Source organism: Mariniflexile sp., from assembly GCF_052728615.1.
The window spans coordinates 1-57,671 of sequence record NZ_JBFVFE010000014.1; the positions used below are offsets into that span (position 1 = coordinate 1).

Here is a 57,671-nt window from a genome sequence, read left to right on the forward strand (position 1 = left end):
TTTTAAATTCATTATTGAAGATAAAAAAGAGAACGGAATTTTAAATTTTAGATACTTCAAATTTGACACCCCACCTGTGAGGTCTTGATTATCCTGAAAATTACCAGTAGTTTATTTCTAAAAATTAATTTTTGCCATGTACTTAGCAGACACTTACAAATAAGCTTCTAAATTAGAATCGATTAAATGAAAACTCGCATTGCCCAAAAACCGCTTTTGTAGCTTTAAATAGCAGCTATTTTTTTGTTACCTTTGACAAGATGCCACTAAAAGAAAAAAATATCCAAACATTAAAATCCTTGTGTAAAAAACATAAGGTAGAAAAACTGTATCTATTTGGATCTGCTACCAACGAAAGTTTTAATGATAAAAGTGATATCGATTTTTTAGTAAGTTTTAATACTTCCGATTTAAGTTTATACTTTGAAAATTATATGGCATTCAAAGAAAAATTAAGAAAACTATTTAAAAGAGATATCGATTTAGTAGAAGAGCAAACATTAAAGAACCCCATCTTAATTAATTCCATAAATAAGAGTAAAGAGCTAATTTATGGATGAAAGAATTTTAAAGTGGATTTATGATATTGATTTTGCAATAAAAGAAATCGATTCTTATTTTGAAGGTGGAAAAATGGATTTTTCTGATTATAAGAAAAATATGATGCTTAAAAGAGCCATTGAAAGAGATTTAGAAATAAGAGGAGAGGCTGTTAACAGGATTCTAAATCGTGATGTTTCTTTTAAAGATAAAATCTCGGATGCTAAATCAATTATAGGTTTAAGAAACCAAGTCATTCATGCTTATGATAATGTTTCAGATGAAAACATTTGGTCGATACTTATAAATCACCTTCCAAAACTTAAAAACGAAGTAAGTAAATTAATTTCTGAAAATAAATAGCCCTTCCGTTAATAACTCCTAACAATTCCTTTTTAAAACCAACTTCTAAATTCCTATTTTGCAGCATTCAAAAAAGTGATTTAAAATGAAAGTCTGTATTGCCGAAAAACCAAGTGTAGCCCGCGAAATCGCCTCCGTTTTAGGAGCTACTACCAAACGTGATGGGTATTTTGAAGGGAATGGTTATGCAGTAACTTACACCTTTGGGCATTTATGCACGTTGAAAGAACCCAACGATTATAAGCCCTATTGGAAAAGCTGGGATTTAAATAATTTACCCATGCTCCCAGAAAAATTTGAGACGAAAGTGGTTTCAAATTCGGGAATTTTAAAGCAGTTTAAAATAGTCAAAAGTTTATTTGACAAAGCCGAAATGGTCATCAATTGCGGGGATGCGGGGCAAGAAGGAGAACTTATTCAGCGTTGGGTAATGAACGAAGCCAACTACAAAGGTGAGGTTAAACGCTTGTGGATTTCTTCATTAACCACTGAAGCCATCAAAGAAGGTTTTGAAAACTTAAAACCATCGGCAAACTACGATAATTTATACTATGCAGGGTTTTCCAGAGCCATTGGCGACTGGCTTTTGGGCATGAATGCCACCCGTTTGTACACCGTAAAACATGGCGGTTACAAACAAGTGTTGTCGGTTGGACGTGTGCAAACCCCAACGTTGGCCATGGTAGTCAACCGTTTTAAAGAGATTGAAAATTTTAAGCCGCAACCCTACTGGGAATTGCAAACCATGTACCGCCATACGCTTTTTAGCTACGAAGAAGGACGTTTTTTAAATAAGGAAGATGGCGAATTATTAGCTAATAAAGTTAAAGAAAGTGATTTTGAAATTGTGTCCATCGAAAAAAAGAAAGGCAATGAGTTTGCCCCAAAACTATTCGATTTAACAGGGTTGCAGGTGTATTGTAATAATAAGTTTGGATTTTCGGCAGATGAAACACTTAAAATTGCTCAAACTTTGTATGAGCAAAAACTAATTACCTATCCAAGAGTAGATACGACTTTTTTACCAAACGATGTATATCCAAAAGTATCGGGCATTCTTCAAAAGTTAACAAATTATGCGACCTTAACACAGCCACTTTTAGGAAAAAAGATTAAAAAATCGACCAAGGTTTTCAACGATAAAAAAGTGACCGATCACCATGCCATTATTCCAACCGGCATGCAAAGTAACTTGCAATACAACCAGCAACAAGTTTACGATATTATTGTAAAGCGTTTTATCGCCGTGTTTTATGAGGATTGTGATGTGGCAAACACCACCGTTATTGGAAAAGCAGCAGACGTAGTGTTTAAAACAACAGGAAAAGAGATATTAAAAAAGGGTTGGCGTGTAGTTTTTGAAGACCCAAATACCAAAGAAAAAGAAGCCGATGTATTACCCACTTTTATAAAAGGTGAAAAAGGACCGCACGAACCCTCGTTTTTAGAAAAGGAAACCAAACCACCCAATCAGTTTACGGAAGCCTCGTTGTTACGTGCGATGGAAACCGCAGGAAAAGAAGTGGACGATGAAGAGTTGCGCGATTTGATGAAAGAAAACGGTATTGGGCGTCCGTCAACCCGCGCCAATATTATTGAAACACTCTTTAAGCGTAAATACATCATCCGAAATAAAAAACAGGTATTGCCAACCCAAACGGGCATTCAATTGATAGATACCATTCAGAATGATTTATTGAAATCGGCAGAACTAACGGGTTCATGGGAAAAGCAATTAAAGGATATTGAAAAGGGGACGTTTACTGCGGGTGCCTTTATAAACAATATGAAACGCTTGGTGGATGCTTTGGTGTACGAAGTACGTAGCGAAACGGTGCGTGCCAATATATCGCATGCGGCAACCATTAAAAAACGGGAAGCCAACGCAGGGAAAAAGAAAGCGGCAGGTATTTTGGCCGAGGTTTGTCCGAAATGTAAAAAAGCAACCCTTATAAAAGGGAAATCGGCTTATGGCTGTGGCAATTATAAATCGGGATGCGATTTTGTGTTGCCCTTTATGTTCGCAGAGAAAAAAATATCGGAGAACCAATATATGAGATTGCTCCAAAAAGGGTCGACCGTCAATTTAAAAGACTTCAAAATAAGCACAGGCACTGTGGAAGGCTTGTTGCGTTTTGATGAAAATTTCAAACTTAAATTTGAATCTAAAAATAATAAACCTGTCAGGGCTGAAGAACCTTTAACCTGTCCGAAATGCAAAAAAGGAACGGTTATTAAAGGGCATACTGCTTACGGTTGCAGCAACTACAAATCGGGTTGCGATTTTAAAGTGAATTTTGAGGTGGTTAGAGAAAAAATAAACGGACAGAAACCTACCAAAGAACTGGTTTATAGTATTTTGAAAGGGAGCGTATAGTATCTAGACCTCACAGGTGGGGTGTCAAATTTGTGCGTATTCATAAAAAATCGTTCGTTCTGTTTCTTAAACTTTTTCGGTGTTTAAAACCTAAAAAGTTAGTAAAATAAAGGCTTTAGGTCATTTTTAAATTCATTATTGAAGATAAAAAAGAGAACGGAATTTTAAATTTTGGATACTTCAAATTTGACATCCCACCTGTGAGGTCTTTTTTAGACTTAAAAAGGAGTTTCTTAGCATTGCCTAAAAACGTACACCATGCACAGACACTTTATAATCTACAAACCCTACGGTTATTTAAGCCAGTTTGCCAGTAACGATACCAAGCAGCAATCAAAAAAGTTTTTAGGTTTGTTAGGTGATTTTCCTGAAGGAACCATGCCTATTGGACGTTTGGATGAAAAATCAGAAGGCTTGTTATTGCTTACTACCGATGGTAAAATGAGCGATTTTGTAAACAGCAAAAAAGTGGATAAAGAATATTATGCCCAAGTGAACGGAGAAATTTCCATGAATGCTATTGCGCAATTATCCAAAGGTGTGGAAATTGGTTTTGAAGGGAAGAAATATAAAACGAAACCTTGCAAGGTTTTTAAATTAGATGCTATTCCGGAATTGCCCACACGTTCCCAAAAAATTAGGGATGATAGGCACGGACCAACTTCGTGGATATCCATAACCTTGAACGAGGGTAAGTTTAGGCAGGTGCGAAAAATGACTTCGGCAGTCGGTTATCCTACCTTAAGGCTGGTTCGGGTTCGGGTAGGCAATATTGACTTAAACAACATGCAGGTTGGTGCTGTGGTTGAGGTTACGGGCTTTTTGTAATTCGCCACAAGGCGGAAGAAGTACAGCAAACCAATCTGCTTATTCAGAGTTAGTTTAACTTTTAAAGAAACAGCCTGAAATTATTTTAAGGGTTTATGGTTAGATACGTACCCTTGAAACTCTGATTGATAACCATCATCACCATTTTTTGGGTGCCGTTTGGGATCACTTCAATGCTCGCTTGTCCATTTGCCATTTTTATGGATTCTGAACCCGTTGGTGTGCCTTGGTTTTTTAAGGTTTCCCCACCAGACAAACATTGGAAATAAACACGGTCTTCATAATCCAAACAACGCATATTATTTTTATCGACCGCGGTTGCTGTAACCAAATAATGCCCGTTATCCAGTTTTTTGTATGATAAGGTTAAATCGTTTGCTGCCGCATTCTTTTTATAGCGATAGTTTACAACCAAAGTGTCTGAAACTTTTTCACCTGCTTTGGAAACTCCTACAGCTACCAAATTATTTTTACCTTCTAAAAAGTTCACATCCCATGTTAAACCCGAAGCAGGAAATTTTGACATATCCTTTTGTTTTTCTCCTAGCGATTTTCCATTATGGTAAAATGTTACCTTATTGCAATTACTGTACACACTGATGGTTCTTGGAGTGTCTTGCGGTCCTTCGCGCTCTGTCCAGGTGTGTGATTCTATGTATGCAAAGGGTTTTTCAGCCCAATAACTTTTAAACACATAATAGGCATCCTTTGGTTTTCCGTTTCTATCCATTAACCCTTTTTGGTTCATGTACGGAATATCATTTTCTGGGCGTAAAGGCGTTCCAAAATCCTTAAATGCCCATTGAATGTTTCCAACGAATGTGGAATCTGATTCTGAGATACGCAAATACCAATCGAATAAATCGACTATATAATTTTCGCTCCAATCGCCTATTTGGGCAATGTTAGCCACATCGGTTTGTACAATGGCTTCTTCCCATCCATCAGATTGTATTTGACCTTCACCTGTAATAGGGTTTTCACTATGGCGCCCTACCTGACTGGAACCACCGTATTCGGCGTGAATAAAATGCTTATATTCTTTTTTGTAAGTATCTATTGCTTTTTGATAACTTTTATAACTGCCCGAATACCAACCCGACCAAATGGATGGCGAAAATACATCAACAATAGTGGCGCCTTCGTAATATTTTCTGATGGCTGTTTTACGCGATGGGTCCAATTGGTGTGCCATATCATTCAGCTCGGTTAAAAAAGCATTCATTTTTTCTGTATTATCGCCGTCTTCAAAATCCGGTAACCAATACATTTCATTCCCCAACGACCAAATTATGATGCTGGGATGGTTGTAATTTTGATGGATCATTTCCGAAAGCATGTTTTTTGTATTGGTTTTCCAAACATCGTTTCCAACACCCCCGCGAGACCATGGCAATTCATCCCAAACCAGCAACCCTAACTCATCGCAGGCTTTATAAATTTCGGGATCTTGCGGATAATGCGCCAAACGCACAAAATTGGCGCCCATTTCTTTAATGGATTCCATATCTGCCCTGTGCTGCTTGTTGCTCATGGCTGCACCAACGCCTGCATGTTCTTCGTGCCTATGTGTCCCTCTTAAAAGCAATCGTTTCCCGTTCAAATAAAAAGGCCCGTAGTGTTTAAATTCGAACCAACGAAACCCTACTTTATCTTCCATTTCATCCTTAACACTTTTATTCTCCATTAAAGAAACTGTAATGGCATATAAATGGGGCGTTTTTGTATCCCATAACTGGGGATTTTTTATTTCCAGAAACAATATTTCAGTATGGGCACTCACTTTTGAAGTTTTTGTCGCCACCACCTTTCCTTCTGGATTTTTCAATGTCGCCTTTAATTGAAAACCATTTGAAGTATTCAAATTTTCAATGGTCGCAGTAATTTTTAAAGAGGCCTTATTGGCACTCACATTTGGGGTTGTTATTTTCAAGTTGCCAATATGTGTTCTTTCCATGGTTAGCAACCACACATCGCGTGTTATACCGCCAAAAATAAAGAAATCGCTTTTTTGGGAAGGGATTATTTCAGGGGCATAGCTATTATCAACCCGTACCAAAACTTCATTGTTACCACTTTTAATATATTTTGTAATATCAATGGTAAAGCCAATATAGCCCCCAATATGTCCGCCAGCATCTTTGCCGTTTACATAAACTTTAGTGGTAATGTTCGATCCCTCAAAATACAATTGGTACAACAGGTTTTTATCTATCACGGCCATTTCTATGTTTTTTTTGTACCAACTGCCACTTCTACGGTAACCAGGTTCTAAATCGGTAGCATCTTCATTGTTCCATGTATGTGGCAAATGAACAGCGGTCCAATTTTTAATGTTTTGAACGTCGCTTAAACTATTGGAATCGTTTTCCACATACAACCAATCGTTATTGATGTTTAGTTTGCTACGGTGGGAATCCGTTAAAGTTTGGGCATTAACAAAACTTATACATAGCAATAAGGCAATATGTATTAATGGATATTTAAAACTGGAATAATAATTTTTCATGGAATTTAAAGTGCTTTCATTCGTAAAATAGCTTCTAAATAATAATAATCGGCATATACAATGGGTGCGTCAATTTCATCATTTTTTGGCCAATTTCCTGTACTGTGATCTAAAATAAACGGCCCATTTACTTCGGAACTTAATATATATGTTGATGAATTTAATGAATTTAAAACTTTTTTGGAATAATTTAAGTATTTATCATCTTTAGTAAAACCATATAACTCTATGAATGCTGATGCCACAACGGTTGCAGCTGATACATCGCGAGGTGCATTTGGAATACTAGGATCGTTAAAATCCCAATAAGGAATGCCATCTTCGGGCAGGTTTTTGTGATTGATAAAGAAATTTGCCGTGGCTTCTGCCTGATTTAGATATGCTTTGTCTTTGGTATAACGATACCCCATGGTGTATCCATAGATTGCCCATGCCTGACCTCTTGCCCAGGACGATTCATTATTAAACCCTTGGTGCGTCACTTTATCTTTCGGTTTACCGGTAATCGTGTCGTAAACCACCACGTGGTAGGTACTGTTATCTTTTCTGAAATGGTTTTTTAAGGTGGTGTTGGCATGTTGCACCGCTATGTTATGGTAGGTGCTATCACCAGAAATTTTTGTTGCCTCAAACAACAATTCCAGATTCAACATATTGTCTATAATCACCGGAAATTCCCATACATCTTTATTAAAATCCCAAGACCGTATGGCACCTACTGTTGTGTTAAAACGCGTACTTAAGGTTTTTGCACTTTGAACAATGATGTTTTTATAGTCCTGATTATCATCTTCTACTGTCAAACCTTGTCCGAAACTAGAAAACACTTTAAAACCGATATCATGGGTTTTGTCATTGAATTTTTCTTTTTCAATAAAAGCATTCCATTTTTCGGCACGTTCTTTATAGGCAGCATTTCCTGTGAGTTTGTGTAACTGCCAAAGGTTTCCAACAAAAAAACCACTGGTCCAATCACTTGAAGGGACTTTTTCAATATTACCGGTTTTAACGGTCATACTGCGTGGAAACGACAAAGAATCTATAGGGTATTCTAAAAGTTTGGTATAACGATGCTGCAAAAGTACATCGATAGTCTTTTCGTCTTCAATTTTGACATTAGATTTACAGCTAGATAACAGTGCAGTAACACCAAAAACAAAGCAACCAATTTTAATTAAATTCATAAATTAAATGTTTTAATTTTTTTGTTTGTAAACGTCCATTTCATTTTTAGTTTAATTTATCTGGAAATCAAATAAATTATCATAAAAAATCTGAAAGAAACTTAATTTATAATTATTTAGTTTCATGTTTCAAATGTAGCAAACTTTTAGGAAGTGAAAGTTCTAAAATAGGTGTGCAAAAATCCGAAACAGACTATTTTTAGGCACAAAATACTAAAATATTTTAATTTTTGAAGTAAACCTATTTTATAGTTTGTAGGTATAACACCATACTTTTCTTGGTGACACTTAATGAAATATTTAGAGTTTCTAAAATCAACTTTATAACATTCTTGAGACGTTAATATTATATTACTCTAAAAATTGAGCCGCACTTTTTAATCTAATTTTAAGTAGCAACTAATTATCATCATCTACATTATGTGTTTTTAGCCATTCTTCACCTTTTTTATCTAAAAAGAAATCCATCCAAACATAATACATGACTTCGTCTTTTTCAACAGAAACCGAGTGACTTGAACCTAATGGTATATGAAGCACCGAATATTCTGGAAATCCTACTTTAGCATCATCGGCATAAACAACACTATTGTTTTTTGATAAACCTAAAAATAGTTGTTCTAGCATGGGGTGCTCATGAAAACCAACTTTATCGGGACCTTTTGTTTGAACCGTTCCCATAGCTATTCTAGGAATGTATTTATTAGGCAGTATGGTTCTACTTATTGTATTAGGGCTCTTAATCGGTTCTGTATATGATTTGCAATCTGTGAATTTAGCATAATACACATTTTGCGTGTTTTTTGCTGGAAATTCTTTTAAATCTAGAAGGTCTTGATCTGTTAATTTACTTGATATTTTCAAATAGTGAAGCGTATCGTTTTTAGCTGTTTTAATTGCAATTTCTTTAACTACATTTGGTAATAAGATAGTTTCTGGAACAATCTCATAACTTTTATTAGCCGCCATTACATTTCCCTTACCTTCTACAAACAAGTAAATTGTTTTATAGCCTTCTTTAGAAGAATCCAAAATGGCATTTTCACCTGTAATTGCAATATGCGCAACATGAATTCCTTTAATTTCATTATCTAAAATTGATTTGGAATATTGGAGTGTATTTTCATGTAATTGTGTATTTAAATTTTCAATTGGAATTTCTTGAGCATGCATTGTTATTATCAACGATAACAGAAATAGCATAGTTGTTATATTTTTTTTCATTTTAAATAATTTTAGCAATAATAATTAATAGTCAAATAAATTGCGGAAAATTCTTTAATTTTTGAAATAAAAATATACTGGCCTGAAAATCAGGCCAGTAAATTCAAAAACTAAATAAACTAACTCAAACTAAACTCATAAATTAATACCCAGGGTTTTGAGGTAATAAATTTGGGTTTCTCACTAATTCATTTGCCGGCAATGGAAACAAATAATTTCTTGTTGTATTAAAATTTGGTTTTGCTCCTTCTAAACCTGAAGCTCCAAATACGTCACCTCCCGTTGAAGATCCCATGTCTCTTCTAGCTATGTCATACCATCTTTTAAACTCAAAGGCAAGCTCCAATCTACGTTCTTCTAGAACCATGGTTCTAAAAGCATCTTTAGACATGCCCGCAGTAACATTAGCAGGAAACGTTCCTGTAACATTTCTGGCTCTGGTTCTTACTCTATTTACATAGCCATCTGCCTCTGTAGTACCTGGAGTTACTTCGTTTAATGCTTCTGCAGCAATCAATAAAACTTCTGCATAACGCATCATTGTATAATTTAAACTTGTCGTTCTACCATTTCCTTCAGCAGATGGTCCTGCACCACGATTATATTTTGCAATATGTGGACGATTTACACCTGCAGCGTAAAAATTTGTGAAATCGGTATAAGGGTGTACCACACCGCCAAAAACTCCTGTAGCATCAAAACTAACTGCTTTTCTATAATCTAAGTCATTCCAAGTGTCATATACAGCCATTGAAGGAACCTCTACGGACCAACCTCCACCATAACCATACTGCTCATCGGCTCTAATACCTGTAAATGGTGCTTGATAATTTCTACCCTGATCTCCATCGGAAGCTCCGAAAAAATCTAATACAAATATTGGTTCTTTAGAGGCATCTTGTTTAGAAAAATCGAATAAATTTTGAAAATCTGGTTCTAAACCTAAGTTATAAATCCCTTCTTTATCGATAATATCTTTAGCTTCTGCATAGGCCTTTGGAAAATCTGCCATAGTCAAATACACGTCCGCCAAAAAAGCACTAGCTGCAGATTTAGCAGGAATAGATCTCCCTGCCTGTGTATTTGGCAACCATTCTTTTGCAAACTCTAAATCTGCAATAATATTTGTATATACATCAGCAACTGAAGTTTTACTTATAGAACTTGCCGCTTGTATATTGGTTACTGGAGCGTCTAAATAAGGAATATCTCCAAATTGTCTTACTAAATGAAAGTACACAAATGCTCTTGCAAAATAAGCTTGTGCTACAATCGGATTTTTTATTTCATCCGCTACATTTACATCTTTTGCACCAGCAATAGCTTGATTGGCAGCACCAATAATTTGATAACATTTTGGCCAATAAACTTCAATATTTGCATTATCAGCTAGAACACCCACATTATTAAACTGAACTCTTTCAGCATTTGTAACGTTAACATTAAGATCTACCATATCACTAGCCAACATTAGTGACATTGACATCTCTCTGGACATGAAAAATCTATGAAGCATGTGTCCATAAGCACCATTTACTGCTGTTTGTATATCTGATGTAGATTTAAAGAAACCTTCTGGAGCTAATAAACCTACAGGATTTTCTTCTAAATCTGAACATCCTACTATTGATACTCCTATCAATAAGAATAAATATTTAAATTTTTTCATTATATTTTTTTTTAAATTAATTATTAAAATTTTACATTAAGGCTAAAATTCACAGATTTAATAGTTGGGTAATTCCCAAAATCAAAACCTTGAGTTGTATTACCTGATCCGGTATTTCCTCCACCAGAACCAAAATAACTTACCTCAGGATCTAAACCTGAGTAACTTGTAAAAGTTAACAAATTCTGGGCACTAATAGATAACCTAACATTATCCATACCTAATTTTTCAGTAACCTCTGATGGTAAATTATAACCTAAAGCTATATTTTTTAATCTAATATAACTTCCATCTTCAACAAAGCGAGAAGAAATTTCTCTTCCTCTACTACCTACAACGCGAGGTATGTTGGTGTCTGTATTTGTTGGCGTCCATGCATTTAAAACATCTTTAAGTGCATTTGAATCGCCATTATACAACTGCACATTTGTAAGATTAAAAACATCTCCACCATAAGCACCTTGAAAAAAGATATTTAAATCGAAGTTTTTGTAAGAAAAGTTGTTTGTAATACCCATTGTCCAATCTGGATTAGGGTCTCCTATTATTTTTTGATCAGCAGTACTAATAGTTCCACTGTCATCTATATCTGTAAATAATGGGTCTCCTGCTTGGTTAAGTGGAGCATTAGCTAGAGCTGTACCTGCTGGTAAAGCACCTCCTTGGTAAACACCTCGATATTCATAGCCATAAAAAACACCAACGGCTTCACCTTCTCTTAAAACATGCGTACGTGCAACGCTAAAATATCCTGGCGAAGCATCTTGAAATACATCTATACCATTAAGCAATGATACAACCTTATTTTTATTTGTTGCCCAGTTAAAATCTGTAGTCCAACTAAAATTGTCAGTATACATATTTTTTGTGTTTAAAGAAATTTCAAATCCTTTATTATTAATCTCCCCTACATTTTTAATACTTGCTAATGTTGCAAAACCAAGATATTCTGGTTGACTTGCATCTGCTAAAAGAAGATCTTTAGTATCTATATTATAATAGTCTAATGAAAGAGAAACTTTATTATTGAATAAACCTAAATCTAAACCAACATTTGTTTGATAAGAAGATTCCCATTTTAAATCTGGATTAGCAGCTTGATCTGGAATAACGGCATTTACAACTTGTCCGTTAATTGTAGTATAAAGAGTAGTAAAACGTGCTAAAGACTTATAAGCATCAATTGCTTGGTTACCAGTTACACCATAACTCGCTCTTAACTTTAAATTTGAAATTTTATCATGATCTTTTAAAAAGTTTTCATTTGATATTTTCCAACCTATAGCACCAGAAGGAAAAATAGCATATTTTTCATTAGCAGCAAAATTGGATGCCCCATCTCTTCTTACAGTGGCTGTTAGTAAATACTTGTCATCGAAATCGTAATTTAATCTACCGAATTGAGATTGAATTTCTGCTTCTGTTAAAGATGAAGTAGGCAATACAGTAACTGAACCACCGCTTAAATTATAATAAGAAAAACTATTAGAAATAAAATTTTGAGCACCTGCAGAAAATCTTTCTGAAGTAGTTTTTTGATAAGAATAACCTGCTAACAAGGTTAAATTACCTTTTCCTATTTCCGCATCATAAGTCAAGTAATTTTCACTCAAAATGTCTGTACGTTTAAGGTTTGATATAGATGCTTTTCCTCCTGTACCACCCCCTGCAGTATTAATTAATGTTGATGGTCTAAAAAATCCTACAGTTTCATTGGTTGTACTATAACCTAAAGTAGTTTTAAAAGTAAGATTTTCTATGATATCATAGTTTGCATATAAGTTTGCCCTAAATTGATCTGTTTTAGTTGAATTTACAGCTTCAGTAGCAATGGCATAAGGATTATCAATATTATCACCAACACCATCACTAGTTGTATTTAAACCGTTTGCATCTTTCACACCATAATCAGGCCTAAATCTAAACATTAATGAAATAACATCGTCTCCACCACCATTAATACCATCATTACCTGTTGATTGTGTAGGAACTCCTTCTTTAGCACCTCTACTACCAAAAAGATTCATACCTAATTTCAATTTATCAGTTACTTGCGCGTCAACATTAGACAAGAACGTTAATCTTTCATAACCAGAATTTATAATAATCCCTTCTTGTTTAAAATAATTTGCAGAAGCATAAAAATTTATGTTATCTGTTCCGCCTGAAAAAGAAAATTGATGATTCTGTATACTTCCAGATCTATATAATAAGTCTTGCCAATCTGTATTTGCTGGTCCTTGAACAAAACTAGGATTCGCTATTTGTTGATAAGCTGCAAATTCATCTGCGTTTAATAAATCTAGCCTATTTGAGGCATTTTGAACAGAATAATTAGAATTAAGTTCTACAGATAATTTACCACTTTTACCTTTTTTGGTAGTTACCATAACAACACCATTTGAACCTCTAGAACCATAAATAGCGGTTGCTGATGCATCTTTTAAAACCTCCATAGATTGAATGTCATTGGCCTGTGGCATACTTGCACCTACAAAACCATCTACAACAATAAGCGGAGAACTACTTGCATTAATAGAAGTATTTCCTCTTATTTTTATGTTTATAGGAGCCCCAGGCTCACCACCATTATTAGATTGAACAACTACACCGGCTGCACGACCTTGAAGTGCTTGAGTTGCGTCTAAAACAGGAAATGCGTTAAGTTCTTCTTCTTTTATTGAAGATACTGCGCCTGTAATATCACTCTTTTTTCGAGCACCGTACCCAATTACTACAACTTCATCTAACGAACTAGCGTCTTCAGCTAGTGTTATATCCAATTGTTTTTGCCCTGTAATGGCAACCGTTTGGGAAACGTATCCTAAAAAGGAAAATTTAAGTTTTTCGCCGGATTTAACTTCCAACTGATACTTTCCATCAAAATCTGTAGCGGCTCCTCTTGAAGTACCAGCTACAATTACATTTACACCAGGAATTGGCACATTGTATGCATCCGATACCGTACCAGACACTACATATGTGTTCTGTGCAAATAATGAAATATTGAAGAACAATATTCCAACTAAAATTAGTTTAGTCTTTAAATTCATTTGTGTTTGTGTTATGTTATTAATAATTAATTAAATAGACAAAATATAAATCTATGCATCATGTGTCTATATCTATTAGAAAATAGAAAACGCAAATTCCAATATAAAATCAATTGTATTATATTGTTATGTAATCTTTCTTTCATTATGTGATTGTGTGAATTTTACTTCTCTCTCTCCTAATAGTTGTAATTTGTTCAAAGGAATAGAGCGTACATCCATCTTTTTTTTTTGCTTTTAGTCTGGTTTCATCACTTTCTTTTTTATTTTTTTTAGTTATTGTTTAATTTTTAACCAAAACAGATAATTAATATGCTCATGGATATTATTACTACCATGAAGAAATATTGTATTATTTTAATTTTAGTTCGATTTAGTTTCATTGTCTAAAATTTAAAAACTTATTGTGTCCTAATAATCCGAACAAGAGTCCTCAAAAATCCTGAACCAGCATTTTTATAAGTAAAATGTTAATTTCTGATGATTAAAATAGAGTGTTTATTAAAGAGCTATAGAGATATAAGTTTTTATTTCTTTTGCAAGTGCTTTATTTCATTGGCTATTCTATTTTTTTGATTAAAATTGAAGCTTAAACTCTATCGATTATTTGGTTTACCAAATTGGTTTACCAAATTGGTTTTCCAAATATATGTTAATTTATCGTTAAAATGAAATAAAAAATAAAAAAACTTCAATTTGAATAAAAAAGTCGGTAAAAAAAATGAATAAGACTACCCATATAGGTCGTATAACAATATTAAGAAATCCAATTATTAAAGGTAATTACAGTGGGTTTGGAAGTTTTTAAGATTCATAAAGTAACGCTGATAATCAATGCCTTGAGGCTTAAATGGGTAGTCCTAAAAATAAATAAAGAATTTCTTGAAACCAACTATCCTCGGCAGAGCCATAGAAGCATGCTTCGACTGAGCTCATCACAGGTTTCGCCGGTTTCATTTTGGCCCCGGGACCAAAAACCGTCCCGAAAGCTTTCGGGATTGTATTTTGCCCCACCCGGCCCCGAACCGTCGGGAGCGAAAAGGCAATTCCGACCTTCCCCAAGGGGAGGTACAATTGGAAACCCCGACGCAAAGCGTCGAGGAATTCTTTAGATTAAACTGAAAACCTATTAGCGTATTGTGAAGGTGTTATGCCATACTTTTTTTGAAAACATTTACTGAAATATTTAGGGTTTCGGAAACCGACCTTATAGCATATTTGGGAAATGTTGATTTTATTTTGCTCTAGAAGCTGAGCAGCCGTTTTTAATCTGATTTCATGGATAAACTCATTGGGCGTAAAATTTGTCCAAGCCTTTATTTTTGTAAACAACATGGTACGACTAATGCCCAATTCTGAACAGAAAAATGGAATATCAAACTGTTCATTTGAAATATGGCTCTCTACGATCCCAATGGCTTTTTTCAGCAATTCCTCATCTAAGGAAGATACCGTTATTTCACTTGGAGTAAAATTATTTTCGTTTGAAAATTTGTCCTTTAATCGTTGTGTGGATTCCAAAAGGTTTTTAATCCGTAGTTTAAACTCTTTTAAATCGAAAGGTTTGCTAATGTAATCATCGGCACCACTTTCCAAGCCCTCAAACTTATAAACCAATGAGGTTCTTGAGGTTAACAATATAACCGGAATATGACTGGTTTTTAGGTTTTCCTTTATTTTCGCACAGAGTTCTGTACCTACCATTTCTGGCATGATCACATCGCTTACAATTAAATCCGGCACATATTTAATGGCTTTTTTCATGGCTACCTTTCCGTTTTCGGCTTCCATAATGTTATAATCCTTTTTAAGAAGGTTCTTCATAAAAGACCGTAATGGTTTATTGTCCTCAACAATCAATACGGTGTATTTTTCTTCATTGACTACCAAATCGTTTATATCTTCTTCAATGATAACATCATTGGTAATGAGTTGGGATTCATATTGGGTAACATCATCACTGATCTTGAAGTTTTGCAGGATTTCATTTTCCAAAAGATGCTCTTTTCCTAAAGGAAGCGACACCGTAAAAATAACGCCTTGTTCTTTTTTGTTTTCAACTTTAATAGTGCCTTTATGGAGCTTCACGATATTTTTAGCTATTGAAAGCCCTATACCGGTGCCCTTATTATAATTTTCCTGTGGTTTATTGTGGATAGGGATCTCGAAAAACCGATCAAAAATCTTGTCTATATGTTCTTCGGCAATACCAACACCAGAATCGCTCACTTCTATTAAAATGTCATTTTCCAATTTTAAAACATGTACTGAAATAGCACCTCCTTTTGGTGTGTATCTAAACGCATTTGAAATTAAATTATAAAACACGCGCTCTAATTTATAACGATCATAATACACTAAAATCTCTTCATCTGAGGTATTGAACGTATAGGTGTAATCGCCATCCTTTGCAAATTCGCTAAATGACAAAAATATTTCGTGTAAAAACTTAACAATGTTCCCTTCGGCAGATTCTAAACTAAACTGGTTGTTTTCCAATTTCCTAAAATCCATCAACCTGTTAATAAGGCGCAATAAATGGTTGGCGCTACTCTCTATAACCAATAACTTTTTATACATGGCATTGCTGCCATTGTAGTCTAAAAGGATTTGTTGCAAGGGTCCTAAAATGAGGGTTAACGGGGTTCTGAACTCATGCGAGATATTGGTAAAAAACTGTAATTTGGCTTGGTTTACATCTTTGTTGCGTTCACTTTCAATATGTTCCATTTCCAGTTCGTACTTTAATTGAGCCTTCGATTTCATGATCCAGATCAGCCCATAAATGGACAACCCCAATAAAAGCGCGTACAAGGATAGCGCCCAAGCACTTCTCCAGGGTGCGGGGTTTACTACTATTTTTAAAATGGTGGGGGTATTGTTCCAAATACCATCGTTGTTGGCCCCCTTTACTTCAAACTGATATGTTCCCGGACTTTGAATGGTATAATTTGCTTCGTTATTTGTGGTTGTTATCCATTGGTTGTCCAACCCAACCAACCTGTAAGCATAGCGGTTGTTTGCCGAATTGATAAAATTTGGTATGGAGAAACTTATGGAAAAATTGGCCTTATCATAACTAAGTGTAATTTCCTTTGTATATGTGATACTTTTTTTAAGAATATTTAAATCGCTATTTATAGGTACCGACTCATTTTTTACCTTAAAATCGGTAAGCACTACTTGTGGTGCGTATTTGTTTACTGTAATTTTGTTGGCATTAAAATATGTAACCCCCACCGGCCCTCCAAAATAGAGGTTGTTAGAGCCTAAATTTAAACTGGCATTATCGTTAAACTCATTACTGATGACGCCATCTCTTTGGTCGTAAATAATGACCGTTTTTTTAATGGGGTTGTATTTGATAATGCCTTGGTTGGAGCCTAGCCAAAGGTTTCTATTCGTGTCCTCTAAAATGGAATGTACAGAGGTAATTTGTATGTTTCCTTCACCTAAATCAATGTTGTCAAAAGAGTTACCGTTGAACAGAAATAGCCCTTTTCCTTTGATTCCCACCCATATTCGTTGATTGCTATCTTTATGTAAAGATAAAATATCGTCGCCCGAAAGCGCTTCATTATTAAAAAAAAACGTTTGAATCCTGTATGATCTAAAGTCAGGATCATTTGGTTTTATTAGGTTCAATCCACTTTGTGTACCCACCCAAATGGTATTTTTTTTATCGACCAGGACCGATCGAATTCTATTGTTGGATAAAAATCCATTTCCTGTTTTTCCTGTTCCAATTTCTTGAAATGTCTTGTTTTTGGTATCATACCGTATCAATCCTTTTCCAAAAGTACCAATCCATAGTATGTTTCCAGTTCCTTGTTTTATATCATAAACACCCGATTGCCGAATTAACTTCTGCAGATTTTCATCTACTTGATCCGTTTCAAATTTTTGGGTATGTATGTTATAAATTGAAATGCCTTCTACAAAAGAGCCAATCCAAAGGAGGCCTTTTTCCGAAAGGTATAACGACTTTATATTATCGCTGGTTAAGCCTTTAGAGTTTTTAGTAGTTAAATAACTGGTTTTTCCTGTTTTGTTGTTAAGTATGGTAATACCGCCACCTTCGGTACCAAAATATATGTTTTTATCTTGGTCGCTTACCATGGACCCAATGGCATCAAAGCTTAATGAACTATCACCAGAATTTTGATTGAAATTGGTAAAATTGATATTGGAAATATCCCAAAAATTAACACCTTTATAATAGGTGCCTATCCAGACCGAACCATTTCTATCGGTATATACACATTTAACTTTATCAAGTTTAGATGTTTTATTGGTTTTCAACTTTAATCCGTTAGGCTCTATAACATTAATTCCGCCATACGTACCTACCCATAATGCGCCTTTGTGGTCTATATCAAGTGCTCTAACATCCTTTCCTATTTCAGCGAATTTCCCGTCGTTTAAAAATGATACCAGTTTTTTGGAAACAGCATCCCATTTTATGAGTCCGGAATTTTTTGTTCCTATCCATAAATTTGCATTGGCGTCTTCTTTAATATCCTGAACAAAAAGCGTGGGGTGGTTTTCTAAAGCATGGTGGTTTTCAAACCTAAACCCATCATTTTTTCTGCTTATAAATTTACTCAATCCTTTGGCGGTACCAATCCAGATATCACCGTTTTTAGTTTCTAAAATGCTTAAAACATAATTATCGGACAAACTTGAAGCATCAGTGCCCGAATGATAAACGGTTGTGAATTTTTGGGTGGTTTTATTATAAATTGAGAGTCCGTTTGACGTTCCTATCCAAATGTCGTTCTGGATTTCCTTAACACACCAAACGGTATTGTTGCTCAAAGAGCTTTTGCCATTTTGATGGAAAAACCTTTTAAAGGTATTATTTATAGGATTGTAGCAGTTTAACCCATTGTAGGTTCCCACCCAAATATGGCCTTCATTATCTTCTTCAATTGATAGAATATCGTTATTGCTTATGGATAGGGAATCCGTTGGATTGTTTCTAAAAATGGTAAAGCTATGGCCATTATACTTATTCAACCCATCGCGCGTGCCCAACCACATCTGGCCTAAATTATCTTGATGGATGGCGATAACCGAACTTTGGGAAAGACCATTTATGGTGGATAGATTATTCAACCTATAATCCATAGATTGAGAACAAACATCTGTTTGGGTCAATAAAATGAAAAATAAGATATAAACAACCCGATTCATAAAATATATGTCAATTTTCTTAAAATTTCCAATCATTATTTTAAAAAATTCTGAGTGAAAGTTAATGAATTAAAAATTCTAAGTATTATTTAAAAGTAGCACATTTATTTTAAACGTAACTTCAATTGATAGTCATATAATGACGGGATGATTTTTAAGGATTGGTTGATGAATTCTTGATATGAATGTGGTTCATAGTCTATTTTAAAAGTACCATTTCCGCTTACACCAATAATGTAGGCATAAGGTCCATCCTCAATACCATTCAAAACCAATGGTTTTTTGGAGTCCAGTTTACTTAAAACATGCACATTCAAATTCCAAAACGTACTGTAGGCGCCATGGCTGGGTTTCCAGTAACCTGCGCCGCCGCCTGAGAATAATGGATAACTATTATCGGCATTCGGGTTGAGATGGACCGTAATATTATCAAATAAATTTTGATGGTTAGCCCCAGAATGTTGGTCCAATAACGGGTTGGAAAACACTTCGCAGTTTTGATACACATTCTTGGTTGAAAACGTATTGAAACTTAATGGATGCACCGCATTGTTAAATACTTTTAAGTTTTTAACCAATACATTGTAAACACCAGCCATGGCAACCGTGTAATGTGCCATATTGCTGCCTTCTGTTACAATATCTTCTATAGTAACATTGGCTATTTCCTCCGTTAAAATGCCACTATCGGCATTATCTATCACGACATCCTTGACCCAGCTATTAAAAACGCGGGTTAAGCAAATACCGTTATAACCTGGTTCTATATGATGTGCCACCCGGGGTGCGTTGGGAAAGGTAATTTTAAATTGTTCAATGCCCACTTCCTCTAAATGTTTCCACGCCACCAATTGGGCATTGTAGCTCGGTTTTATTGAAATGGTCAAAGGCGATTTAATGGTCACTTTGTTATTAACAATTTTTGTTACTTCTACTTGCTGGGTTACAATGGGCAAATCTGGAAACATCCAATGGTGCGAACCTACTTTTACCTTCGTGTTTTTATACAAATCCTGTATAATGCTACCGTTTTCGCCTTCAGTATTAAACAGTTCGAGCTGTACAACATCGCCCACCTTTAGTCCGTTTACATTGGAAACGGTAACGACGTGTTCTCCTCTATTTCCTTGTTGTACTTTTGCTAGAACCTGCTTTGGTTGGTCGTATTTTTGCAAATAGGACTTGACACGTTCACCCGGAACCTGTGTCCAGATAAAACCTCCGGACCACGCATATTGGGAAAAAGGCAAATCTATATTGTTCTCTTTTTGAACCTCTCTTTTATCAAATTCCAATAAATATTCCCTTAACTCGGTCAGCGATTCCGGGTTTTCCAAATACATCATGGGTCGTGGACAGAAAATTTCGGTACCACCATCGCCTACTCCAGTTCCTTTAAGCACAAAATGACTGCGCTCTATATACAAAATAGTGCTTAAAATCAATCGGCCTGCTGGGAGTTGCAACACTACAGGCCCCTCAATGGCATTGGCTGCTTGTATGGCTTTTAACAACGCTTTGGAATCGTCCAATCCATCATTTGGCACAACGCCATAATCGGTGGCCAAAATTAGGTTGGTTTGGTTGTTCGGAATTTTTATTTCTCCGTTATGATACCCTGCAAAACTATAATCCGGCAAATAGTTTTGCTGAATCATTGCTTTATCACCAATGATTTTTGGTAGCTCTTGCGAACTTACGTTAGCGGTAACAAATAATATAAACCCTAAAGTTACATTAGCTAAATAATCTTTTTTTAATACACTTTTCATGTTTTTATATTTATTGTTTTTTTAATGGTCATCCCGATAGCTATCGGGACTGTTCGCTATTAATCATTTCGTTGGGTGATAATGCTTTTAACATGCTCGTTTCATATGTTGATATTTATTTATTTTTATCCCGATAACTATCGGGAGTCATATATAATTCGCATATCATCATTGGTGTTTGCGACCAATTTTCGGTCATGCTCATTTCATAGTAACATTATCTATAAAATTAAAAATACTTTAAAAAAGTAAAATTACCATTAACTTGAAAAACCAAAGTCCAAAAATAGATATACAATTGTCCATATAAAAAGCAAATGTTCTATTATCTCAACTTTTTGAATGCCATTACGGATGATACGCTACCCTTTTTTGTATTTTTAGGAAACATTTCATTTTTAAATTTGAAGAACCTAAAATTTCAATCCCATGATAAAAACAACAGCAACACTAGCTAACCTTTTTATTTTCACTGCGTTTTTTTGTAATGCGCAACAAACAACCCTACAAGCTGATGGTAAGGGCAATACTTATGGGTTAATAAACAACGTGCTCGCTGCTGGTAAAGAGGCGGTTGAAAGTCCGGATTGTGCCCATGAATCCTTTGGAAAACATATTACCGAGGTGTGGGACGCCGAATTGGAAAAATATGTTTTTCAGTTTAGCATCCATACCACTCCCGATAATGACCGCTGTGAAAAATTTGACAGACAACGCTTAGAGATTAAAACATACGGGCCTTCTGCTGAAAATTTAAAAGGCACTTTAGGGGATCTGATTACTTACGAATGGAAATTCAAACTGCCAAAAGGATTTCAACCCTCCACAAGTTTTACACACTTGCACCAAATAAAAGCGGTTGGTGGAACCGACGGGATGCCCCTTTTTACATTGTCAGCCAAAAAAGGAAAAATCAATAAAATGAATTTAGTGCACGACAATGAAACCATTATTGCCAGTGCCAATTTAGAGGATTTTGAAAACGTTTGGGTACAAGCAACCGAAACTATCAAGGTGGGCGCACAAGGCAGCTATTCATTACATATAAAAAGAATAAAAGACGGAAAAGAACTTTTGTCCTACAGCAACAACAATATACTGACCATAAGGGATGATAATGAATTTATAAGACCTAAATGGGGCATTTACAGAAGTTTGAAAAAAGTGGAGGATTTAAGAGATGAAACCCTTTGGTTTGCGGATTTTTCAATAACTGAGGAAATGCCATGACCCTGAAATAAAACGATGCAAACACTATTTTTGAAATTAAAACAATGTTTCGTAGATAGGCTATAAGAATTGTGTTTTAAAAAAATAACGGCCTACTATTTTAGATAGTAAGCTGTTATAATTTATTTAAACAAGATTAAAATGCTTATTCCTTTTCTTTTTCTGGCAATAAAATAAATTCAGCATAGTTATCCATATCAAAATAAGTATTTGCTGCCTTTTGAAACATTTGTGAATCTATTTTATTAATGAGACCCTCATAATCTAAAATAGATTCTGGATTTAATTTATACTCAAAAGCATCTTTCAATTTATATGTCCAATATCCATTAATTTCTAAATATTCTTTGGTATTAGCCAATTCCGCTTCTTTAACTTTATTTAAATCTTCAGGAGATGCACCATTTTCCTTTATTTTATTGATTTCTTCAAAAACCTTTTCAATTAGTTTTTCTACATTACCTGGATCGCAGGTAAATCTAATATTCATTCTGTACCAATCATAAGGTCTATCTGATGCAAAACCTGAAACTTGCACACCATATACCCCAGCCATTTTTTCGCGCATTTCTTCGGTAAGTTTTATTTTAAGCAATTTACCTAGTAACTCTAACGTTTTTTTCTTTTCAAGAGAAAAATCAAGAGTCCCTGTAAAACGCATATCTACCTTACTTTTATCATCAACACCTTTTACAATGGTTTCTTTAATTGTACCCTTTGTATATCTTAATCCAATGTCTTTCCATGTGCTATTTTCATTTAGGTTAGATGGCAGGCTTCCTAAATATTGGGTTGCATATTTTTTAAGGTTTTCTATTTCAAAACTGCCAACAAAAATAAAGGTAAAGCCATTTGCTGACGAAAAGCGTTCCTTATAAAAATTATAAGTATCATTAAGTTTCAATTCGTTTTCAATTTGTTGTTCTGTTAATGGAATGGCTCTTAGATGACTATTAGTGGTGTATTCGCTAATCTTTTTTTCAAAAAAACTATCAGGGCTATTATCTTGATCTTTAAATAGAGATTTTAAATTTTCTTTATTGGCATTAAAAACATCTTCATCTTTATTGGGTTTCGTAAAATACAAATGTACCATTTGCAACATCCTTTCCAAGTCTTTTGATGAGCTACTACCGGAAAACAATTCATCATAAAAGTTTATACGAGGCGTCGCACTAACTGTTTTTCCCATATTTAGCTTTTTCAAGTCTGTATCTGATATATTGTTAATACCACTAGATCCAATGATACTTCCAGCATTTCTAGCTGAAACATATAAGGAATCCGGAGCAACAGAACTTCCTCCTGGTCTAAAACCACTCATTGAGATCAAGTCGTTTTGAAACTTGGTTGGTTTAGCAATTACGGTAACGCCGTTTGCCAGTTGCCACGTGGTAACATCTACCTTTTTATTATATGTTTCGCTTATAATTTTTCCTGGTTCTGGTGCATTGGGCATTAACTGGATGTCGCCAAGTTTATCTTTGTAAGGCTCAATGTTTTTAAAAGTTACATTTTTAAGTGTTTTCTCAATTTCGCTTTCAGTTGGCAATTCCAAATCTGCTTTTTCTATAGCATTTACAACCACTGCCATGTTGTCTTCTCTTACCCATTCTTTACTTATGCCATTCACTTCTTCAACAGAAATACTGGGCAAAACCTCTTTATAGAATGCATATCTAAACGTATCACTTGGAATTGGCTTATTATCTGTAAAATTATCTATATACTGTTCTATATAATATCTTGTAGATAGTTTTCCTGCTTCATTTCTACGTATATCAGCATTATTCAGTAACAATTGTTTGTATCGTTCAAGTTCTGGACTTGTAAAACCATGCTTTTTTGCGCGTTCACTTTCTGTAAATAGCGCATCAATACCCTCAGTAATTTTATCTTCTTTAAGATTGGCTCTTAGGTAGTAACTATCCATATTACCTAAAAAGTTACCAATACCAGCAGTTGCCGATAAAAAAGGGGCGTCTGGTTGTAGCTCAACTTCACTTAATCTTTGGCGCAACATACCTGTATATAAACTTTTTAGAAGTTCTTGTCTAAAATCCTTTAAAGTCTGTACTTCTGTTTCTTGTTTTTTAATATAAATAGATATGCTAACACCTCTGGCTTCTTTATCGGTAATTAGGGTAACTACGGGCTCTTTATTCTCTGGAATTTTATAGTACGCTCTTTCTTTTGGGTTTTCAACTGGTATAATACCACTAAAAAGTTCCTTTACTTTTTTTTCAGTTTCAAGCACATCAAAATCGCCAACCAGTACCAGTGCCATTAAATCCGGTCGGTACCAATTTCTGTAAAATCGTTTCATGGCATCGTAATCAGAATTCATAATAACATCCAACTTACCTATGGGTGCTCTTTCTGCATATCTAGAATTATTGGTAATTAGGGGTATAGATTTATAGTACATGCGCATTCCCGCACCGCTTCTGGCTCTTAATTCTTCGGCCACAATGCCTCTTTCGTTGTCAATCTCTTCATCTTCAAAAGTGATACCGTCTGCCCAATCTCGTAAAACCTGTAAACTGGTATTAAAGGTCTCTTCATCTGTGGGAACAGATAATTTATAAACGGTTTCATCAAAACTGGTATGTGCATTCAAATCGGCTCCAAATTCAACACCCAAACTTTGCAGGTAATCTATAAGCTTATTTTTTTCAAAACTTTTAGTGCCGTTAAATGCCATGTGCTCTACAAAGTGTGCTAACCCTAATTGGTCTTCATCTTCTAAAATAGAACCTACATTTATAACGAGTCTTAATTCTGCTTTGTTTTTTGGCTTGGCATTGTGTTTTATGTAATAGGTTAAACCATTGTTAAGTTTACCTATTTTAACTGTGGGATCTGTAGGGATTTCCGAATCTAGGGTTGCTATATTCCATGTCTTTTTTTGGGCAGAAAGACTTGATATACTAATAAAAAATAATACTACGATTGCTATTTTAATATGTTTCATAATTGATGTTTTTATAATTTAATATGTGTTTATTTATTTTGTAACAAAACTATTGCTTAGGATTATAATCAAACATACGCTCATCAATATTTGGGTTTAACTCGATTGATTTTACTAAAGTGACACTTTGCAACGAAGTATCTTTATACTTCTGTTCTATTCTAAAGGGAAAAAGCAAATCGCCCACTTTTTTGTAATCAGAAAGATATTCTTGTTTTATTTTTCCACGAGCTAGCCCAATCTTTTCTTCACTTACAATTAATATGGGCAAGAAGTTTTTTGTATCAAAATAATAAAAATCGATATTATCTTCAACCTGTCCATTAATAAACAGGGTGTTTTTGGTTAGTTGTATTACAAAACAGCTGTTTTCATTAATGTTTTCTTTACCTAATAGTTCAATTTCAAAACCTTTTTTCTTGTAATCTATAAACGGATTTGGAAAATCTTCTTTTTCAAGGCGTAGCTTTTCTGTTTCGTCTTCGCTTAATTTTTTCAAACCCATACGTTCAGACAAAAAATTCCAAGCTATATTTCCATCAAAAGCAAAAGATATTAGTTCCTTCTCAAACATGATATCTTTTTCAATTTGTTTTCCATTTTTTAAACGAATTGTTACTATGGAATCTACATAGCTTTTGTTTTCTATCATTTTTATGTATTTAATACTTTCTATTTTTTTCCAATTCACATAACCCCCTGTTTTTCCAATGTAATTGTTAATAATTTCGTCGGCACTTTGCGCATTAAGTAAGCTTATAGATATTAAACAAATACTTATTATTATGTTTTTCATGTGTTTATTTTAATGGTTTTTAATGGTCATCCCGATAGCTATCGGGACTGTTCGGCAATAATCATTCGTTTAGTGTTAAAATTTTGAACATGCCCATTTCGTAGCTTTAATTTTTAAATTATTTTAATCTGTCTTCATTTATGATGCTTTGCTTTTTTTCTTTTTTAGTTATGGCATGACCTGAAGCAAAACGGTATGAAAAGCCAAAAGTAATTATGGGATTAGGCATGCCAAACGATTGTGATACGTTACGAACCCCATCAAACGTGTAATTATTTATGTTGTTATTGCTGGCATTAAAAATATCTAATATTCCAAAATTCAGGTTTCCTTTATCATTTAAAATGCGTTTGGTTATATTTATTTTTCCAAAAAAATTACCACCTATAGTTTGTTGTAAACCCGCAAACCTATTTGTTCTTACAGAGAAAAAAGCCTCCAGGGTTATTTTTTTAGGTAGCGAAAAAGAATTAGTTAATTCGATATTTACATTACCTCCAATATTAGTAACTAAACTATTATCTATTTTAGTGTAAGAAAATGAAACCGTTGGATATAATGCCCACCATTTAAAAAGGGATGCTTTTTGATAATTAAAGATGAAAGAATGAGCAAAACGCTCGCCTACATTTTCATACGATTGAATAACGGTGTTCGCTTCTTGAGAAGTAACTTGAAAAAAGGCGCTTTTTACATGCACATAATTATAATTAATAAAATATTTATTTTTATGAGTGTAACTTAAACCATAATTATAAATATCTTGGGGGTTTAAATTGGGATTTCCACGTTGTATGGTAAAATCGTTTATGTACTCTTCAAAAGGGTTTAAATGTAGGTAGCTTGGTAAATTATATAGTTTTTTAAATGATATACCAATGCTATTCGTTTCTTCCTTATTGGTAGTATATTTTAAAGCAATAACAGGTAAAAACTGCGTAAAGGTATTGTTAAATATTTGCTGTGTTGCAGACGAAATACTTTCTGTAAGTACCTGTTCTATACGAAGCCCAACGGAATATTTAAATCTTTTGGCATTAGAGTCCATATTTACATAGCCACTAAGTACTTGTTCTTTATAACTAAAGGCATTGCTTAAACCAGCGTTGGTAGCCCAAATTATATTTTGATTGTTCAAAATTTCAAATATATTACTACTGCTTATGGAAACCTCATCATATTTAGCACCAATTTCAAACGTTTTTTTTTGCTTTGCTGGTAGCGCATAATCCAAAAGAAAACTCTTGGTATTGGTTAGTTCGTTCTTTACATCCCTATTTTGCTGTTCTTTACCAATAGTACCTGTAGCATCTGTATTTAAAATATTAAAAAAATTGCTAATACCATTCGTTCCATTACTAAAACGCATGGCAAAATCCAATCGGTGCTTGTCGGCTATATCATACCTATATGAAAAATCGTAACTATATGTGGAGTTTGGTATATTAGTTCGCAAGTTATTGGTAAGCATACTATCCAATACGGTATTATTAAACTGCTCCACGAAAAGTGTACTTTCATTTTTTGAAGACTGATTGCCTATAGAAAACCCTGTAGAGAAAGAGTGTTTTTTGTTTAATTGATAATCTGTACCAAAATTATATCCTAAAGAGTTCATTTTATATGTGTTTTCTTTAATACCAGTAAATAATACATTGGCATTTAAAAATTCTTGCTCGGTGTAATAATTAACATCTCGATCTAAAAAAAGTCCTGAAATACCGCCATTAAAAACGAATTTATTTGTTTTATAATCCATAAATAACCCAGACCTTAACGATTGGCTGTTGTTGTATGTACTACTTAAACTGCCTAACATACCATTTTTACGCTGTTTTTTTAAATTAATATTTACAATACCATCAATTCTACCATCATGTTTTGCCGATGGGGTTTGAATAATCTCGATAGTATCCAAGCGTTCTCCCGTCATGCTCTCTAACATTCTAAACAACATTTGCCCAGACACCCGAGTAAGTTTTCCATCAATCATAATTTGTAAGTTGGGTTTACCTAACATTTCAATGGTGCCATTTTCTGCATTAACCCTTAAACCTGGTAAATAGCTTAATATATCTGCAATAGGCTTTTTGTTTAAAAGGCTATCGTTTTTAACATCAAACAGCATACCGTTGGCCATTTGGGTAATTTTTTTATTTATGTTCTGTTGTAACACAACTTCGTTCAACGCTGTTATTTCTTCATTTAAAACAATAGTTCCTAAATTTATATTGGTTGTAATGGTTAATTTTTGGGCGTATTTTTCAAAGCCCAACATGCTTATGCTTAAATAATAGTCGCCCGCTGTTGTTTTTAATAAAAAAGAACCATCATCTTGACTGATGGTTTTTGCTTGTTTATTGGTTTCTATGTTAGTGAGTATGATATGGGCAGAAGCCAATGGGTTATTTAAACCATCAACGTTCTTTCCGTTTATGGTTACTGCATTAACGCCACTTGCTTTTTTTAATTTTATAGACCACTTCTGCCCATATACTGAAGCTATACAAAAAATCGATACGAATAATAAAGAAAGCTTCATTTTAATACTCTTAAATTAATTTTGATAACAAATAAAGCCTGCTTCCAAAAACTCTGCAAGGTCTATACATCCATCTGCATTCGTATCCGTAGACCAAAATAAAGAAGGAGTTGCACCTCCCAAGGTAAGCCACTCATTATAACTTAAGCATCCATCTTGATCTGCATCAGTATAATAAAAAGCTTCAACGCAAGGATCAACAAATGAGTTGTAATTGATTAAAGAAATTGATTTTGCTGACAATGACATTGTAAAGGCAAAAACTAGAGTAAACATTATTATTTTTTTCATGATTTTAAAATTTTAATTATTAATAAATATTTTGTTTTAAAATCTACGAGGTATATTACTTTTGCAGCATGTTCCTCTGGTTTTTTGTTATATAATCTATCTTATTGGTAGGTAGTTTTAAGGTTAAACATGTCGAACTGTTTATATCCATTCGCTCTTAATCAGAGGTTTTTGTATTTTTTTAAAGCTTAAAAAAATAGAGCTCTAAACCTCTTGAGGAGACCTAAAGCCCTATTAAAAAACTAACTCAAACTATAAAACACTTTTGTTATATACCCTCATACCCTGGGTTTTGGTCTGCCAATGTTATAGCGCCATTACCATTAATCTCTTCCTCGGGTATAGGTAAAATATATTGGTTTGAACTTGTAATTGATGGCTTTAATGTCATAGCTTTACCAAAACGTATGGCTGCAAACCATTCGCTACCGTTCTCAAAGGCAAGTTCTCTTGCTATTTCATTAAAAATATCGTTTTTAAGTTCATCTATATTAGTTGCAGGTGTATCGCCTATGCCTGCACGGTTTCTTATTCTATTTAATGGCTTGCTACTGTCTTCAAATGTAGCACCACTAAATGCCAAACCCTCTGCTTTTACTAAATACATTTCTGCTAAACGCAAAAAATAAGTAGGTCTAAACGTAGCTGCATTATTTGTTTTTAAAACAGTAGTGCCACTAAAGGTAAATGGTTTTCTGGGGTCGCTGGCCATTAAGGCAGTAAACCAAGTATTGCCAGTTCTGCCTGGATAAAAACGCTTTCTATTGTTATCCTCGGTATCTGAATTTTCATCGCGATAGGTCATTAAAATCATTTCTGAGGAATTCAGTCCTTTATTAAAAGCAGTTTTAAAATCGACTTCAAGGGATGTCATCCCATCATTTATAACCTCATCTGCCAAAACAGCGGCCTCTGCATATTTTCCTTGATAAAGCAATACTTTAGCTTTTAAAGCTTTTGCGGCAGTTTTAGATGCTCTGTAAGATACCGTATAATCTGGGGCATCTGCAATGGCTATATCCAAATCCGATAAAATTTGGGCATAACATTCAGCAACTGTATTTCTAGCTTTATCTCTTGTAACAAAGTTTGAAGGTTCTGTACGTAATATAATACCCAGGTTACTGGTTTCATCAAAAAATTGTCCGAAATATCTTAAAACATCAAACGTTGCCATGGCTCTTAAAAAATGAGCCTCTCCTAAAATTTCCCTTTTATCTTTAATTGAAACCAATTCTTCAGACAATTGAGAAGTTTGTACTATAGAATTATTTGCTAAATCCATAACCTTGTAAAAAATCAGCCAATAATCTCTAAGATAGGGATTATCAAACTGTACTGCGTTGTCTGAAAATTGCCCATGAATTGCTCCTCCACCTGAGACACTCATTGAACCTATCATGGCACTGGGTATCAACTCTGAAAACGTATAATAGTATGCAGAAGATCTAGCTGTAATAGTAGTATATACACCATTTAATAATGCCCTGGCATCGGTTTCGTTCTTAACTACATTTTCAGAAACCAAATTGTTTGGTGGGTCATTTTCCAATACATCTACCAATTCACAAGAATATATGAAAAGTAATGCGACTATATAAATTGTTGTTTTTTTCATAATTATTTTTTTTAAAATCCTATGTTTACTCCTGTAGTGAATACTTTTGCTATAGGAAAACGATTGTTATCCCTGCCTGCACTAATATCATTATTAAACAAATTAGAGGCCTCTGGATCTGCTCCCGGATAATTTGTTATTGTAAATAAATTTTGGGCAGTTATATATATTGAAATGTGATCAAAAAGTTTTATCTGTTCCAAGGCCTGTTTTGAAAATGTATAACTAAAATTCAATGTTTTCAGCCTTAAGTAGGAAGCATCATTAACATAATTTGATGATGTTCTACCATTAGTATTTGGATCAAAGTAAACTTGTCTGGGTATATTGGTATCTCTATTTTCTGGAGTCCATGCATTTAAAGCACTAGTTACTTTATTCTCTCCAATAAACGTACTTGCAAAATTTGTATCACTGGTCAAACTACCCGAATTTATATCGTTGCCCACTGAAAAAGTAAAAAATGCAGATAATGCAAAACCTTTGTATTGGAAGGTATTATTTAACCCTCCAAAAAAATCAGCTTGTGTATCTCCAATAACCTGTTGATCCAACGCAGTGATCCTTCCATCTGGCACCCCATCTGGCCCTGTTAGATCTTTAAATCTTAAATCGCCAGGGGATGTCTGGCTGTTTTGGTATGTACCTGTAGGAGATGCCGTATTTAAAGCATCAATAACTTCTTGATCTTGAAAAAGACCTTCGGCGACATAGCCATAAATTAAGCCTATTGGACTGCCTTCTCTAAGCCTACCACCACCAGGGAAGCCTGTTAAAAAGCCATTCTCATCTCTAAAATCATCAGAGATTTTAGTTAGTTTATTATCGTTTTTACTTACATTTAACGATAGGTTCCAATTAAAATCTTTTGTTCTAATAAAATCTCCCTTTAATTCCAGTTCAAGTCCTGTATTTTTTGTGTTGCCAATGTTTGCGATTATTCTATTAAACCCGGTGCTACCAGGGGTTATGGCAGTAAATAAAGCGTCTTTTGTTTCTTTTGAATAATATCCAAAACCGCCGCTAAATCTTCCTTTAAAAAGGGAAAAATCAATACCAAAATCAATTTGTTCAGTAGTTTCCCATTTTAAACTTGCATTCCCTAATTGCGTCGCAATTATAGAGGGATCTGGCCCATAGTCCTCTGTTCCAAAAAGTGTTCTCCAAGCATAATCCCCAAAATCTTGTTGTCCTGTTGTCCCCATACTGGCTCTAAGTTTCAACTCATCAACAAAAGTGCTCTCACTTAAAAAGTTTTCATTTGAAATTCTCCATGCTACGGCAGCTGCTGGAAAAAAAGCATATTGATTGTTTGGAGCAAATTTTGAAGACCCATCTACTCTTGCAGATACCGTTAATAAATATTTATTATCAAAATCATAATTAACGCGACCAAAATAAGAAGCTAGGCCAGAGCCCGTTTCAAAAGATGATGCATCAGTAAATACGGTGGCGCTCGAAATATTGGTTAGTACATCATTAAAAAAGCCTTCGCCCCAGCCTTTTAAATTAGAACTTTTATTTTTTTCAAAAGAAGCTCCTAAAACGGCATTTATATTATGCTTTTCAATTAATTTGTCGTAAGTCAACGTACTTTGCAATAAAGTATTGGTACTACGACTTCTACTTTCTTGAGCATAACCATCTCCATTACCCTGCAATCTAAACCAACCACCCCCATTTGTATAAGATGGGTAAAAACTTTGTTGATTACCTGCATTATAATTAATGGAGAAAAGTGTTTTGATATTCAGGCCTTGGGTTAATTTTAATTGGGTATAAATGGACCCCAATAACAGTAATGTTTTATTGTTATTAGTTGCTTGAGATAGTGCCACAGGATTTTCACGATTATATTGTGGTGAAAAGGAATAACTACCGTCTTCATCAAAAACCGGAAGATCTGGTCTAAAACTATAGGTAAGCTGTGTGAGAGCTCCATCTTTAGCATCTTGTTCTGCTGACGAGATATTTATTTTTGAACCAAAAGTCCAATTTCTATTAATCTTACTATCAAGATTTAAAGTAAAAGAATACCTGTCAAAACCTGTATTATCATATACACCATCCTGGGTATTGATGCCTAAAGAAGTACTATATCTTGTGTTTTCTGAACCGCCAAGTACGTTTAAATTATAATTTGTTGTAAATGGCGTTCCTGGGCTCACTTCATCTTCCCAATTTGTATCAGCATTTCCAAAGTAAGAACCATCTAGAACAGCACGGGCAAAAGCATCATCTCTAGTCCCATTTTTAACTGCTGTTGTCCACACTTCTCTAAATTGCTGAGCATTTAATACTTCAAGGGTCTGTGCATTTTGAGTGCTGACTGAAACATTGGCATTAAACTTAGTTTCACTGGAATAGACACCTTGTTTAGTATTGATTATAATAACTCCATTGGCTGCTCTTGAGCCATAAATAGCTGCGGCAGATGCATCTTTTAAGACACTTATGGATTCAATATCCGCAGAATTGATATTACCAAGAGGTGTACTTAAACCTTCCTGATTAAGTTCGTTTCCTAAATTTGCCCCTTCAGAGCCACCAATAGGAATATTACTATTGGGAGCTACCGGAATACCATCTATAACGTACAGAGGCTGATTTGATCCTAATAAAGAGGTATTACCCCTAATCCTAACCCTTGCTGCAGCTCCGGGTTGCCCAGAAGAGCTAGTCACATAAACCCCTGAAACTTGTCCTTGCAGAGCATAATCTAAATTTATTGTTGGTGCTTGATTGGTGATATTTTTAACATCAACTGTACCAACAGAACCTGTAAGATTTTCGCGTTTTACTTTTCCATAACCAATAATTACAGTTTCGCTAAGACTGGTAACATCTTCCTTCAATTCAATATTAATTATACTTCTACCAAGAATTTCAACATCTTTGGTTTCATACCCAACATAAGAAACCGTAAAAACTTTTGCTTCATCAACAACAGCTATTCTGTAATTACCATCAAAATCTGCACTAACACCTTTATTGGTGCCTTTCACTACTATTGTTGCCCCTGGTAAGGGTTCGCCTTTTGTATTGGTTATTTTTCCGCTTATTTCTTGTTGAAACAATTTATTAAAAGTCTTTTTTATCGAATCAATTATCGCCGTTTCTTCTTTTGCCTTTTTTAGCAAAATTATTTGTTTATCAATAATCTTGAAATCAACATCAGAATTTTTAAAAAGCGTTTTTAATATGCTGGATAGCTTTTCTTTGCTTGATGATATACTTACAATTTTATGTTTTTGAAAAACATCTTTTTCATATAAAAACTTAAAGTCCGTTTTTCGTTCAATTTCACTTAAAACATCTTCAATTTTCATTTCCTTGCAATCTAAAGTTACCTTTACATTTTGAGAATATGTATTGTTGGCCTGAAGCTGAAATAAAGTAAAAAAGAGCAGGATATAAGTAAGCTTCATTTTTAAACTTGTTTTTGGGAGGTATAGCAGTTCACTGACCTCAGTAATGAATTTTTTCATACTTTTGATTTGATTTAATGTGTTAGACATTTGAATCACTTTTTGAAATCGGAAAATGTTCGAGCATTTTCCGGTTTTTTTTTTGTTCTAAAACAATTCTATGGAACTGATTTAAAAACCAAACTTAAAAAGTGACTTTTAAATTATGTTACTTTTGTATTTAAGTCAGTTTTTTATCATACGCTTTCTTGTTTTTATGGATTAATTATAATTTTATCTTCATTAAATTTATATGTGAAATTTCCCGAGAAACTTAAACTTTGAACAACTTGATAAATATTTTCTATATCAAATTTTGCCGTAAAGTATCTGCCTTCCAATGATTTATTGTTGTTGATAAAAGTGACATTGTATTGGCGCTCTAACTTTTTCAGTATATCATTAAATGCTACTTCATATAGGATCAGTCTACCATCCATCCATGCAATGTGGGTTTCAATATCTGTTTTACCTACCTCCACAACTTTATTTTTCTTATGCCATGCAGCTTTATAGCCCGGTTTTAATAGCGTTGCTGTTTCCGATAAGTAAGTATCTCCATTTTTATAGGTGCTTACAGAACCTTCAACTAATACGGTGTTGATATTTTCGTCTTCTGGATAAGACGATATATTAAATTTTGTACCTAATACCCGCACATCAATTTCATTGGCATTAACTATAAATGGATGGGTTGCATCTTTTGCTACATTAAAAAAAGCTTCTCCTTTTAAAAACACCTGGCGGTTTTCGCCTTTAATAAAATTAACTGGATATTTCAATGATGAGCCTGCATTCAACATAATGCTTGTACCATCAGATAACTGCACCTCAAATCTTTGACCATAGGGTACCGTTAATGTATTATATAGCAACTCCTCTTCTGCTAATCCTTTCTCATACAATAACCGTTTACCTACTTGATTCCCTACAATTTTCCCATTAGAATCAACCAACTGAGTTGATTCGTCTTTATTTATAATTTTAGTCGTGCCATTATCAATTTGCAAAGTAATTTGCTCACTAGGAATTATGAGTATTGATTGTTTGCTAAAATATCCTTGTTGATATAAATACCCTAAGCTGAGAAATACAAGAAGTACAGCTGCATATTTAAACCATGATTGCTTAAATTTAGAAACTCTACGTTTCTTTTGATTTTTTTCAGACTTCAGCAATATTGTTTCCCAGGCCTTTTGCTTATTTATTGTGGAATAGTCTGAAATTTTCTGGGTTATTTTCGCAAAATCAATCGCTTCTGAAAACGGATAGTCCCTGTTGAATTTTTTTAATTGTGCCTTTTCAGAATCATTTAAAAGCTTTAATTTCTTTTTGATTATGAGCTTTGATATATTAAAAATATCATTCATTAATGTTACTATTTAGTTTATTTATATATAGAACAACAAATAATTAAAATGGTACCAGTAAAACTTGTACTTTTTTTAATAAATAGTAATATTAATGTTAAAAAGGGATGAAATAACGATTGGTGTTAAGCTATTAGCAAGTAAATAATGGTGCTTAAATGTTTAAATTGATTTCTTAATATTTTATAGGATTGGGACTTTAATGTTTTTACCGTTTGCACTTTAATATGAAGTGTTTCGGCAATTTCATTGTTTTTCAGCCCTTTAAGGCTTAACTTTATAATTTGCTTTTTTCTTTTGGGCAAAACTTCGATGGCCTTATACAATTGCCTAGTAACTTCTTCTTCAAGAATTTGTTTTAAAAATAAATTATCATCTTCTAATAATTGTATTGCATTTAAGGCATACTTATCTTTTACCTTGTTGTGCTTAATGACGTTATAGCATTTATTTCTAGTAGCTTTGTACAAATATGACTTTAAGGATACTTCGTCTGGAAAAGTGTTTTCTTTTTCCCAAATATCCACAAAAATATCTTGAACCAAATCTTCGCATTCTTCCTTAAAAGTCAAAAAACGATTTGCATATTGTACGAGTGCCTCGTAATATGTGTCAAATATTTGTTTTAAATCATTTTTATTAAGCACTTAGATTTTGATGTTAATTTAGAGTTTAAATGATTGTTTGCAATGAACTCATCTTGACTTTTCCTGTTTCCTAAAACCTATCCGGCAGGCAGGAATGGCTGAAATTCGTCCATATTTCGTCTATTTTCTTATGCGTAGCGATGCTATGTATTTCAAAAATAGTCTTATCTTATTTGAACTCCCGACGGGGTCAACTCATTTTCGGTTAAAAACAAAAAGTTAAGATGAGTTCAATTCATAAGGTGTAAAATAAATAAAATAATGTGAATTGATTGTAGATTTGCAATAGTTATTGATTATTTAAAAATTATCAATGCAAAACTAATGGGAATAAATAGGAAATTAAAAATATTCTAAATAATCATATACAATGGGCAATAGTGATATTTTTTTTACAATAAAATCAATTCCTTTATCATTTTCATTAAGAAATGAACGTTTTACTGATATTTCTCGAATAATCAATTTGAACTTATTTTAATGCGCAGAATAGATTAGTTTTTGATGATAATATTCGATATTTCAGAGTATCGCTAACATTCGTTTAATACTTGGAATTTTGCCTTACCCAAACCTGCGAAAAAAAGCCAACCTATAACACGTACAGATTGGCTTTTCAAATGAATTGGCTTAAACAAGATTAATCCATTTTCTTTTCATCATTTTTAATTTCATAATCCTGAAAATCGCCTGCGTTTACCACAGTCCAATTATCGAAGGTTTTAAAATATTTTTTGATGGCCTTATTAACATCATCAACGGTTAAACCTGTAACTTTATCTTCAATGGCTTTATGGAACATCATATCTCTATCATAGTACAGATTATTATTAATGGTTGAAGAAAGTTCGTTGTCTTTGGCCCTGGATACATTTTCACCTTGCACCCAACTGGTTACGGCTACTTTTAATTCTTCTTCCGTAATGCCGTCTTTAATAAAGCGCTCAATTTCTTCTTTAAAGCCCTGCTGTACTTTTGCTGCGTTTTCTGGAGCGTAAATGGCATACACTAATATGGACGAATTTTTATCTTTGTCATTTTCATCTACATTAACATAACCACCTGCTCCATAGCTTATCCCATCATTTTGGCGTAAACGTGTTGTAATTCTTGATTTTAATACGCCACCACCAAAAATTTCGCCGGCAATTTGCAAAGCAGCAAAATCAGCATCGGTTTGACTGCCTTCAAATGATAAAAGACCCAAACCCATGGCATTTTTCTTGTCCGGGGTTTTAATTTTTTCATTTGCCACTTTATTAGGTTTGAATGTATCGGCAATTTGGGTATAAGGTTTATTGTTTTTAAAGCTTGAAAAATTGGTTTCAAAATAATCCTTTATTGATTTTTCATCAAAATTTCCAATAACAACCAATGAAGCGTTGTTTGAAATTCCATAAAATTCATTGTAATAGCCTTGAATGGATTTAACGGTAACCGCTTTTATAGCTTCCATTTCCTCTTCAATGGCCATATTATATAAGGGATGGCCCTTTTTATAATTTTGATTTAATTCTCTTAATTTTTTACTCGCTAAATACTGGGGTTCCGTTTTATTTTGCTCGATACTTGCCAATTCCTGGGTTTTTAGTTTTTCAAGTTCCGCTTCATCAAATTTGGGGTTTTTTAGCATGTCGGCCATTAAATCCAAGGAAGCCATTAAGTTGTCTTCCGTGGTACTTATGTAAGCGGTCACTTTTCCGTTGGAACCCCTAAAGCTTATGGACGATTTTAAGGCACTCAACGCATCATCAATATCTTGTCTTGATTTGGTTTTGGTGCCCTTGTTCAGCATGCTAGCAGTATAACCAGCCAATTTCCCTTTGTTCATAAGTTGATCGACATTCCCATTTCTAAAAGTAAAAGAAAGCGTTACCGTTTTACCACGATTGTCTTTTTTAATAAACCCGTATTCAATCGGGGTTTTTGATAAAACTCCAGAATTTAACCGATTCTGTATGTTTTCATACGACACATCAAACGCTTCACCAGTGCCATAACCTTCTTTACCTTTATAATTGGAAACTAAAGCATCCAATCCTTCTGTATGTTCTATTTCAACACGAATAGGTGTTTTGGTTGGAATAAAATTACCAACGGTTCTATTTGTGTTTATAAAATAGCGTTGCACAGCTTCATTTACTTTATCAACTGTCATCGTTTCAATCCGGTCACGGTTAATATACATCAACCTCCAATCACCAGCTCCAATAAATTCACTCATATAAGTTCCCAGATAATCTGAATTCCTACTTATCTGATCTATTTGTTTTAATAAATTAGCTTTAGCTCGATTTAATTCTTCTTCAGTTATGGGATGATCCTTTAAACCGTCTAATATTGATAATAATACGGCTTCGGCTTCAGGCAATGATTTGTCTGAAGGCACATTTGCACTTATATAAAGAAAAGAAGGTTCTTTTGTAAATGGTGAATATGACGAAACACTCGATGCTTTTTTACCATCAACCAAAGCTTTGTACAATCTACCGGATGGCTGATCGGTTAAAACCTCTTCTGCAATGGCAAGTGCTGCATAATCTTCGTGGGAACCTGCCGGTATATGATATAAGGCAGATAAAATCTGCAATTCGCCTACTCTACTTAAAGTCACTCGTTTTTCACCATCTTGTGCGGGTTCCACAGTAGGAATATCTCTTAAAGGTGCTTCTGGTTTTTTAATATTCCCAAACTTTTTCGCTATAAGTGCCAAAGTTTTATCGGTTTCAAATTTTCCTGTGACCATTAAGACCGCATTGTCCGGTCGGTAGTATTTTTTATAAAACGCTTGCAGATTTTCAATAGGAACACGCTCAATATCCGAACGGTTACCTATGGTTGATTTTCCATAGTTATGCCATAAATAAGCACTACTGATCACTTTTTGCATAAGAATTCTTGACGGCGAATTCTCACCCATTTCAAACTCGTTTCTCACGACTGAAAATTCAGATTCCAAGTCTTTTTTGGCTATATAGGAATTCATCATTCTATCGGCCTCCAAATCCAAGGCCCAATCCAAATTTCCATCGGTGGCATTAAATGTTTCATAATAATTTGTTCTATCATAATAGGTAGACCCGTTTGGTCTTGCACCATGTGCGGTAAGCTCGTTAGGAATATCTGGATGATTGGGCGTGCCTTTAAAAACCATGTGTTCCAGTAAATGTGCCATTCCTTTTTCGCCATAACCTTCATGGCGCGATCCCACCAAATAGGTAATATTTACGGTAATGGTTTGGGAAGAATTATCAGGAAACAATAACACTTTCATGCCATTGTCCAACACGTATTCCGTAATACCCTCTACACTAGCGGTTTGTTTTATTTGTGCTTCAGAAGCTAGCGAGGTTACTAACAACATTGTAAAAAGCATAAATAATTTCATTTTTTGATTGATTTTTTTCATATTTACTATATTTGTTTAAGTAAAACTAAGATATTTAAATCAAAAAATATGTTAAATTTTTTACAAATTATAAATGATTTTAATTTAACTATTCCTTTATTACGCTATTAACAATTTTGGTTTTTATTCCTCATAAATAATTGTATTTTTACCGTTCATAAAACCAAATCATTTAATGGGTAAAATCATTGCAATTGCAAATCAAAAAGGAGGCGTTGGCAAAACAACAACATCTATAAATTTAGCGGCTTCACTCGGCGTTCTGGAAAAAAAAGTTTTACTTATTGATGCTGACCCTCAAGCAAATGCAACTTCTGGAATTGGAATTGATGTAGAATCAGTTGAAATAGGCACCTACCAGCTTTTAGAGCATTCCAGTTCTGCCCGCGAAGCTATTATTAAAACCGAAACACCTAATCTGGATGTGATACCTGCTCATATTGACTTGGTGGCCATTGAAATAGAACTTGTTGATAAAGAAGCTAGGGAGTACATGCTGAAAAAAGCCTTGATGGAAATTAAAGAGGATTACGATTATATTTTAATTGATTGCGCCCCTTCTTTAGGTTTGTTAACATTAAACGCTTTAACGGCTGCCGATTCGGTTATCATTCCTATTCAATGCGAATATTTTGCATTGGAAGGTTTAGGAAAACTTTTAAACACCATAAAAAGTGTCCAGAAAATACATAACCCTGAATTGGATATTGAAGGCTTGTTGCTTACTATGTACGATTCGCGTTTAAGACTTTCAAACCAAGTGGTGGAGGAAGTCCAGAAACATTTTAACGATATGGTTTTTGAAACCATTATACAACGTAACGTAAAATTAAGCGAAGCCCCGAGTTTTGGTGAAAACATCATTAATTATGATGCGGCTAGTAAAGGCGCCACCAATTATTTAAGTTTGGCGAAGGAAATTATCAATAAAAACTCATAAATTATGGCTAAGGCAATGAAAAAACAAGCTTTAGGCAGAGGTTTATCTGCACTTTTAAAAGACCCTAGTAACGATATTCAATCCGTTAAAGATAAAAATGCCGATAAAGTTATAGGTAATATTATTGAGTTGGACATCGATGTCATTGAAGTGAACCCATTTCAGCCCCGTACTAATTTTAGTGAAGAATCGCTGCGCGAATTGGCTTCTTCCATTAAGGAATTGGGCATCATTCAGCCTATAACCGTTCGGAAACTGGGCTTTAACAAATACCAATTGGTTTCTGGGGAACGTCGTTATAGAGCTTCAAAATTAATTGGACTGGAAACCATTCCTGCGTACATACGCATTGCCAACGACCAAGAATCGCTTGAAATGGCATTGGTTGAGAACATTCAACGTCAGGATTTAGACCCTATTGAAATTGCCCTATCCTATCAACGATTAATTGATGAAATCAACTTAACGCAAGAACAAATGAGCGAGCGCGTGGGTAAAAAACGTTCCACCATCGCTAATTATTTGCGTTTGTTAAAATTAGACCCCATCATCCAAACGGGGATGCGTGATGGTTTTATTTCCATGGGCCATGGGCGTGCATTGATTACGGTTGAAGACACAGCTACTCAATTGAATATCTACGAAAAAGTACTTTCAAACGAACTTTCGGTTAGAGATACTGAAGATTTAGTTCGTAATTTCAACACCACACAAGAAGTAAAAGTAACTCCTAAAAAAGAGGAAGACACCGTACCAAAATTTGTTAAAGATGGCGTTGGTGCATTCTCTGAATACTTTGGACACAAAATTGACGTTAAAGTCTCTAAAAATGGAAAAGGAAAAATTACGATTCCTTTCCATTCAGAAGAAGATTTTAACCGTATTAAAAAATTAGTTCAAGGTGCCAAATAAATTATTGATAGCTGTTGCATGCTCACTATTATTTTGTTGGTGCTTTACCGCCCAGGAAAAAGACAAGAAAAAAAAAGAACTTCCTACTATTGTTGTTGATACCATTATAGAAGTGAGGGATCCCATTAACCCTCTTGCTCCTGCAAAGGCCGCATTTTATTCGGCCATATTACCGGGTTTGGGGCAAGCTTACAATAAAAAATACTGGAAAATACCCATTGTTTTTGGCGGGTTGGCTACAGGAATCTATTTTTACACAAACAATAACAAAGAATATAACCGCTACAGGGATGCGTATAAAAGTAGATTAGCTGGTTTTACCAACGATGAGTTTTACTTAGACTCGCAAGGCAATCAGCTACCAACTCCCAGGGTTACGACCGAGGGTTTACAACGCGGACAAAAATTTTATAAAAGAAACAAGGAAATATCACTTTTGGTAACTTTAGGCATTTATGCCTTAAATATTATCGATGCCAATGTAGATGCGCATTTAATGCAATATAATGTGGATGAAAACCTAACCTTGGCACCACATTTTAAAATAGACGAGGTTGACAGAAAAAGCAACCTTGGATTAACTTTAAATTTTAAATTTTAGCCCATAATGGGCATTTGGCAAATTAAAACTATAAATAAATGAACATAGCGCTACTTGGATACGGAAAAATGGGAAAAACCATTGAGCAAATTGCCATAAAACGAGGACATACCATCGTTTTGACCGTTGATAAAGACGATGAAGGCTACGATATTACAAAAGCCGATGTTGCCATAGATTTTAGTATTCCAAACGTAGCTTTCAATAACATTTCAAATTGTTTGAACAATGGTGTTCCAGTAATTTCGGGCACCACAGGTTGGTTGCAGGATTATGATAAAGCTGTTGCTTTATGTAAAGAAAAGAAAAGTGCTTTTATTTATGCATCCAACTACAGTTTAGGCGTAAACATTTTTTTTGAACTCAATAAAACATTGGCGAAAATGATGAGTACACTTGAACAGTATCATGTGACTATGGAAGAAATCCACCATACCCAAAAATTGGATGCACCTAGTGGAACAGCCATTTCTTTAGCGAATGATATTATTGCCAATAATTCCAATTTTGAAGCATGGAAACTGGATGAAGCTGGCGAAAAAACCATTCCTATTGTGGCAAAACGTATAGAGGATGTTCCGGGAACTCACACCATTAATTACAAAAGCGAAGTAGATACCATTACCATAGAACACGTGGCGCACACCAGGCAAGGCTTTGCGCTTGGTGCCATTATTGCTGCGGAATGGATTGCAGGAAAAACGGGTGTATTCACAATGAACGATGTGTTAAATATTGGTTAAACTAAAACATTAGGAGTAACATCATGAGTACGTTTAACAACAAACTCTAAGTACATGATAAAAAAATTAATTTATAGAATAGAATATTGGCAATTTAAAAACATAAGACCTCACAGGTGGGGTGTCAAAACATAAGTGTTCGGAAGACAAAATATTAAAAAAAAAAAAAAAATGGATGAAATAGTTGATAAAAAACTTTTAATTTAAAATTAAACACGTTTTAATTCCCCTCTTGGGAGGGGTTAGGGGTGGGCAAATTAATATAATCATTTTGTAAATGAGATAAAAAAATACAAAACCCACCCCTAGCCCCCTCCAAGGAGGGGAACGGTTTATCAAAAATTTTCAACTTCCGAACACTTATGTTTTGAAAACCTGTGAGGTCTCTACAACAAACTATAATTAAAAAATTACGATTATGACATTAATGCAATGGTTTATTTTCATCTTGATTGTTCAAGTCATCCATGGTTTAGGCACTTGGAAATTATACATTAAAGCCGGAAGACAGGCTTGGGAAGCTTTTGTACCCGTTTACAACGGAATTATTTTAATGAAAATAATCAATCGCCCTTGGTGGTGGGTCATCCTGCTATTTTTGCCCATTGTAAACCTGATTATGCTACCCGTGGTTTGGGTAGAAACCGCTAGAAGTTTTGGCAAAAACTCTAATTTTGACACCTTTTTAGCGGTTGTAACATTCGGGTTTTACAACTACTATTTAAATTACGTTGCCGAGGTTAGCTATATAGAAAACAGAAGTTTGCACCCCAAATCGGGTTCTGGCGATTGGGTAAGTTCCATCTTATTTGCCATTGTTGCCGCCACTATTGTACATACTTATTTTATTCAGCCCTTTACCATTCCATCATCATCGTTGGAAAAATCATTGTTGGTGGGCGATTTTCTATTTGTAAGTAAGTTTCATTACGGTGCCAGAGTACCCATGACTATAGTAGCTGCTCCCATGGTTCATGATACCATTCCTAAATTAGGAACCAAATCATACCTGTTTAACGATCGTTACGCTGAAAGAAAAACGTCTTTAATAAACAAGCTCCAGTTGCCATATCTGCGTTTCCCCGGTTTTGAAGAAATTGAAAGAAATGATATTGTAGTGTTCAACCAACCAGCCGATACGTTGTTGAATATGAACGATTTTCATCCAGACAGAAACTATTACAAGCCCATCGACAAAAAAACAAATTTGGTAAAACGTTGTGTTGGTATTCCTGGCGATTCGTTAGAGGTTAAAAACGGTTTTGTGTACATTAATGGCAAACAAAATGTATTGCCAGACAGGGCACATTTGCAATTTAGTTATTATGTGCAGCCAAAAACATCCCAATTCAACCCCGTGTACCTTAAAGAACGTTATGATATTACAGATAGGTTTGGTATTATAAATGACCAGAACACCTATTATTTCTCTGCTATTTCTGATGAGGCATTGGCTAAATTTAAAGACAATCCGAACGTGGTAAGCATTACCCCTGTGAAAGCAATAAAAGGTGTTAGAGAGTCCGATAAATTTCCCCATGACCCTAATTTTAATTGGAATGCTGATTTCTTCGGTCCTATTTACATTCCTGAAAAAGGGAAAACCATTGCTATTAATTTAGATATTTTACCACTGTACAAACGTGTTATTAGCGAATATGAAGATAATACGCTTCAAGTAAAAGGCAATCAAATTTTAATCAATGGGGAAGTTGCAACCACCTACACCTTTAAGCAAAACTACTATTGGATGATGGGCGATAACAGGCATAATTCCATAGACTCACGTTTTTGGGGATTTGTTCCTTTTGACCACGTGGTAGGGAAACCCGTATTTATTTGGATGAGTTGGGATGGTATTAAAAACCCACGCTGGGAACGTTTCTTTACAACGGTTAGCGGTAGCGGAAAAGCTACCTCGTACTTTATTCCGTTTTTAGTTTTGTTGTTGGGATGGTATGGGTATACTAAATATAGAGCAAGGAAGAAAAACAGTTAACTTGTGGAGTTGTTAAGTTGTTTAGATTTTTATATTCAACTTAACAACTCACAACTAAACAAATGAACATCATTATACATCCCACATACTTCCCAAACATTGCTCATTTTGTCGCTATGGCAAAAGCCGAATACGTTATGTTTGAAATGTATGATAGTTTTTTAAAGCAGACCTATAGAAACCGATGTTACATTTATGGAGCAAACGGCAAACTGGCTTTAAACATTCCTGTAATTCACACACAAAAGAATCGTCAGAAATATAGGGATGTTAAAATTTTCAACGACAGCAAATGGCAAGATCTGCATTGGAAATCGTTGCTTTCAGCCTATAGAACATCCCCTTTTTTTGAATATTATGAAGATGAATTGCTTCCTTTATTCAGCAAAAAATCAGATTATATTTTAGATTTCAACTTAAAATGTTTTGAGGTGGTTTGCGACTGTTTGCAATTGGATCTGAACATTTCAAAATCTGAAGTCTATCACAAACAAACAGAAAATACCAAGGATTATAGAGACTTAGTAAACGCAAAAAAAGAACCTCTCCAAGAATTTGAAACTTACACCCAGGTTTTTAGTGATAAGCATGGGTTTATTCCAAACTTGAGTATTTTGGATTTATTGTTTAACGAAGGTCCCAACGCTGTAAATTATTTGGAATCCCAATCCCTAATTTCCGAATAATGCTACAAACCCTTGCTCATTATGGGTGCCATTTTTTGATTCCGCTCGCTGTAGCACTGGTTTTTTATAGATCGCATTGGAAATATGCTTTTTTAATTATGATTTTGGGGATGTTGATAGATTTGGACCATTTGTTGGCAACGCCCATTTTCGATCCCCATAGATGCAGCATTAACTTTCATCCGTTGCACTCCTATTACGCCATAGCTATCTATGTGTTGCTTTTAATTCCGAAGAAAACCAGATTGATAGGTTTAGGTTTGGTAATCCATATTTTTGCTGATGTGGTGGATTGTGCGATGATGTAAGCCCCCCAGAAAAAAGAAAAAAGAAAATAGAAGATTCTGCACCTTAAAATTAAGTACATGACAAAAATTTATTAACATCAAATTATTAAAAGAAGCTCCTGAAATAATTCCTCCCCTTTTTTCAAGGGGAGGTGCCGATAGGCGGAGGGGTCAACTTTAATAGTTATTTTAATGAAATATCTTTTTTTGTCATGTACTAAAACCTTAAAAAGTAAAAGTTCCGCCTTTGGGCTAGGAGGTTTTTAAACTTTGCGGCTCCTTTGCGACTTTGCGAGAGAATAAAAAAAATTTGATTAGCGAGTAACGATTTTGGATTGACGATTGACGATTGACGATTGACGATTGACGATTGACGATTAACGATTGACGATTGACGATTAGCGATTAGCGATTGACGATTGACGATTGACGATTGACGATTGACGATTAGCGATTGACGATTGACGATTAACGATTGACGATTAACGATTGACGATTGACGATTAACGAATTTAAAACTTTGCGACTTTGCGACTTTGCGAGAGAATAAAAAAAATTTGATTAGCGAGTAACGATTTTGGATTGACGATTAGCGATTGACGATTGACGATTAACGATTGACGATTAGCGATTGACGATTGACGATTAACGATTGACGAATAACGATTGACGATTGACGATTAACGATTGACGATTGACGATTAGCGATTGACGATTAACGATTGACGATTAACGATTGACGATTGACGATTAACGATTAACGATTGACGATTGACGATTGACGATTGACGATTGACGATTAGCGATTGACGATTAGCGATTAACGATTGACGATTGACGAATTTTGAATTTTGAATTTTTAAACTTAGAACAAACTCGAAACCTGTAATTTAAAACTTGAAACTAACTGCAACTGAGTACTGCGACTGAATACTTCAAACTAATTAGCCACTTCACTAATAAATTTAATTCGGTATAAACGAAGTTCATCATCATCATAGTCCCCATCAAATTCTTTAATGGCAGCATCAATACTATCGGTTTTAGATTCCATAAAATAATCATGGATTTCTTCTTGCTGGTCTTCATCTAAAATATCATCAATCCAATACGTAATATTCAATTTGGTACCTGAATACACAATGGCTTCCATTTCCTTGATAAAGTCTTCCATAGACATGCCTTTTGAAGAAGCAATATCATCTAATGGCAACTTTCTATCGATATTTTGAATGATGTAAAGTTTATTGGCAGAATTGCTACCTGTCGATTTTACAACTAAATCATCTGGCCGGATAATATCGTGCTCTTCAACATATTCAGAAATAAGTTCTATAAAATCCTTACCGTATTTCTTTGCTTTACCATCGCCCACACCATGAACATTGGCAAGTTCCGCCAAAGTAATGGGATATTTCAACGCCATATCCTCCAGCGAGGGATCTTGAAAAATAACAAAAGGCGGCACCCCCAATTTTTTGGCATTTTTTTTACGCAAGTCTTTTAGCAAGTCCATTAACAAAGGATCTGCCACAGCGTTTTCGCTTTTTGCCGCTGTAATAATACTGCCGTCATCTTGCTCCCCATCAAAAATATGGTCTTCGGTCATCATAAAAGAGGTTGGTTTCTTAATGAACGCTCTCCCTGGATCCGCTAATTTGATTACGCCATACGTTTCTATATCTTTTTTAAGGAAGCCAGACACTAAAACCTGTCTTAATAAAGCCATCCAATATTTTTTATCTTTATCACTACCTTTTCCGAAGAACACCTGTTCGTTGGTTCGGTGCGAATTGATTAAGGCATTTTCTTTACCTATAATAACGTTCACTAAATCCTTGGACTTGTATTTTTCGTTGGTGGCATCAATAGTTTCCAAAAGCAGTTTAACATTGTCTTGGGCTTCGCGTTTCTTTTTTGGATGTCTTACATTATCATCCATTTTGCCTCCGTCACCGGTTTCATTATCAAACTCTTCACCAAAATAATGCAAAATAAATTTTCTACGGGAAATAGAGGTTTCAGCAAAACCCACTACTTCCTGTAACAAGGCATGTCCAATTTCCTGTTCTGCAACAGGTTTACCAGACATGAATTTTTCAAGTTTTTCAATATCCTTATAGGCATAATACGCCAAACAATGCCCTTCGCCTCCATCGCGTCCTGCCCTACCCGTTTCTTGGTAATAACTTTCTATACTTTTAGGAATGTCGTGGTGGATTACAAAACGTACATCGGGCTTGTCGATGCCCATCCCAAAAGCGATGGTAGCTACCACCACATCAACATCTTCCATAAGAAATTGGTCTTGATGACTAGATCTCGTTTTGGCATCTAAACCCGCATGGTAAGGCACTGCTTTAACACCATTTACTTGCAACACTTGTGCTAATTCCTCCACACGTTTTCTGCTTAAACAGTAAACAATGCCGGATTTTCCTTGGTTTTGCTTGATAAAGCGGATGATATCGGCATCTACATTTTTGGTTTTTGGGCGTACTTCATAGTATAAATTAGGACGGTTAAACGATGCTTTAAAGGTTGTAGCACCACTAATACCCAAGTTTTTTATAATATCTTCCTGTACTTTTGGAGTAGCCGTAGCTGTTAGACCAATAATGGGAATATTGTCGCCAATACGACCAATAATATGCTTTAGGTTTCTGTATTCCGGTCTAAAATCGTGTCCCCATTCACTAATACAATGGGCTTCATCAATCGCCATAAAAGACACTTTTACCGAACGCAGAAACTCCACGTTCTCTTCTTTGGTCAACGATTCGGGTGCTACATAGAGCAACTTTGTAACGCCGTTTACAATATCTTCCTTAACACGTTTTATTTCGGTTTTGTTCAATGAAGAATTCAACACATGTGCCACTCCTTCTTCATTGGAAAGCCCTCTTATGGCATCCACTTGATTTTTCATTAAAGCAATTAAGGGCGACACCACAATGGCCGTGCCTTCCTGCATTAAAGCGGGCAATTGATAACAGAGCGATTTACCACCGCCTGTTGGCATGATTACAAATGTGTTATTCCCTGATAATATACTTTCTACAACACCCTCTTGAAGTCCTTTGAATTTACTAAATCCAAAATATTTTTTTAACGCAGAATGCAAATCACTTTTTGCTATAGACATGAATAATTCAAAAATTTATTTTAATTGTTTATAAAACATAAAATATTCAAAATCCCTTTGACTATTTTAAAGTTTTATGAGAGAACCCTCCTGTTTTTTTTGTTAGTTTTGTAACGCAAATCGAAATTACCATATAAATGATTTTCGACAACCTTAAAGATAACAAAATCTTTAAAAGCATCAACTAAAAAAAATAATAAATTTTGGATCGTACAAGTTCAATTATCAATATTGCAAAACAAACCATTGAAATGGAAAGTAAAGCCATTTTAAATTTGTCCAGTTTAGTAAATGATGATTTTGCAAATGCCGTAGAGCTTATTTACAACTCTAAAGGGCGCGTCATCATTACAGGAATTGGCAAAAGCGCCATTATAGCAAGCAAAATTGTCGCGACTTTAAATTCTACCGGAACACCTTCTATTTTTATGCATGCCGCCGATGCCATCCATGGTGATTTAGGACTTATTTTAGAAGATGATGTGGTTATTTGTATTTCAAAAAGCGGAAACACACCAGAAATTAAGGTACTTATTCCCCTTATTAAACGAGCGAAAAATAGAATAATTGCCATTACCGGGAACAAAGATTCGTTTTTGGGCCAACAAGCCGATCATATTTTAAACGCGTTTGTTGAAAAGGAAGCCTGCCCCAACAACCTCGCCCCCACAACAAGTACCACGGCGCAGTTGGTTATTGGCGATGCACTCGCTATCTGTTTATTGGATATACGTGGTTTTTCCAGTACCGATTTTGCCAAATACCACCCTGGTGGCGCATTAGGTAAAAAACTATATTTGCGTGTTCAAGATATTTCTTCGGTAAACCAAAAACCAAAAGTGAGTTCCAACACGGGTATAAAAGATGTGATTATTGAAATTTCCGAGAAAATGCTGGGAGTGACCTCAGTAGTTGAAAACAATAAAATTATAGGTATTATTACCGATGGCGATTTACGTAGAATGCTTACCAAAGTAGATGATTTTTCAAAACTTACCGCCAAAGATATTATGAGCGCCAACCCGAAACGAATCAATGCCAGTGCCATGGCCATTGATGCGTTGGAAATGATGGAAGCACACGAAATATCGCAACTTTTGGTAGAGGATAATGGCGACTATGCAGGCGTTGTCCACTTACACGATTTAATTAAAGAAGGCATCATATAATGGCTAAAAAAAAGAATATAAACGAGATGTCTTTTTTAGACCATCTGGAAGATTTACGCTGGCACTTAATCAAAATTACTTTAGCCATCGTTATTGTAGGTACTTTTGCATTTATTTTTAGTAGGTTTATTTTTGATGATATCATTTTCGCACCATTGGATATGAGTTTTCCAACCTACAAGTATTTATGTGACATAGCCACTTACATGAATTTGGACACCAGTTTTTGTAATGATAAAATTCCACTTATATTACAAAACAGAACCATGGCAGGACAGTTTTCTGCGGACATTTGGACGGCCATATTAGGTGGTTTTATCATATCCTTTCCGTATATTATCTACCAATTATGGCAATTTATAAGCCCAGGCTTGCATGAAAATGAGCGTAAACATTCACGAGGTTTTATTTTTATTTCCTCTTTTCTGTTTTTCCTTGGGGCGCTGTTTGGCTATTATGTCATCACTCCACTGTCCATTAACTTTTTGGCGAATTACAGCATTTCGTCAAGGGTGGACAATCAAATTGATATTGCCTCGTTTATTGGGTTGGTACGTTCCTCGGTTTTGGCTTCGGGCATTATTTTCGAACTTCCCATCATCATCTATTTTCTAACAAAAATCGGGTTGGTAACGCCAGAATTTTTAAGAACCTATAGAAAATATGCTTTAATAGTTGTGCTTGTTCTTTCTGCTATTATCACGCCTCCAGATATTGCGAGTCAAGTTATTGTGGCCATTCCCATTTTAATTTTGTATGAAGCAAGTATTTTTATCGCTAAAATGGTGGTTAGAAATCAAAAAAGAAAAGAAAAGAAACATGTCTGATAGCGTTACAGAGTTCAATGATTACCGTTCTAGAATGAACGAGAAAATCCTTGCGGATAATAATAAAATCATCAAACGTATTTTTAATTTAGATACAAACGCTTACGCGGAAGGTGCTTTGGATGTGAAAACAAAAGAGCTTTTAGGATTGGTGGCTTCGGCAGTATTGCGTTGCGACGATTGTGTTAAATACCATTTAGAAACCAGTTATAAAATAGGCTTATCAAAAGACGAAGTGGTTGAAGCGTTGAGTATTGCCACTTTGGTTGGCGGTACTATTGTGATTCCGCATTTGCGTCGTGCTTACGAATTTTGGGATGCCTTGGAGCAACAGGGTTAAACAACATATTAATTCAAAATCCGCCATTACCTTGTATATGATTTTACTATTTTTGGCGTTCAGTAAATAAACCACTATGAATTAAAATTGCATAATTTTGAAAAGCAATGAAGGTAAAAAATAGTTATTTGATTACTAAGCTACCTGCCTGCCAACCGGCAGGTTGGTTATTTAATTGTTGTGTGCAAGTTGAAAAAACGAATGAATAACGAACAAACTGCAATACGGACAACTTATTTTAGTATCATTGGAAATACTGCTTTAGCCTTGATAAAAGGACTTGCGGGATTTTTCGGAAATTCTTATGCTTTAATTGCAGATGCGATTGAATCGACAACGGATATTTTTGCTTCATTTTTAGTTTTATTAGGTTTAAAATATGCAAAACGTCCAGCGGACGAAAACCACCCTTACGGGCACGGAAAAATTGAACCCTTAATTACATTTGGTGTGGTTGCTTTTCTTGTTGTTTCTGCCACAATAATAGCCTATGAAAGTATTCAAAACATTCAAACACCTCATAAAATCCCTAAATCTTGGACTTTGACTGTTTTGGGACTAATAATAGCTTGGAAAGAAATCTCATTTCAAATCGTAATTAAAAAAAGCAAGCAAACAAATAGTTCATCACTAAAAGCAGATGCTTGGCATCATAGAAGTGATGCCATAACTTCGGTAATGGCTTTTATCGGAATTTCAATAGCAATCATATTTGGAAAAGGTTTTGAAACAGCAGATGATTGGGCTGCCTTATTTGCTTCAGCATTTATCTTGTATAATAGTTATTTAATATTACGGCCAGCTTTGGGAGAAGTTATGGACGAACAACTTTATGAAGACTTGATAATTGAAATTAGAGAGAAATCAACAGAAGTTCAAGGTGTTTTGGACACAGAGAAATGTTTTATCCGAAAATCCGGAATGAAATTCCACGTAGATTTACACGCCATAGTCAATAGTGAAATTACGGTAAAATCCGGTCACGATATTGCACATAAATTAAAAGACTATTTACGAAAAGAAATACCGAATTTAGGACACGTATTAATTCACATTGAACCGAATGAATAAAAAAAAGTACACAACAAAATAACTGCCATAGAATGGCAGGGTTTATCCTTTAACTTGACAATTAAAATATGATTTTAAGAGCCGAAAATTTAATGAAGTCCTATAGCGGACGAAAAGTGGTAAAAGATGTTTCCCTTGAAGTAAACCAAGGTGAAATAGTGGGTCTTTTAGGGCCTAACGGTGCTGGAAAAACCACTTCTTTCTACATGATTGTGGGTTTGATAAAACCAAATGGCGGCCATATTTTTTTGGATAAAACCGAAATTACCCAATACCCCATGTACAAACGGGCACAAAATGGGATTGGTTATTTGGCACAGGAAGCATCGGTTTTCAGAAAACTGAGCATTGAAGATAATATTTTAAGTGTGTTGCAACTTACCAAGCTTAGCAAAAAAGAGCAGCATGATAAAATGGAATCGCTTATTGAAGAATTTGGGTTAGGTCATATCCGTAAAAGTCGGGGCGATTTATTATCGGGTGGCGAACGCAGACGTACCGAAATTGCACGGGCTTTGGCAACCGACCCCAGTTTTATTTTATTGGATGAACCTTTTGCCGGCGTGGATCCTGTGGCGGTTGAAGACATTCAACGGATTGTGGCGCAACTTACCAAAAAGAATATAGGTATTTTAATTACCGACCACAACGTACAGGAAACCCTTGCCATTACCGATAGAACCTATTTAATGTTTGAAGGCAGCATTCTTAAAGCCGGAGAGCCTGAAGAATTGGCTAACGATGAGATGGTACGAAAAGTGTATTTAGGTCAGAATTTTGAGTTGCGTAAAAAGAAGATCCGGGAGTAGTTTGCAGTTGCAGTGTTCAAATGCAGTTAGTTTCAAATTTCAAATTCCAAGTTTTGAGTTCGGTGCTTGTTTGAGGTTTCAAGTTTGTTTCAAGATTCACAAATCATTCGTAATTCGTTAATCAATCGTAAATCAAAAATCGTAAATCGTAAATCAAAAATCGTAGATCGTAAATCATTAATCTTTGCATTTCTGCGCCCCTGCCTGCCAGAAAACAGGTTTGCGGGGATTTTCACTGCAAATGCAAAGCATTCACGATTTCAATATTTAACAATAAAATGTATGGGTAACCCCTAACGCACTGGTAGTTTCAAACAAAAAGCCAACTTTTCAGAACAAACTTTTATGGACGAATATATAGACCTTGTAAACCCAGACGGAACACCAACAGGAAAATCAGAATTGAAATCCGTTATTCACCAAAAAGGACTTTACCACCATACCGCGCATGTTTGGTTTTACACCAAAGACGGATATATATTGCTATCCCAACGTTCGGCAAAAAAAACCATTTGTCCGCTCATGTGGGATGTTTCGGTTGCAGGCCATATTGATGCAGGCGAAACCCCAAAACAAGCCGCTGTAAGGGAAACCAAAGAAGAAATTGGACTGACAATTTCAGAGACCGATTTAGAACCTATGGGCATTTTTGAATGTTTTCAATCCTATGAAAATGGTATTAAAGACAATGAATTCCACAATACATTTAAATGTGAACTAAACGTTCCCATTTCTGTATTAGTACCACAAGAAGAAGAGGTTGAAGCCTTAAAATTGGTGTCGTTTACCGGGTTTAAGCTACTTATGGAAAACATTGGTAAGGATAATCATTTTGTGCCTTCAAATAAGAAGTATTATGAATTGGTATGGCAAAATATCATTTCAACGCTATAACTTTTTAAGTCTTTTAATTAAGTACATGACAAAAATTTATTAACATCAAATTATTAAAGAAAACTCCTTAAATAATTCCTCCTCTTTTTTCAAGGGGTAGAGCCTGTACCGATTTTTCGGTATGCCGATAGGCGGAGGGGTCGACTTAAATAATTTTTTTAATGAAACATCTTTTTTTGTCATGTACTAAAGTCTTTTAATAGAAAAAGGAGTCTTTGCAGACTCCTTTTTACATCCCTAAAATCAACTTTTTTGCCAATAACATTTTTTGTTTACTTGCTTAATAATATTAAACAATTCCAACCTCTTAGAAAACAAAAATATTTGGGTTACTGAAAATCAGTTGTTAATCAATAGCACTGCAAATATCTTAAACTGCAACTGTTTTCACATTGTTTTTCACTACGCAATTATTACACGGTGCCCATTAATATGTGTTAATATGCTGTTTTTGCAACGGAAATGACAATTAAATCAATTAGAATAGAATTTTATTGTACTTGGGTGTTCTTGAAAGTTTTTTTAAGATGCTTTACTAAGGTTGTATCATTTTTATCAAAATCGTAATCGATCTTTTTTGAAATCCTATAACGTTTACTTTCTAAAGCTCTAATGGATGTATTTAAAAACAGGGCGATCTCTTTATTTTTAAATCCCATAAACAAGTAATAGCATGTAATAACTTCAGAATCGTTTAATTGAGGATATTTTTTATGGATTTGATTGAAAAATTGAATATTCAAATCGTTAACCAGTTCTAAATGACTCTCACTTTTATCTAAAAGTGTCGATGAATTAATATGCAACTCTTTATAAAGTTCCTTAATTTTTTCACGCTGACTTGAAACATCATTGACTATAGAAATTTCTTTAATATCCTTTTTCAGACTGCCAATGTATTCTTCTAAACCATGGATCTTTCCTGTTAATTTTTCGTTAGTTGATCTTAAATACGAAAAATCACTTACTTTATCTTTAAAATGCTTCTGTTTAAATTTTTGTTTTCTATAATAAATAATATAGAAAATGCTTAAAAAAGATAACATGCAAAATAAGAATACGGCCAAAACACCATTCCAATATTTTTTATTCCTTTCAGATTCCAGTTCAGATTCGGCGTGCATCAATGGGGTATTCAATTGAATACTTGCATCTACCATATTATTGAACATCTTCTTTTCAAAAAGCATTAAAGAATCTAAATAAACCTTTGATTGTTCAATATTGCCATAATACTTATAGACTTCAGAATTTAGAGCTAAATAGTCCTTAATAACACCTTCACCCATAAAATTTCTATGTTTAGTGGACTTAGACAGATAATATTCGGTAGAGTCCAATTGTTTTTTTGAAAAATAAACTTGTGCCAATGATAAATTAATAGCGACTTCAAATGAAAAATAGTTGTATTTTACTATTGTGGGATTATCTTTTAAGGATTTTAACTCTTTAAAGCTAGCATAGGCATTTTTAAAATCTCCTAATTCAATATAATTAGCAGTTAACATATACATAGCAAAAACATGGAAATATGCATCATCTTCCACTTTTCTATAAGCATCTAAATGTGTTAATATTAATGCATTGCTAGCTTTATAATCTCCATCAAGAAATTTAACATAAGCGCGCATTTGCTCAATTTCCAAAAGTCCATTAGCATAGTTATCTAACTTATAGTACTTTTCGGCCTTTTCTAAATAGACATAAGCCAACGTGTCTCTTTTAGCAAAATAGATGTTCGCAAATAATTCTAAACAAGCATTCCCTGCAATTAAATAATTCTTTTCTTTTTCGCCATATTTTAGAGCTAATATATAACTTTGATATACGTGGACATACTCACCTTCATAATCATAGGCCAATGCCATAATGTTATAATAATCCGCTAAGCGACCACTAATGGTTTTCTCTAAAGGTTTTGGTATGGAATCCAAGAAAGATAAGGCCTTGGCTGATGAATCGTCAATATAAAAATTAGCGGAATCAACAAAACGCGCATAATTGGCTTCTTTTCCTTTTTGGCCATAAAGAAAAGATGCGCTTAACAAAGTATAAAATATTATAAAAAAAAATTTAATTGTATGCAGCTGTTAAGTGATTTGGACAAAATATTGTATGAAAGTTTTTGTTTACAATATAATAAAGTAATCCACAATTCCATTTCTAAAATTGAAAAATAAAATTTTAATTGTTTAAAATGCAAACGTCTCCTTAATTTAATTGCATTATTTTCAAATAAAATGCATATAATCCAAAAAAAAAATATGTGCGTGATTTCTCCCAACGACGAAATGACTAGGAATACACAAATGATTCACAATTGAGACATCACATAATAAATTTAGATTTTTGATGAATTTAAAAAGAGAATAGAGATGCTTATCAGTTACTTGTTATCAAGTCTTTATTCTTGATTCTATCCGCAAAGCGGTCTTGATTCTTTATTGGAAAACAATAATTATTTTATCCCTTAAAATTAATAATTTGCGCAAGATTCATAAACGATTCGCGCCAACGTTCAAACCGCATATCATAGTTATCGGTAAAAACGAGGTATTGGCACCTGCCAATGCTTTCCGGGGTTCTTGTTACCTCGGCAAAATGATTGTTTCTAAATAAAAAATCGGCATCGTCAATAATACACATTTGTAACTTGTTCAAATTAATGCCGTTCAAGTAAAATATCCTGTTTAAACGTTTGGGCGTTGCTATCACAATATCGGTACCTAGATATAGTTCTTCGCGTTGCAGTTCCAAGTTATGCTCTTCATAAGCACAATACACACGCAAGTCGGTGCCTCTTTTATAGATGTTGAAAATTTCGGCAAGTTCTAAAGCTTCTTGTTTATCTTTTACAAATATTAAAGCACGGGGCGCATCTTCAAACGCTTCTTTTAAATGGTTGATGACACTTATCACGATACTCGTTGTTTTTCCAGAATTCTTTGGCGCGATTACAAATAAACTTGCTCCACCTTTTATTTTGGAAAGAATTTCTTTTTGAAGTGCATTAGGGCTTTCGATACCTTGGCGTTTCAAGTTATCTTTAAGTGATTGCAATAATTTTTTAAAAGACATTTAAAAGCGTGGATTTTTTTATAAAGGGTAAAGATAGCTTTTTAAAAGGACTAACTAATTTCGGTTTTTAAAAGATTGTGGATAAAAGTGAGTTTTTCCACGACTTTGCCCGGAACCACAAAAGGATAGATATCGGGCAAGCCCATAGATCTGTTCAAACTGTTGGATGAACAAGTCAATGCCACGCTTCCTTTAAAGATTTCTTGGAAATCATGAGTAATATAAGGGTCCACACACCTGTCCACCACCAATTGTTGCACATAGGGTGCTTCTGGGTCAAAGCATACGCCGAAGCTGTTTGCTGTTTGCAAAGTGTCCATAATATGTAAATAATGCGCCCAGGTTTCGGCCCAATCTTCCCAGGGATGGGAACTTGCATATTGGCTTATAAAGTTTTGGTGCCAGCCGTTCGGAGGGCCATTTTTATAATGATTTTCCAATGCCTTGCCATAATCCAAACGTTCGTTGCCAAATAAATTTCTATAAGATTCCATATTGGAATCGTTAAACAAAAGCGTCCAATAATAATGTCCTATTTCATGCCTAAAGTGCCCAATCAAGGTTCTGTAAGGCTCGTCCATTTGCTTGCGTATCTGTTCCCGGTTTACGGAATCTGCTTCATTTAGAATGATGGTAACAACGCCATGGGCATGACCAGTTACTGCTTTTTTATCATTATTTTCAGATAAAAAATCAAATGCCACACCATTATCATGGATCATTTTAGATTTTACGGGTAATTTAAGTTTAAGCAATTGGTAAATTAACCGATGTTTGGCATTTTCCAGTTTTTGCCATTTTCCAAAATAATCTACCTGCGATCTATCGGGCACTATACGGTTTAAACTACAAGCTATGCAATAGTCTGAATTAGTATCAACAAACCAGTTGCACACACCCCAATGATGGTTTGCACAATATTTTGCAGCGTTCGCACCCGATCCATTAGGTATTTCAAATTTTTCCAATAACGGATTATAGCCTAAATTGGTGTTGCAATATTGGCATGTGGTATTCTCAAAAAAAACCGGTGCATTACAATTTGGGCATTCAAAAATTTTCATGGTCTATTAAATAAGTGCTTCTAAAAACAAAACAAATGTAATGAATT

Annotated in this window: 38 protein-coding genes; 18 read left to right on the forward strand and 20 right to left on the reverse strand. The window is 34.5% G+C overall.

What is annotated here, in order from left to right:
• The first annotated feature begins 260 nt into the window (after nucleotides 1-260).
• From ACU1LP_RS07545 to ACU1LP_RS07560, 4 genes are all read left to right on the forward strand, one after another.
• Nucleotides 261-560 carry a nucleotidyltransferase family protein gene (locus tag ACU1LP_RS07545; protein WP_445735962.1) on the forward strand — a complete coding sequence of 100 codons (300 nt, stop codon included), beginning with the start codon at nucleotides 261-263 and terminating at the stop codon, nucleotides 558-560.
• Nucleotides 553-903: a HepT-like ribonuclease domain-containing protein gene (locus ACU1LP_RS07550; protein WP_445735963.1), complete on the forward strand. Its 351-nt coding sequence runs from the start codon at nucleotides 553-555 to the stop codon at nucleotides 901-903. Before ACU1LP_RS07545 ends, ACU1LP_RS07550 begins: the two co-directional genes overlap by 8 nt.
• 85 nt (nucleotides 904-988) lie before the next feature.
• The gene (locus ACU1LP_RS07555) at nucleotides 989-3,280 is read left to right on the forward strand and encodes a DNA topoisomerase 3 (RefSeq protein WP_445735964.1); all 2,292 of its coding nucleotides are present in this window, start codon (nucleotides 989-991) and stop codon (nucleotides 3,278-3,280) included.
• A 258-nt stretch (nucleotides 3,281-3,538) separates the two neighbouring features.
• A complete protein-coding gene (locus ACU1LP_RS07560) occupies nucleotides 3,539-4,108 on the forward strand; it encodes a pseudouridine synthase (RefSeq protein ID WP_445733984.1) in 570 nt (189 codons plus the stop codon).
• Nucleotides 4,109-4,193: 85 nt separating this feature from the next.
• Here the strand turns inward: ACU1LP_RS07560 and ACU1LP_RS07565 are convergent, their stop codons facing one another.
• The 7 genes from ACU1LP_RS07565 to ACU1LP_RS07595 form a co-directional block, all read right to left on the reverse strand.
• Entirely contained in the window at nucleotides 4,194-6,617 is a 2,424-nt protein-coding gene (locus ACU1LP_RS07565; RefSeq protein ID WP_445735965.1) for a glycoside hydrolase family 2 protein, read from the reverse strand.
• Between the two features lie 5 nt (nucleotides 6,618-6,622).
• A complete protein-coding gene (locus ACU1LP_RS07570; protein WP_445733982.1) occupies nucleotides 6,623-7,801 on the reverse strand; it encodes a glycoside hydrolase family 88 protein in 1,179 nt (392 codons plus the stop codon).
• Between the two features lie 399 nt (nucleotides 7,802-8,200).
• Entirely contained in the window at nucleotides 8,201-9,025 is an 825-nt protein-coding gene (locus tag ACU1LP_RS07575; RefSeq protein WP_445733981.1) for a cupin domain-containing protein, read from the reverse strand.
• 142 nt (nucleotides 9,026-9,167) lie between these two features.
• The gene (locus ACU1LP_RS07580) at nucleotides 9,168-10,694 is read right to left on the reverse strand and encodes a RagB/SusD family nutrient uptake outer membrane protein (protein WP_445733980.1); all 1,527 of its coding nucleotides are present in this window, start codon (nucleotides 10,692-10,694) and stop codon (nucleotides 9,168-9,170) included.
• Nucleotides 10,695-10,717: 23 nt separating this feature from the next.
• The gene (locus ACU1LP_RS07585) at nucleotides 10,718-13,747 is read right to left on the reverse strand and encodes a SusC/RagA family TonB-linked outer membrane protein (protein ID WP_445735966.1); all 3,030 of its coding nucleotides are present in this window, start codon (nucleotides 13,745-13,747) and stop codon (nucleotides 10,718-10,720) included.
• Between the two features lie 1,113 nt (nucleotides 13,748-14,860).
• Nucleotides 14,861-18,979, reverse strand: coding sequence for a two-component regulator propeller domain-containing protein (locus ACU1LP_RS07590; protein ID WP_445735967.1), 4,119 nt, complete (start codon nucleotides 18,977-18,979; stop codon nucleotides 14,861-14,863).
• 68 nt (nucleotides 18,980-19,047) lie between these two features.
• Nucleotides 19,048-20,715: a hypothetical protein gene (locus tag ACU1LP_RS07595; RefSeq protein WP_445735968.1), complete on the reverse strand. Its 1,668-nt coding sequence runs from the start codon at nucleotides 20,713-20,715 to the stop codon at nucleotides 19,048-19,050.
• 429 nt (nucleotides 20,716-21,144) lie between these two features.
• Between ACU1LP_RS07595 and ACU1LP_RS07600 the strand changes: the two genes are divergently transcribed.
• Nucleotides 21,145-21,945, forward strand: a complete 801-nt coding sequence (locus ACU1LP_RS07600) for a heparin lyase I family protein (RefSeq protein ID WP_445735969.1) — start codon at nucleotides 21,145-21,147, stop codon at nucleotides 21,943-21,945.
• A 145-nt stretch (nucleotides 21,946-22,090) separates the two neighbouring features.
• Here ACU1LP_RS07600 and ACU1LP_RS07605 read toward each other — a convergent pair whose 3' ends face one another.
• The 9 genes from ACU1LP_RS07605 to ACU1LP_RS07645 all read right to left on the reverse strand — a co-directional run bounded on the left by ACU1LP_RS07605 (nucleotide 22,091) and on the right by ACU1LP_RS07645 (nucleotide 39,059).
• Complete coding sequence (locus ACU1LP_RS07605) at nucleotides 22,091-24,919, reverse strand: M16 family metallopeptidase (RefSeq protein ID WP_445735970.1); 2,829 nt, start codon at nucleotides 24,917-24,919, stop codon at nucleotides 22,091-22,093.
• Between the two features lie 49 nt (nucleotides 24,920-24,968).
• Nucleotides 24,969-25,715 carry an outer membrane lipoprotein-sorting protein gene (locus ACU1LP_RS07610; RefSeq protein WP_445735971.1) on the reverse strand — a complete coding sequence of 249 codons (747 nt, stop codon included), beginning with the start codon at nucleotides 25,713-25,715 and terminating at the stop codon, nucleotides 24,969-24,971.
• Between the two features lie 118 nt (nucleotides 25,716-25,833).
• Nucleotides 25,834-28,257 carry an outer membrane beta-barrel protein gene (locus tag ACU1LP_RS07615; RefSeq protein ID WP_445735972.1) on the reverse strand — a complete coding sequence of 808 codons (2,424 nt, stop codon included), beginning with the start codon at nucleotides 28,255-28,257 and terminating at the stop codon, nucleotides 25,834-25,836.
• Nucleotides 28,258-28,272: 15 nt separating this feature from the next.
• The gene (locus tag ACU1LP_RS07620; protein ID WP_445735973.1) at nucleotides 28,273-28,548 is read right to left on the reverse strand and encodes a hypothetical protein; all 276 of its coding nucleotides are present in this window, start codon (nucleotides 28,546-28,548) and stop codon (nucleotides 28,273-28,275) included.
• 268 nt (nucleotides 28,549-28,816) lie between these two features.
• Nucleotides 28,817-30,166 carry a RagB/SusD family nutrient uptake outer membrane protein gene (locus tag ACU1LP_RS07625; RefSeq protein ID WP_445735974.1) on the reverse strand — a complete coding sequence of 450 codons (1,350 nt, stop codon included), beginning with the start codon at nucleotides 30,164-30,166 and terminating at the stop codon, nucleotides 28,817-28,819.
• A gap of 11 nt (nucleotides 30,167-30,177) precedes the next feature.
• Nucleotides 30,178-33,654 (reverse strand): SusC/RagA family TonB-linked outer membrane protein, encoded by a 3,477-nt coding sequence (locus ACU1LP_RS07630; RefSeq protein WP_445735975.1) that lies wholly within the window; start codon nucleotides 33,652-33,654, stop codon nucleotides 30,178-30,180.
• Nucleotides 33,655-33,848: 194 nt separating this feature from the next.
• Nucleotides 33,849-35,003: a FecR family protein gene (locus ACU1LP_RS07635; protein ID WP_445735976.1), complete on the reverse strand. Its 1,155-nt coding sequence runs from the start codon at nucleotides 35,001-35,003 to the stop codon at nucleotides 33,849-33,851.
• A 125-nt stretch (nucleotides 35,004-35,128) separates the two neighbouring features.
• Nucleotides 35,129-35,650, reverse strand: coding sequence for an RNA polymerase sigma-70 factor (locus ACU1LP_RS07640; RefSeq protein ID WP_445735977.1), 522 nt, complete (start codon nucleotides 35,648-35,650; stop codon nucleotides 35,129-35,131).
• A gap of 640 nt (nucleotides 35,651-36,290) precedes the next feature.
• Complete coding sequence (locus ACU1LP_RS07645; protein WP_445735978.1) at nucleotides 36,291-39,059, reverse strand: M16 family metallopeptidase; 2,769 nt, start codon at nucleotides 39,057-39,059, stop codon at nucleotides 36,291-36,293.
• Nucleotides 39,060-39,234: 175 nt separating this feature from the next.
• Here ACU1LP_RS07645 and ACU1LP_RS07650 point away from each other — a divergent pair, with 175 nt between their 5' ends.
• The 7 genes from ACU1LP_RS07650 (at nucleotide 39,235) to ACU1LP_RS07680 (ending at nucleotide 45,248) form a co-directional block, all read left to right on the forward strand.
• Nucleotides 39,235-39,999 carry a ParA family protein gene (locus tag ACU1LP_RS07650; RefSeq protein WP_445735979.1) on the forward strand — a complete coding sequence of 255 codons (765 nt, stop codon included), beginning with the start codon at nucleotides 39,235-39,237 and terminating at the stop codon, nucleotides 39,997-39,999.
• Between the two features lie 3 nt (nucleotides 40,000-40,002).
• Nucleotides 40,003-40,911 carry a ParB/RepB/Spo0J family partition protein gene (locus ACU1LP_RS07655; protein WP_445732736.1) on the forward strand — a complete coding sequence of 303 codons (909 nt, stop codon included), beginning with the start codon at nucleotides 40,003-40,005 and terminating at the stop codon, nucleotides 40,909-40,911.
• A complete protein-coding gene (locus ACU1LP_RS07660; RefSeq protein ID WP_445732737.1) occupies nucleotides 40,901-41,512 on the forward strand; it encodes a DUF5683 domain-containing protein in 612 nt (203 codons plus the stop codon). The genes ACU1LP_RS07655 and ACU1LP_RS07660 overlap by 11 nt, the downstream gene beginning before the upstream one ends.
• Nucleotides 41,513-41,550: 38 nt before the next feature.
• Nucleotides 41,551-42,255 carry a 4-hydroxy-tetrahydrodipicolinate reductase gene (gene dapB / locus ACU1LP_RS07665; RefSeq protein ID WP_445735980.1) on the forward strand — a complete coding sequence of 235 codons (705 nt, stop codon included), beginning with the start codon at nucleotides 41,551-41,553 and terminating at the stop codon, nucleotides 42,253-42,255.
• A gap of 418 nt (nucleotides 42,256-42,673) precedes the next feature.
• Complete coding sequence (lepB, locus tag ACU1LP_RS07670) at nucleotides 42,674-44,254, forward strand: signal peptidase I (RefSeq protein WP_445735981.1); 1,581 nt, start codon at nucleotides 42,674-42,676, stop codon at nucleotides 44,252-44,254.
• Between the two features lie 62 nt (nucleotides 44,255-44,316).
• A complete protein-coding gene (locus ACU1LP_RS07675) occupies nucleotides 44,317-44,940 on the forward strand; it encodes a WbqC family protein (protein ID WP_445734972.1) in 624 nt (207 codons plus the stop codon).
• Nucleotides 44,940-45,248, forward strand: coding sequence for a DUF6122 family protein (locus ACU1LP_RS07680; protein WP_445732741.1), 309 nt, complete (start codon nucleotides 44,940-44,942; stop codon nucleotides 45,246-45,248). The genes ACU1LP_RS07675 and ACU1LP_RS07680 overlap by 1 nt, the downstream gene beginning before the upstream one ends.
• A gap of 919 nt (nucleotides 45,249-46,167) precedes the next feature.
• On the opposite strand, the gene ACU1LP_RS07685 is transcribed toward ACU1LP_RS07680, so the two are convergent.
• Complete coding sequence (locus tag ACU1LP_RS07685; protein ID WP_445734214.1) at nucleotides 46,168-48,372, reverse strand: RecQ family ATP-dependent DNA helicase; 2,205 nt, start codon at nucleotides 48,370-48,372, stop codon at nucleotides 46,168-46,170.
• Nucleotides 48,373-48,623: 251 nt separating this feature from the next.
• On the opposite strand from ACU1LP_RS07685, the gene ACU1LP_RS07690 reads away from it, so the two are divergent.
• The 6 genes from ACU1LP_RS07690 (at nucleotide 48,624) to ACU1LP_RS07715 (ending at nucleotide 53,482) form a co-directional block, all read left to right on the forward strand.
• Entirely contained in the window at nucleotides 48,624-49,541 is a 918-nt protein-coding gene (locus tag ACU1LP_RS07690) for a KpsF/GutQ family sugar-phosphate isomerase (protein ID WP_445732937.1), read from the forward strand.
• On the forward strand, nucleotides 49,541-50,368 hold the full coding sequence (gene tatC, locus ACU1LP_RS07695) for a twin-arginine translocase subunit TatC (protein WP_445734213.1): 828 nt from the start codon (nucleotides 49,541-49,543) through the stop codon (nucleotides 50,366-50,368). The genes ACU1LP_RS07690 and tatC overlap by 1 nt, the downstream gene beginning before the upstream one ends.
• Nucleotides 50,361-50,708 (forward strand): carboxymuconolactone decarboxylase family protein, encoded by a 348-nt coding sequence (locus ACU1LP_RS07700; RefSeq protein ID WP_445732935.1) that lies wholly within the window; start codon nucleotides 50,361-50,363, stop codon nucleotides 50,706-50,708. The genes tatC and ACU1LP_RS07700 overlap by 8 nt, the downstream gene beginning before the upstream one ends.
• Before the next feature lie 201 nt (nucleotides 50,709-50,909).
• Complete coding sequence (locus ACU1LP_RS07705) at nucleotides 50,910-51,779, forward strand: cation diffusion facilitator family transporter (RefSeq protein WP_445734212.1); 870 nt, start codon at nucleotides 50,910-50,912, stop codon at nucleotides 51,777-51,779.
• A 68-nt stretch (nucleotides 51,780-51,847) separates the two neighbouring features.
• Nucleotides 51,848-52,588 carry an LPS export ABC transporter ATP-binding protein gene (gene lptB / locus ACU1LP_RS07710; protein ID WP_445732869.1) on the forward strand — a complete coding sequence of 247 codons (741 nt, stop codon included), beginning with the start codon at nucleotides 51,848-51,850 and terminating at the stop codon, nucleotides 52,586-52,588.
• A gap of 345 nt (nucleotides 52,589-52,933) precedes the next feature.
• Nucleotides 52,934-53,482, forward strand: a complete 549-nt coding sequence (locus ACU1LP_RS07715; protein ID WP_445734211.1) for an NUDIX hydrolase — start codon at nucleotides 52,934-52,936, stop codon at nucleotides 53,480-53,482.
• 491 nt (nucleotides 53,483-53,973) lie between these two features.
• Here the strand turns inward: ACU1LP_RS07715 and ACU1LP_RS07720 are convergent, their stop codons facing one another.
• The 3 genes from ACU1LP_RS07720 to ACU1LP_RS07730 all read right to left on the reverse strand — a co-directional run bounded on the left by ACU1LP_RS07720 (nucleotide 53,974) and on the right by ACU1LP_RS07730 (nucleotide 57,624).
• A complete protein-coding gene (locus tag ACU1LP_RS07720) occupies nucleotides 53,974-55,530 on the reverse strand; it encodes a helix-turn-helix transcriptional regulator (RefSeq protein WP_445735982.1) in 1,557 nt (518 codons plus the stop codon).
• A 415-nt stretch (nucleotides 55,531-55,945) separates the two neighbouring features.
• Entirely contained in the window at nucleotides 55,946-56,560 is a 615-nt protein-coding gene (locus tag ACU1LP_RS07725; protein ID WP_445735983.1) for a DEAD/DEAH box helicase, read from the reverse strand.
• A 50-nt stretch (nucleotides 56,561-56,610) separates the two neighbouring features.
• Complete coding sequence (locus ACU1LP_RS07730; protein ID WP_445734033.1) at nucleotides 56,611-57,624, reverse strand: zinc-binding metallopeptidase family protein; 1,014 nt, start codon at nucleotides 57,622-57,624, stop codon at nucleotides 56,611-56,613.
• Nucleotides 57,625-57,671 lie beyond the last annotated feature (47 nt).

Coding starts and splice junctions, on each gene's coding strand:
- ACU1LP_RS07545 (WP_445735962.1), top strand. CDS start 261: ATGCCACTAAAAGAAAAAAATATCCAAACATTAAAATCCTTGTGTAAA.
- ACU1LP_RS07550 (WP_445735963.1), top strand. CDS start 553: ATGGATGAAAGAATTTTAAAGTGGATTTATGATATTGATTTTGCAATA.
- ACU1LP_RS07555 (WP_445735964.1), top strand. CDS start 989: ATGAAAGTCTGTATTGCCGAAAAACCAAGTGTAGCCCGCGAAATCGCC.
- ACU1LP_RS07560 (WP_445733984.1), top strand. CDS start 3,539: ATGCACAGACACTTTATAATCTACAAACCCTACGGTTATTTAAGCCAG.
- ACU1LP_RS07565 (WP_445735965.1), bottom strand. CDS start 6,617: ATGAAAAATTATTATTCCAGTTTTAAATATCCATTAATACATATTGCC.
- ACU1LP_RS07570 (WP_445733982.1), bottom strand. CDS start 7,801: ATGAATTTAATTAAAATTGGTTGCTTTGTTTTTGGTGTTACTGCACTG.
- ACU1LP_RS07575 (WP_445733981.1), bottom strand. CDS start 9,025: ATGAAAAAAAATATAACAACTATGCTATTTCTGTTATCGTTGATAATA.
- ACU1LP_RS07580 (WP_445733980.1), bottom strand. CDS start 10,694: ATGAAAAAATTTAAATATTTATTCTTATTGATAGGAGTATCAATAGTA.
- ACU1LP_RS07585 (WP_445735966.1), bottom strand. CDS start 13,747: ATGAATTTAAAGACTAAACTAATTTTAGTTGGAATATTGTTCTTCAAT.
- ACU1LP_RS07590 (WP_445735967.1), bottom strand. CDS start 18,979: ATGATTGGAAATTTTAAGAAAATTGACATATATTTTATGAATCGGGTT.
- ACU1LP_RS07595 (WP_445735968.1), bottom strand. CDS start 20,715: ATGAAAAGTGTATTAAAAAAAGATTATTTAGCTAATGTAACTTTAGGG.
- ACU1LP_RS07600 (WP_445735969.1), top strand. CDS start 21,145: ATGATAAAAACAACAGCAACACTAGCTAACCTTTTTATTTTCACTGCG.
- ACU1LP_RS07605 (WP_445735970.1), bottom strand. CDS start 24,919: ATGAAACATATTAAAATAGCAATCGTAGTATTATTTTTTATTAGTATA.
- ACU1LP_RS07610 (WP_445735971.1), bottom strand. CDS start 25,715: ATGAAAAACATAATAATAAGTATTTGTTTAATATCTATAAGCTTACTT.
- ACU1LP_RS07615 (WP_445735972.1), bottom strand. CDS start 28,257: ATGAAGCTTTCTTTATTATTCGTATCGATTTTTTGTATAGCTTCAGTA.
- ACU1LP_RS07620 (WP_445735973.1), bottom strand. CDS start 28,548: ATGAAAAAAATAATAATGTTTACTCTAGTTTTTGCCTTTACAATGTCA.
- ACU1LP_RS07625 (WP_445735974.1), bottom strand. CDS start 30,166: ATGAAAAAAACAACAATTTATATAGTCGCATTACTTTTCATATATTCT.
- ACU1LP_RS07630 (WP_445735975.1), bottom strand. CDS start 33,654: ATGAAAAAATTCATTACTGAGGTCAGTGAACTGCTATACCTCCCAAAA.
- ACU1LP_RS07635 (WP_445735976.1), bottom strand. CDS start 35,003: ATGAATGATATTTTTAATATATCAAAGCTCATAATCAAAAAGAAATTA.
- ACU1LP_RS07645 (WP_445735978.1), bottom strand. CDS start 39,059: ATGAAAAAAATCAATCAAAAAATGAAATTATTTATGCTTTTTACAATG.
- ACU1LP_RS07650 (WP_445735979.1), top strand. CDS start 39,235: ATGGGTAAAATCATTGCAATTGCAAATCAAAAAGGAGGCGTTGGCAAA.
- ACU1LP_RS07655 (WP_445732736.1), top strand. CDS start 40,003: ATGGCTAAGGCAATGAAAAAACAAGCTTTAGGCAGAGGTTTATCTGCA.
- dapB (WP_445735980.1), top strand. CDS start 41,551: ATGAACATAGCGCTACTTGGATACGGAAAAATGGGAAAAACCATTGAG.
- lepB (WP_445735981.1), top strand. CDS start 42,674: ATGACATTAATGCAATGGTTTATTTTCATCTTGATTGTTCAAGTCATC.
- ACU1LP_RS07675 (WP_445734972.1), top strand. CDS start 44,317: ATGAACATCATTATACATCCCACATACTTCCCAAACATTGCTCATTTT.
- ACU1LP_RS07680 (WP_445732741.1), top strand. CDS start 44,940: ATGCTACAAACCCTTGCTCATTATGGGTGCCATTTTTTGATTCCGCTC.
- ACU1LP_RS07685 (WP_445734214.1), bottom strand. CDS start 48,372: ATGTCTATAGCAAAAAGTGATTTGCATTCTGCGTTAAAAAAATATTTT.
- ACU1LP_RS07690 (WP_445732937.1), top strand. CDS start 48,624: ATGGAAAGTAAAGCCATTTTAAATTTGTCCAGTTTAGTAAATGATGAT.
- tatC (WP_445734213.1), top strand. CDS start 49,541: ATGGCTAAAAAAAAGAATATAAACGAGATGTCTTTTTTAGACCATCTG.
- ACU1LP_RS07700 (WP_445732935.1), top strand. CDS start 50,361: ATGTCTGATAGCGTTACAGAGTTCAATGATTACCGTTCTAGAATGAAC.
- ACU1LP_RS07705 (WP_445734212.1), top strand. CDS start 50,910: ATGAATAACGAACAAACTGCAATACGGACAACTTATTTTAGTATCATT.
- lptB (WP_445732869.1), top strand. CDS start 51,848: ATGATTTTAAGAGCCGAAAATTTAATGAAGTCCTATAGCGGACGAAAA.
- ACU1LP_RS07715 (WP_445734211.1), top strand. CDS start 52,934: ATGGACGAATATATAGACCTTGTAAACCCAGACGGAACACCAACAGGA.
- ACU1LP_RS07725 (WP_445735983.1), bottom strand. CDS start 56,560: ATGTCTTTTAAAAAATTATTGCAATCACTTAAAGATAACTTGAAACGC.
- ACU1LP_RS07730 (WP_445734033.1), bottom strand. CDS start 57,624: ATGAAAATTTTTGAATGCCCAAATTGTAATGCACCGGTTTTTTTTGAG.